The 56,729-nt window shown below is 67.4% G+C and carries 52 protein-coding genes, 1 tRNA gene and 2 pseudogenes (1 of these 55 running past the window's edge); 36 read left to right on the top strand and 19 right to left on the bottom strand.

Translation table 11 applies throughout. The features are described from left to right. The 4 genes in view from H7I57_RS08525 to H7I57_RS08510 are tightly spaced (at most 19 nt apart) and all read left to right on the top strand, a layout consistent with a single transcriptional unit that may run on beyond the window. A protein-coding gene (locus H7I57_RS08525; RefSeq protein WP_264022982.1) for a cytochrome P450 crosses the window boundary here: on the top strand, nt 1-1,250 show its 3' portion. It extends 22 nt beyond the left edge of the window; 1,250 of the gene's 1,272 nt are visible here — the last part of the coding sequence; its start codon lies off the left edge, out of view; its stop codon occupies nt 1,248-1,250. Nucleotides 1,251-1,269: 19 nt separating this feature from the next. Next, the gene (locus H7I57_RS08520) at nt 1,270-2,376 is read left to right on the top strand and encodes an NDMA-dependent alcohol dehydrogenase (RefSeq protein ID WP_264022981.1); all 1,107 of its coding nucleotides are present in this window, start codon (nt 1,270-1,272) and stop codon (nt 2,374-2,376) included. A 14-nt stretch (nt 2,377-2,390) separates the two neighbouring features. Next, nucleotides 2,391-3,905 (top strand): aldehyde dehydrogenase family protein, encoded by a 1,515-nt coding sequence (locus H7I57_RS08515; protein WP_264022980.1) that lies wholly within the window; start codon nt 2,391-2,393, stop codon nt 3,903-3,905. 9 nt (nt 3,906-3,914) lie between these two features. Further along, entirely contained in the window at nt 3,915-5,480 is a 1,566-nt protein-coding gene (locus tag H7I57_RS08510; protein ID WP_264022979.1) for an AMP-binding protein, read from the top strand. Nucleotides 5,481-5,491: 11 nt separating this feature from the next. Here the strand turns inward: H7I57_RS08510 and H7I57_RS08505 are convergent, their stop codons facing one another. Next, nucleotides 5,492-6,196, bottom strand: a complete 705-nt coding sequence (locus H7I57_RS08505; protein WP_264022978.1) for an SRPBCC family protein — start codon at nt 6,194-6,196, stop codon at nt 5,492-5,494. 230 nt (nt 6,197-6,426) lie between these two features. On the opposite strand from H7I57_RS08505, the gene H7I57_RS08500 reads away from it, so the two are divergent. The 4 genes from H7I57_RS08500 to H7I57_RS08485 are packed head-to-tail and all read left to right on the top strand — an operon-like array spanning nt 6,427 to nt 10,298. Beyond that, on the top strand, nt 6,427-6,861 hold the full coding sequence (locus H7I57_RS08500) for an Hsp20/alpha crystallin family protein (protein ID WP_264022977.1): 435 nt from the start codon (nt 6,427-6,429) through the stop codon (nt 6,859-6,861). Between the two features lie 58 nt (nt 6,862-6,919). Next, nucleotides 6,920-7,204: a DUF1876 domain-containing protein gene (locus H7I57_RS08495; RefSeq protein WP_264022976.1), complete on the top strand. Its 285-nt coding sequence runs from the start codon at nt 6,920-6,922 to the stop codon at nt 7,202-7,204. Between the two features lie 50 nt (nt 7,205-7,254). After that, entirely contained in the window at nt 7,255-9,300 is a 2,046-nt protein-coding gene (locus H7I57_RS08490) for an erythromycin esterase family protein (protein ID WP_264022975.1), read from the top strand. Between the two features lie 38 nt (nt 9,301-9,338). Continuing rightward, on the top strand, nt 9,339-10,298 hold the full coding sequence (locus H7I57_RS08485; protein ID WP_264022974.1) for a 1-phosphofructokinase family hexose kinase: 960 nt from the start codon (nt 9,339-9,341) through the stop codon (nt 10,296-10,298). Here H7I57_RS08485 and H7I57_RS08480 read toward each other — a convergent pair. Together H7I57_RS08480 and H7I57_RS08475 are read right to left on the bottom strand one after the other, a co-directional pair. After that, nucleotides 10,289-11,173 (bottom strand): 3-oxoacyl-[acyl-carrier-protein] synthase III C-terminal domain-containing protein, encoded by an 885-nt coding sequence (locus H7I57_RS08480; RefSeq protein ID WP_264022973.1) that lies wholly within the window; start codon nt 11,171-11,173, stop codon nt 10,289-10,291. The genes H7I57_RS08485 and H7I57_RS08480 overlap by 10 nt on opposite strands. Beyond that, entirely contained in the window at nt 11,157-12,263 is a 1,107-nt protein-coding gene (locus tag H7I57_RS08475) for a 3-oxoacyl-ACP synthase III family protein (protein ID WP_264022972.1), read from the bottom strand. The genes H7I57_RS08480 and H7I57_RS08475 overlap by 17 nt, the downstream gene beginning before the upstream one ends. 139 nt (nt 12,264-12,402) lie before the next feature. On the opposite strand from H7I57_RS08475, the gene H7I57_RS08470 reads away from it, so the two are divergent. Genes H7I57_RS08470 through H7I57_RS08460 form a run of 3 tightly spaced genes read left to right on the top strand, consistent with a single transcriptional unit; the run spans nt 12,403 to nt 16,679 of the window. Beyond that, nucleotides 12,403-14,133, top strand: a complete 1,731-nt coding sequence (locus tag H7I57_RS08470; protein ID WP_372510150.1) for a GAF domain-containing sensor histidine kinase — start codon at nt 12,403-12,405, stop codon at nt 14,131-14,133. 59 nt (nt 14,134-14,192) lie between these two features. Further along, nucleotides 14,193-14,933 (top strand): universal stress protein, encoded by a 741-nt coding sequence (locus tag H7I57_RS08465; protein ID WP_264022971.1) that lies wholly within the window; start codon nt 14,193-14,195, stop codon nt 14,931-14,933. 42 nt (nt 14,934-14,975) lie between these two features. After that, complete coding sequence (locus tag H7I57_RS08460; RefSeq protein WP_264023026.1) at nt 14,976-16,679, top strand: SulP family inorganic anion transporter; 1,704 nt, start codon at nt 14,976-14,978, stop codon at nt 16,677-16,679. A 19-nt stretch (nt 16,680-16,698) separates the two neighbouring features. Here H7I57_RS08460 and H7I57_RS08455 read toward each other — a convergent pair whose 3' ends face one another. Then, nucleotides 16,699-17,145 (bottom strand): pyridoxamine 5'-phosphate oxidase family protein, encoded by a 447-nt coding sequence (locus H7I57_RS08455; protein WP_264022970.1) that lies wholly within the window; start codon nt 17,143-17,145, stop codon nt 16,699-16,701. A gap of 290 nt (nt 17,146-17,435) precedes the next feature. Between H7I57_RS08455 and H7I57_RS08450 the strand changes: the two genes are divergently transcribed. Continuing rightward, nucleotides 17,436-18,443: an Acg family FMN-binding oxidoreductase gene (locus H7I57_RS08450; RefSeq protein ID WP_264022968.1), complete on the top strand. Its 1,008-nt coding sequence runs from the start codon at nt 17,436-17,438 to the stop codon at nt 18,441-18,443. Nucleotides 18,444-18,448: 5 nt separating this feature from the next. Here H7I57_RS08450 and H7I57_RS08445 read toward each other — a convergent pair whose 3' ends face one another. Next, nucleotides 18,449-19,309, bottom strand: a complete 861-nt coding sequence (locus H7I57_RS08445) for a class I SAM-dependent methyltransferase (protein WP_264022966.1) — start codon at nt 19,307-19,309, stop codon at nt 18,449-18,451. Nucleotides 19,310-19,519: 210 nt separating this feature from the next. Here H7I57_RS08445 and H7I57_RS08440 point away from each other — a divergent pair, with 210 nt between their 5' ends. From H7I57_RS08440 to H7I57_RS08430, 3 genes are read left to right on the top strand one after another with little or no spacing between them, the layout of a single operon-like run. Further along, the gene (locus H7I57_RS08440; RefSeq protein ID WP_264022964.1) at nt 19,520-20,227 is read left to right on the top strand and encodes a phosphodiesterase; all 708 of its coding nucleotides are present in this window, start codon (nt 19,520-19,522) and stop codon (nt 20,225-20,227) included. Continuing rightward, nucleotides 20,224-20,694 (top strand): SRPBCC family protein, encoded by a 471-nt coding sequence (locus tag H7I57_RS08435; protein ID WP_264022962.1) that lies wholly within the window; start codon nt 20,224-20,226, stop codon nt 20,692-20,694. The genes H7I57_RS08440 and H7I57_RS08435 overlap by 4 nt, the downstream gene beginning before the upstream one ends. 12 nt (nt 20,695-20,706) lie before the next feature. Next, nucleotides 20,707-21,546, top strand: a complete 840-nt coding sequence (locus H7I57_RS08430; protein ID WP_264022960.1) for an SDR family oxidoreductase — start codon at nt 20,707-20,709, stop codon at nt 21,544-21,546. Nucleotides 21,547-21,573: 27 nt separating this feature from the next. Here the strand turns inward: H7I57_RS08430 and H7I57_RS08425 are convergent, their stop codons facing one another. Then, complete coding sequence (locus tag H7I57_RS08425; protein ID WP_264022958.1) at nt 21,574-23,100, bottom strand: FAD-dependent oxidoreductase; 1,527 nt, start codon at nt 23,098-23,100, stop codon at nt 21,574-21,576. A 277-nt stretch (nt 23,101-23,377) separates the two neighbouring features. On the opposite strand from H7I57_RS08425, the gene H7I57_RS08420 reads away from it, so the two are divergent. The 4 genes from H7I57_RS08420 to H7I57_RS08405 are packed head-to-tail and all read left to right on the top strand — an operon-like array spanning nt 23,378 to nt 28,690. Next, nucleotides 23,378-23,500: a hypothetical protein gene (locus H7I57_RS08420; protein WP_264022956.1), complete on the top strand. Its 123-nt coding sequence runs from the start codon at nt 23,378-23,380 to the stop codon at nt 23,498-23,500. Further along, nucleotides 23,497-27,690 carry a SpoIIE family protein phosphatase gene (locus H7I57_RS08415; RefSeq protein ID WP_264022954.1) on the top strand — a complete coding sequence of 1,398 codons (4,194 nt, stop codon included), beginning with the start codon at nt 23,497-23,499 and terminating at the stop codon, nt 27,688-27,690. The genes H7I57_RS08420 and H7I57_RS08415 overlap by 4 nt, the downstream gene beginning before the upstream one ends. Next, a complete protein-coding gene (locus H7I57_RS08410) occupies nt 27,690-27,998 on the top strand; it encodes an STAS domain-containing protein (RefSeq protein WP_264022953.1) in 309 nt (102 codons plus the stop codon). The genes H7I57_RS08415 and H7I57_RS08410 overlap by 1 nt, the downstream gene beginning before the upstream one ends. After that, on the top strand, nt 27,995-28,690 hold the full coding sequence (locus tag H7I57_RS08405; protein ID WP_264022952.1) for an Ntn hydrolase family protein: 696 nt from the start codon (nt 27,995-27,997) through the stop codon (nt 28,688-28,690). Before H7I57_RS08410 ends, H7I57_RS08405 begins: the two co-directional genes overlap by 4 nt. Nucleotides 28,691-28,704: 14 nt before the next feature. Here the strand turns inward: H7I57_RS08405 and trhA are convergent, their stop codons facing one another. Beyond that, complete coding sequence (trhA, locus tag H7I57_RS08400; protein ID WP_264023024.1) at nt 28,705-29,379, bottom strand: PAQR family membrane homeostasis protein TrhA; 675 nt, start codon at nt 29,377-29,379, stop codon at nt 28,705-28,707. 241 nt (nt 29,380-29,620) lie between these two features. Here trhA and H7I57_RS08395 point away from each other — a divergent pair, with 241 nt between their 5' ends. The 3 genes from H7I57_RS08395 (at nt 29,621) to H7I57_RS08385 (ending at nt 35,742) form a co-directional block, all read left to right on the top strand. Then, nucleotides 29,621-31,708 (top strand): TRAP transporter permease, encoded by a 2,088-nt coding sequence (locus H7I57_RS08395; protein ID WP_264022950.1) that lies wholly within the window; start codon nt 29,621-29,623, stop codon nt 31,706-31,708. Between the two features lie 5 nt (nt 31,709-31,713). Beyond that, nucleotides 31,714-32,733: a TAXI family TRAP transporter solute-binding subunit gene (locus H7I57_RS08390; RefSeq protein ID WP_264022948.1), complete on the top strand. Its 1,020-nt coding sequence runs from the start codon at nt 31,714-31,716 to the stop codon at nt 32,731-32,733. 165 nt (nt 32,734-32,898) lie between these two features. Beyond that, nucleotides 32,899-35,742: an MMPL/RND family transporter gene (locus H7I57_RS08385; RefSeq protein WP_264022946.1), complete on the top strand. Its 2,844-nt coding sequence runs from the start codon at nt 32,899-32,901 to the stop codon at nt 35,740-35,742. Here the strand turns inward: H7I57_RS08385 and H7I57_RS08380 are convergent. Beyond that, on the bottom strand, nt 35,736-36,428 hold the full coding sequence (locus tag H7I57_RS08380) for an HAD family hydrolase (RefSeq protein WP_264022944.1): 693 nt from the start codon (nt 36,426-36,428) through the stop codon (nt 35,736-35,738). The genes H7I57_RS08385 and H7I57_RS08380 overlap by 7 nt on opposite strands. Nucleotides 36,429-36,515: 87 nt before the next feature. After that, complete coding sequence (locus H7I57_RS08375; protein WP_264022942.1) at nt 36,516-37,214, bottom strand: ICP22 family protein; 699 nt, start codon at nt 37,212-37,214, stop codon at nt 36,516-36,518. A gap of 187 nt (nt 37,215-37,401) precedes the next feature. Here H7I57_RS08375 and H7I57_RS08370 point away from each other — a divergent pair, with 187 nt between their 5' ends. Continuing rightward, nucleotides 37,402-38,367: a DUF808 domain-containing protein gene (locus tag H7I57_RS08370; RefSeq protein ID WP_264022941.1), complete on the top strand. Its 966-nt coding sequence runs from the start codon at nt 37,402-37,404 to the stop codon at nt 38,365-38,367. 90 nt (nt 38,368-38,457) lie between these two features. Here H7I57_RS08370 and H7I57_RS08365 read toward each other — a convergent pair whose 3' ends face one another. After that, the gene (locus H7I57_RS08365; protein ID WP_264022939.1) at nt 38,458-38,652 is read right to left on the bottom strand and encodes a hypothetical protein; all 195 of its coding nucleotides are present in this window, start codon (nt 38,650-38,652) and stop codon (nt 38,458-38,460) included. A gap of 31 nt (nt 38,653-38,683) precedes the next feature. Here H7I57_RS08365 and H7I57_RS08360 point away from each other — a divergent pair, with 31 nt between their 5' ends. Both H7I57_RS08360 and H7I57_RS08355 read left to right on the top strand, forming a co-directional pair. Next, a complete protein-coding gene (locus H7I57_RS08360; protein ID WP_264022937.1) occupies nt 38,684-39,109 on the top strand; it encodes a hypothetical protein in 426 nt (141 codons plus the stop codon). A 58-nt stretch (nt 39,110-39,167) separates the two neighbouring features. Further along, nucleotides 39,168-39,800: a GNAT family N-acetyltransferase gene (locus H7I57_RS08355; protein WP_264022936.1), complete on the top strand. Its 633-nt coding sequence runs from the start codon at nt 39,168-39,170 to the stop codon at nt 39,798-39,800. On the opposite strand, the pseudogene mbtN reads toward H7I57_RS08355, so the two are convergent. The 6 genes and pseudogenes from mbtN to crcB (H7I57_RS08325) form a co-directional block, all read right to left on the bottom strand. Next, a pseudogene (gene mbtN / locus H7I57_RS08350) lies at nt 39,797-40,995 on the bottom strand (mycobactin biosynthesis acyl-ACP dehydrogenase MbtN). The gene H7I57_RS08355 and the pseudogene mbtN overlap by 4 nt on opposite strands. Next, nucleotides 40,992-42,572, bottom strand: coding sequence for a long-chain-fatty acid--ACP ligase MbtM (gene mbtM, locus H7I57_RS08345; RefSeq protein WP_264022935.1), 1,581 nt, complete (start codon nt 42,570-42,572; stop codon nt 40,992-40,994). Before mbtM ends, mbtN begins: the two are co-directional and overlap by 4 nt. Next, a complete protein-coding gene (locus H7I57_RS08340; protein ID WP_264023023.1) occupies nt 42,569-42,889 on the bottom strand; it encodes an acyl carrier protein in 321 nt (106 codons plus the stop codon). The genes mbtM and H7I57_RS08340 overlap by 4 nt, the downstream gene beginning before the upstream one ends. Then, complete coding sequence (locus H7I57_RS08335; RefSeq protein WP_264022933.1) at nt 42,886-43,971, bottom strand: putative PII-like signaling protein; 1,086 nt, start codon at nt 43,969-43,971, stop codon at nt 42,886-42,888. The genes H7I57_RS08340 and H7I57_RS08335 overlap by 4 nt, the downstream gene beginning before the upstream one ends. Then, entirely contained in the window at nt 43,968-44,336 is a 369-nt protein-coding gene (crcB, locus tag H7I57_RS08330) for a fluoride efflux transporter CrcB (protein WP_264022931.1), read from the bottom strand. The genes H7I57_RS08335 and crcB (H7I57_RS08330) overlap by 4 nt, the downstream gene beginning before the upstream one ends. Then, nucleotides 44,333-44,734 carry a fluoride efflux transporter CrcB gene (crcB, locus tag H7I57_RS08325; protein ID WP_264022930.1) on the bottom strand — a complete coding sequence of 134 codons (402 nt, stop codon included), beginning with the start codon at nt 44,732-44,734 and terminating at the stop codon, nt 44,333-44,335. Before crcB (H7I57_RS08325) ends, crcB (H7I57_RS08330) begins: the two co-directional genes overlap by 4 nt. A gap of 63 nt (nt 44,735-44,797) precedes the next feature. On the opposite strand from crcB (H7I57_RS08325), the gene pgm reads away from it, so the two are divergent. The 3 genes from pgm (at nt 44,798) to H7I57_RS08310 (ending at nt 47,844) form a co-directional block, all read left to right on the top strand. Then, on the top strand, nt 44,798-46,441 hold the full coding sequence (pgm, locus tag H7I57_RS08320; protein WP_264022929.1) for a phosphoglucomutase (alpha-D-glucose-1,6-bisphosphate-dependent): 1,644 nt from the start codon (nt 44,798-44,800) through the stop codon (nt 46,439-46,441). After that, nucleotides 46,438-47,715, top strand: a complete 1,278-nt coding sequence (locus H7I57_RS08315; RefSeq protein WP_264022928.1) for an MFS transporter — start codon at nt 46,438-46,440, stop codon at nt 47,713-47,715. Before pgm ends, H7I57_RS08315 begins: the two co-directional genes overlap by 4 nt. A gap of 56 nt (nt 47,716-47,771) precedes the next feature. Further along, nucleotides 47,772-47,844, top strand: a tRNA-Ala gene (locus tag H7I57_RS08310). Between the two features lie 162 nt (nt 47,845-48,006). Here the strand turns inward: H7I57_RS08310 and H7I57_RS08305 are convergent. After that, nucleotides 48,007-48,339, bottom strand: coding sequence for a hypothetical protein (locus H7I57_RS08305; RefSeq protein WP_264022926.1), 333 nt, complete (start codon nt 48,337-48,339; stop codon nt 48,007-48,009). A gap of 147 nt (nt 48,340-48,486) precedes the next feature. Between H7I57_RS08305 and H7I57_RS08300 the strand changes: the two genes are divergently transcribed. The 3 genes from H7I57_RS08300 to H7I57_RS08290 all read left to right on the top strand — a co-directional run bounded on the left by H7I57_RS08300 (nt 48,487) and on the right by H7I57_RS08290 (nt 49,216). Beyond that, on the top strand, nt 48,487-48,624 hold the full coding sequence (locus H7I57_RS08300; RefSeq protein WP_264022924.1) for a hypothetical protein: 138 nt from the start codon (nt 48,487-48,489) through the stop codon (nt 48,622-48,624). A 6-nt stretch (nt 48,625-48,630) separates the two neighbouring features. Continuing rightward, nucleotides 48,631-49,008 carry a hypothetical protein gene (locus H7I57_RS08295; protein ID WP_264022922.1) on the top strand — a complete coding sequence of 126 codons (378 nt, stop codon included), beginning with the start codon at nt 48,631-48,633 and terminating at the stop codon, nt 49,006-49,008. A gap of 70 nt (nt 49,009-49,078) precedes the next feature. Continuing rightward, nucleotides 49,079-49,216 (top strand): helix-turn-helix domain-containing protein, encoded by a 138-nt coding sequence (locus H7I57_RS08290; protein WP_308204330.1) that lies wholly within the window; start codon nt 49,079-49,081, stop codon nt 49,214-49,216. A 74-nt stretch (nt 49,217-49,290) separates the two neighbouring features. Here the strand turns inward: H7I57_RS08290 and H7I57_RS08285 are convergent, their stop codons facing one another. Then, nucleotides 49,291-49,872 carry a TetR/AcrR family transcriptional regulator gene (locus H7I57_RS08285; protein WP_264022921.1) on the bottom strand — a complete coding sequence of 194 codons (582 nt, stop codon included), beginning with the start codon at nt 49,870-49,872 and terminating at the stop codon, nt 49,291-49,293. Nucleotides 49,873-49,935: 63 nt separating this feature from the next. Here H7I57_RS08285 and H7I57_RS08280 point away from each other — a divergent pair, with 63 nt between their 5' ends. Then, nucleotides 49,936-51,135: a cytochrome P450 gene (locus tag H7I57_RS08280; protein WP_264022920.1), complete on the top strand. Its 1,200-nt coding sequence runs from the start codon at nt 49,936-49,938 to the stop codon at nt 51,133-51,135. On the opposite strand, the gene H7I57_RS08275 is transcribed toward H7I57_RS08280, so the two are convergent. Further along, the gene (locus H7I57_RS08275) at nt 51,116-51,832 is read right to left on the bottom strand and encodes a TetR/AcrR family transcriptional regulator (protein ID WP_264022919.1); all 717 of its coding nucleotides are present in this window, start codon (nt 51,830-51,832) and stop codon (nt 51,116-51,118) included. The two genes, H7I57_RS08280 and H7I57_RS08275, sit on opposite strands and share 20 nt — an antisense overlap. Nucleotides 51,833-51,991: 159 nt before the next feature. Between H7I57_RS08275 and H7I57_RS08270 the strand changes: the two genes are divergently transcribed. The 4 genes and pseudogenes from H7I57_RS08270 (at nt 51,992) to H7I57_RS08255 (ending at nt 56,359) form a co-directional block, all read left to right on the top strand. Continuing rightward, nucleotides 51,992-52,453 (top strand): PaaI family thioesterase, encoded by a 462-nt coding sequence (locus H7I57_RS08270; RefSeq protein ID WP_275081047.1) that lies wholly within the window; start codon nt 51,992-51,994, stop codon nt 52,451-52,453. Further along, nucleotides 52,450-52,941, top strand: a pseudogene (locus H7I57_RS08265) (TetR/AcrR family transcriptional regulator); the annotation flags it as partial. The gene H7I57_RS08270 and the pseudogene H7I57_RS08265, both read left to right, overlap by 4 nt. A gap of 41 nt (nt 52,942-52,982) precedes the next feature. Next, complete coding sequence (locus H7I57_RS08260) at nt 52,983-56,081, top strand: MMPL/RND family transporter (protein WP_372510149.1); 3,099 nt, start codon at nt 52,983-52,985, stop codon at nt 56,079-56,081. Then, nucleotides 56,078-56,359: a hypothetical protein gene (locus H7I57_RS08255; RefSeq protein WP_264022917.1), complete on the top strand. Its 282-nt coding sequence runs from the start codon at nt 56,078-56,080 to the stop codon at nt 56,357-56,359. The genes H7I57_RS08260 and H7I57_RS08255 overlap by 4 nt, the downstream gene beginning before the upstream one ends. Nucleotides 56,360-56,729 lie beyond the last annotated feature (370 nt).

Genomic DNA, 56,729 nt, shown 5'->3' with positions numbered 1-56,729 from the left:
CCCACAAGGACATCGACCTGTCGGCCCGGTCGTTCTGGGCCAAGCCACCCGAAGAGCGCGACGAAGCGTTCGCCGTGCTCCGCCGAGAGAACCCGGTGTCGTGGAGCAGGCCCGCGGAATCCGATCTGCTGCCACCGGAGCTGAACACGAAGGGGTTCTGGTCGCTGACCAAGCAGGCGGACATCCGGATGGCCAGCAGGCATCCCGAGGTGTTCTCGTCGGCGCAGGGGATCACGATGGAGGACTTCGCACCCGAGATGATCGAGGTGGCGCAGTCGTTCATCGCGATGGACGCCCCTCGGCACACGCAGTTGCGCGGCATCACGATGGACGCCTTCAAGCCAAAGAACATGCGCCGGCTGGAGGGCTGGATCCAGGGCCACGCCCGCGACCTGATCTCCGAGATGTCGCACCTCGGTGAGGGCGACTTCGTCGACCTGGTCTCGGTGAAACTGCCCGGGCGCATATTCGGAAGCTTCTTCGGCCTGCCGGCCGGTGACATCCACGAGAAGACGATCGACGCCGCGCAGCGGCTGCTGGGCTGGCCCGACCCAGAGGTTTGCGCGGGGCGCTCCGGCCTCGAACTGTTCGGCGGGGCTGTCATGGAACTCCACGAGGTGGCGTCGCAGCTGATCCCCGAGCGCCGCGCCAACCCCGGTGATGACCTGCTGACCTGGATGGTGCAGGCCGAGTTCGACGGCAAGAAGATGACCGACGACGAACTCAGGGCGTTTTTCGTGCTGCTCGCCGTGGCCGCCAACGACACCACCCGCCACGCCTCGGCCCACGCGATCTACGCGCTGTCGAAGTACCCCGAACAACGCGACCTGTTGGTGGCCGACGTCCCCGGCCGGATCGGCACCGCCGTCGAGGAGGTGCTCCGCTGGGCGTCACCGTTGCTACACATGCGACGCACCGCCACCCAGGACTTCGTCATCGGCGATAAGGAGATCAAGGCCGGCGACAAGGTTGTGCTCTGGTACATCTCCGGCAACCGCGACGAGGACGTGTTCGACGAGCCTTTCACCTTCGACATCCTGCGAAACCCCAACCCGCACATCGCCTTCGGCGGTGGCGGCCCGCACTTCTGTCTGGGCGCCGCCTTGGCCCGCACCATGTTGAAATCACTGCTCACCGAGGTTTACACCCGGATTCCGGACATCTCAGCTCCCGAGCCGGGTTTCTTGGTGGCGAACTTCATCAACGGCATCAAGAGCCTGCCCGCCACCTGGACTCCCGAACGCGTCTAACCGAAAGGACATCGACACCATGAAGACGAAAGCCGCAGTGCTGTGGGGACTTCACCAGAAGTGGGAGGTCGAGGAGGTCGAGCTCGACGGACCCAAGGCGGCTGAGGTGCTGGTGAAGCTGACCGCCAGTGGCTTGTGCCATTCCGACGACCATCTGGTCACCGGTGACATGCCGATGCGCATGCCGGTCGTCGGTGGGCACGAGGGTGCGGGTGTCGTGGTCGAGGTCGGCGAGGGCGTCACCGAGGTCGCCGAGGGTGACCCCGTCGTGCTGAGCTTCATCCCCGCGTGCGGGCGGTGTACGCCGTGCGCTCGAGGGATGAGCAACCTGTGCGTGCTCGGTGCGGCGATCGTCGCCGGACCGCAACTGGACGGGACATTCCGCTTCCACGCCAGAGGCCAGGAACTGAGCCAGATGTGCGTTCTCGGAACGTTTTCGGAGTACACCGTGGTGCCGATGGCGTCGGTGGTCAAGGTCGATCCGGGCACGGCGTTGGACACCGCCGCGTTGGTGGGATGCGGAGTCACCACCGGCTACGGCAGCGCGGTGCGCACCGGGGAGACCCGCGACGGCGACACCGTCGTGGTGATGGGCGTGGGTGGCATCGGCATCAACGCCGTGCAGGGTGCCAGGATCGCCGGCGCGCGCAACATCATCGCGCTGGACCCGGTGGAATACAAGCGAACCCGCTCCCTGGAGTTCGGTGCGACCCACACCGCCGCCGACGTCGAGGAGGCCCTGGCGCTGGTGACCGAGGTGACCCGCGGCGAGCTTGCCGACGTGTGCGTGGTGTCCACCGACAGCGGTGAGGGCGCCTACGTCGCCCAGGCCCTGAGCCTGGTCGGCAAGCGCGGCAGGGTCGTGATGACGGCGATCCCGCATCCGACCGACACCACCGTCGACATGTCGTTGTTCGACCTGACCCTGTACGAGAAGCAGGTCCGTGGATCATTGTTCGGGTCGTCCAACCCGCGTCACGACATCGTGCGGATGCTGGAGTTGCACCGGTCCGGGCAGCTCAAGCTCGAGGAGCTGATCACCCGCGAGTACTGCCTGGAGGACATCAACCAGGGCTACGAGGACATGCACAACGGCGTGAACCTCCGTGGCCTGATCCGCTTCTGAAAGCGAGCTTTTCGATGACGACGATTCCGCATTACCAGATGTACGTCAACGGCAGATGGCGTGACGCGGCGACGTCGCTGGAGGTGCGTTCGCCTGCGACCGACGAGCTCATCGCGACCGTCGCGCAGGGCGACCTGAGCACCGTCGACGACGCCGTCGAGGCGGCGCGCTCGGCGCACGCCGCAGGCACGTGGCGCTCGATGACACCGGGGGAGCGCGCCGACATCCTCGATGCGATCGCCGACCGTCTCGCCACCCGGACGGACGAACTGACCGCACTTCAGGTCAACGAGAACGGTGCCACCGTCCGCGCAGCGGGCGCGTTCCTGATCGGCTACGCGATCGCCCACCTCAAGTACTTCGCGTCGTTGGCCCGATCGTATGGCTTCGAGACGACCGGTCCGCTGATCGAGGCGCCGACATTGGCCGCCGGGTTGCTGGTGAGGGAACCCATCGGGGTCTGCGCCGGCATCGTGCCGTGGAACTTCCCGCTGCTGCTCGCGGTGTGGAAGCTCGGCCCGGCACTGGCCGCGGGTAACACCATCGTGCTCAAACCCGACGATCAGACTCCTCTCACGCTGCTCGAACTGGCCAGGGCGGCAGACGAAGTCGGGCTTCCACCAGGTGTGCTCAACGTCGTCACCGGACCCGGTCCCGTGGTCGGGGCGCGCCTGGCCGAACACCCCGACGTGCGCAAGATCGCGTTCACCGGTTCCACGGAGGTCGGCAAGACCGTGCTGCGGGCGGCCGCCGACAACGTCAAGAAGGTGACCCTGGAGCTGGGCGGAAAGGGCGCCAACATCGTCCTCGACGACGCCGACCTCGAGTTGGCCGTGGACGGGACACTGTTCGGGTTCCTCCTGATGAGCGGGCAGGCCTGCGAGTCCGGCACCCGACTGCTGGTGCACGAGTCCGTTCACGACAGGTTCGTCGAGCTGCTGGTGTCGCGGGCACGCACCGTGGTGATGGGTGACCCGATGAACCCCGCCACCGACCTCGGCCCACTGATCTCGGCGAAGCAGAAGGCGCGAGTGGAGAAGTACGTCGCGCTGGGACAGGAAGAAGGGTGCCGCCTGGCCTACCAAGGTGAGCTTCCCGCGGATCCCGCTCTGGCACAGGGGCATTGGGTGGCGCCGACCATCCTGACCGGCGCGACGAACGACATGCGCATCGCGAGGGAGGAGATTTTCGGGCCGGTGCTGGTCGTCATCTCCTACGCCGACGATGCCGAAGCGGTGGCGATCGCCAATGACAGCGAGTACGGCCTGTCCGCCGGAGTCTGGAGCCGCGACAACCGGCGGGCGCTGGCGATCGCCCGTCAACTCGAATCGGGCACGGTCTGGATCAACGACTGGCACATGATCAGCGCGATGTACCCGTTCGGCGGCGTGAAGCAGAGTGGGCTCGGGCGCGAACTCGGGCCCGATGCGCTCGACGAGTACACCGAGCCCAAGTTCGTCCACGTGGACATGACCAACGACCGGTCGCAGCGGGCGTACGCGGTCGTCGTCTCGGCGCCGACGGCGTGAAGGGGAGCCGTGTATCCGGGCAGCCACGCGCAGAATGATCCCGACCGTCCTGCGGTGATCCTCGCCGAGACCGGGACGCAGGTGACCTACCGTCAACTCGACGACCGCTCGGCGGCTTTGGCGCGGGTGCTGTACGACGCCGGCCTGCGACGCGGTGACGTCGTTGCGCTGTTGTCCGACAACGCTGCCGAGGTGTTCGACGTGTACTGGGCGGCGCACCGGTCGGGCCTGTACATCACCGCCGTCAACAACCATCTGACCGTGGGGGAGGCGGCCTACATCGTTGCCGACTCCGGCGCGCGCGCACTGATCGTGTCCGCCGCGCTCACGGATCTGGTGACCGGCGTCGCCGCGCAACTCGAAGGCCCGGAGGTACGGCTGGCCTTCGGCGGCGACGTGCCGGGATTCGAAGGCTACGAGGCCGCCCTCGCCGCAGCCGGTCCGCGGTTGGCCGACCAGCCGTGTGGCGCGGTCATGCTCTATTCGTCGGGAACCACGGGGTTCCCCAAGGGTGTCAAGCCCGCGCTCCCGGAGCGTCGAGTCGATGAGCCGGGTGATCCGATCGTGGCGATCGCTCGGCATCTCTACGGCCTGACGGTCGACGACGTCTACCTCTCGCCCGCTCCCATCTACCACGCCGCGCCGCTGCGGTGGTGCGGAATGGTGCAGGCCCTCGGCGGAACCGTGGTTCTGACAGCACGTTTCGATGCAGAAGCCACGCTGAACTGCATCGAGCGGTATCGCGTGAGCGTCACCCAGATGGTTCCGACCATGTTCGTGCGCCTGCTCAAGCTCGACAAGGACGTCCGTAGCCGCCGAGACCTGTCGAGCCTGCGGATGGTGATCCACGCCGCCGCGCCCTGTCCTGTCGACGTCAAGCGGGCAATGATCGACTGGCTCGGACCGATCGTCTACGAGTACTACAGTTCGACCGAAGCGCACGGCATGACCTTCATCGATTCCGACGAGTGGCTCGCGCACCCGGGTTCGGTCGGGCGCGCCGTCCTCGGAGTGCTGCACATCTGCGACGACGACGGAAGCGAGTTGCCCGTCGGCGACGTCGGCACCGTGTACTTCGAGCGCGATCAGCTGCCGTTCGAGTACCACGACGACCCCGCCAAGACAGCCGAGGCGCAGCACCCGGACCATCCGTGCTGGACGACCGTCGGTGACCTCGGCCGCGTCGACGAGGACGGTTACCTGTACCTGGCCGACCGCAAGTCGTTCATGATCATCTCCGGCGGGGTGAACATCTATCCGCAGGAGGTGGAGAACTCGCTGGCGCTGCATCCCGCGGTCCACGATGTCGCCGTCATCGGCGTTCCTCACCCGGACCTCGGTGAACAGGTGAAGGCCGTCGTCCAGCTCGCCGCGGGGGTGGCGGGATCACCGGCGCTGGCCGCCGAGCTCATCGACTACACCAGGGAGCGGGTCGCCCACTACAAGGCGCCCCGCTCGGTGGACTTCGTGGACGAACTACCGCGCACGCCAACCGGCAAGCTCGTCAAGGGCGCCCTGCGGGACCGCTACCGACGGGAAACCGCGGCGCCGGCTGCCGCACCGTCCGCCCGCTGAACTGAGCGTGGTCACGCGGGACCGGCCTCGGGGCCGGAATCGTCGATCAGGGGCCCTCCGAGTACCGCATTCGCCGGATCCCGCATCGGTGTCGCGGCCTGCTCGGCCCGCAGCTTGATCCCTTGCAGCAACCCCCGGGTGATCAGCGCGGTCACGGGCCCGGCCATCTCGACCCCGACGACTTCGCCGGGGTGCCTCAACGACGTGCGGGTGCGGATCAGGAACCGGCAGCGGTCCTGCTGCCGGGGGAGCAGATGGAAGGACCACACGGTCTCCCATGGCATCCCCGGCCGGGTCCCACGGAGCACCAGGGTGGTGTCGTCGACGACGTACTCGACGGTGAGGGTGATCCCGCGGGGCAGACCCATCCAGCCCTGCGGCGCGAGCCGGACAGCGTCCCCCGGCGCGAGGTGCTGCCACTCGGGATGAATCCGGTCCGCGTCTGCTTGGCTCAGACCGATCAGCTTGGCGACCCTGTCGAAGCCGTACAGGCCGGCGCGGTCCTGACCTATCTGAACCAGCCATGGCCACACCGCCGTCGGCGGTGCGTCGATCCAGATGCCTTCGGTGGACTGGACCGAGGGGCGGCGGATCAACTCGTCCCCGGGCAGGTTCATGCCGCACTCTTCCTTGGTGGTGCCCCAATTGCGAAAGTACCGGCGGGCCGCATAGAGAAGCGCGGCCGTGCCGGCGAGCCGCACCACATTTCCAGTCATGCCGACACTCTGCGCCCGCGCCGGCCGGTGGGACTAGGGCCGGTAGTCCCTGATGCCGCGGTCGGTGAGCGGGGCACCTCACAACCCACGGGTCGCCACTCCGGGATCTCGTGCACCACGCAGACCAAGGGCCCGATGGGCCGGGACTTCCGTCCCTAGCGACGGCGGCCGGAAAGTGGTCGGATCGGGTTGTCAGATGGGGATACAGCCATCAGATCTGAGGAGGCACAATGAGCAAAGTTCCCGCGCAGAACCGCCCGCGGTCGTTCTTCCCGGAACTGTCCGAGTTCTTCGAAGGGTTCCCGTCCTGGGCAAGCATGAGGCCCGCGTTCGGCAGCCACATCATCCGGGTCGAGGACGAGACCAAGGAAGGCGGCTACGAGGTACGGGCCGAGATCCCGGGCGTCGACCCCGACAAGGACATCGACATCACGGTGAGTGACGGCGTGTTGACGATCAAGGCCGAACGGAGCGAGAAGAAGGAATCGAACGGGCGCTCCGAGTTCTCGTACGGCTCGTTCATCCGGTCGGTCACACTTCCCGCGGGCGCCGACGAGGACGCCATCAAGGCAAGTTACGACAAGGGCATCCTCACCGTGTCGGTGCCCGTCGCCGAGGCGGTCCCGGCGGCCGCAAAGCGCGTAGCGGTCGAATCCGCGAAGTAGCTGATTCGGTGGCCCCGGAGTGGTTGCCACTCCGGGACCCCGGGACAGGAGAACAACGATGAGCACTGACCATCCTGACCACGTCCTGAAGAACTGGACGGTGGAGGTGTCGATCGACGAGCACGAAGGCCTGACCCGGGCCAAGGCTCGGCTGCGTTGGCGGGAAAGGGAATCGGTGGGCGTCGGGATGGCCCGACTGAATCCGGCCGACCGCGACATCGCCGAGATCGGCGACGAACTCGCAGTCGCACGAGCGTTGTCCGACCTCGGCACGCGGATGCGGGCGGAGGCGGCCGAGGACATCGAGTCCGTCACCCACGAGCCGGCGTCATTCCTGTACTGACACAGCGAACCTTGTACTGACACAAGCGAACCTAGGGACGGAGAGAAGCGGTGACTCGTACACAGGGCCCGGCCCGAAGTGCGCCTAGGAGGGTCTTTCGTGATCGGCGTGAAGCCGGTCGCGTGTTGGTCGATCTACTCGGCGCCTACCGCGGCATCGAGGATGTCGTCGTTCTCGGCCTCGCCCGCGGCGGCATCCCCGTCGCGTGGGAGGTGGCCGCTGCCCTCGGTGTCCCGTTGGATGCATTCATCGTGCGCAAGCTGGGGGCACCCGGCCATGAAGAGTTCGCGATGGGCGCATTGGCCAGCGGCGGGCGGGTCGTCGTCAACGATGACGTATTGCGCGCGTTGCGGGTGTCGCCGCAGCAGCTCAGAGATGTCGCCGAACGCGAAGGACGGGAGCTTTCCCGTCGCGAAGCGGCCTACCGCGGCGGTCGCCCGCCGATCGACGTCGCAGGCAAGACAGTGATTCTCGTGGACGACGGGCTCGCCACCGGCGCCAGCATGCTGGCCGCGGTGCAGGCGTTGCGGGAGTCGGAGCCGGCCCAGATCGTCATCGCGGTGCCTGCGGCTCCGGAGTCCACCATCCGTGAGTTCGCCGGTCTGGTCGACGACGTCGTATGCGCGACGATGCCGACGCCCTTCCTCGCGGTGGGGGAGTCGTTCTGGGACTTCAAGCAGGTCAGTGACGAAGAAGTCCGCGACTATCTCGGCACTCCGACGGTAGGCGTGGCGACCGCGCGGATCCGGATCAAAGAAACCCCTGCCGAGGTGGTCGATCGCTGTGCGGTCGACGCTCCCGGTGGCGTACCGCCGGCAGAGGCCCTCGAAGAGATCATCGGCGATGCACGGATCGTGTTGATCGGTGAGAGTTCGCACGGCACCCACGAGTTCTACGAGGCGCGGGCCGCGATCACGAAGTGGCTCATCGAGGAGAAGGGCTTCGGTGCCGTCGCCGCCGAGGCGGACTGGCCGGACGCGTACCGGGTGAACCGCTACGTCCGCGGGCTGGGGGACGACCGGACGGCGACCGAGGCGCTGAGCGGATTCGAGCGCTTCCCGGCGTGGATGTGGCGCAACGTCGTGGTGCGCGACTTCGTCGACTGGCTGCACGGGCACAACCGACAGCGCCGGGAGATCGGCGGTGAGCAGACGGGCTTCTACGGCCTGGACCTCTACAGCCTGCACCGATCGATGCAGGAAGTGATCGCTTACCTCGACAACGTCGATCCGGTCGCGGCAGCGCGGGCCAGAGACCGATATGCGTGCTTCGACCACACCTCGGCCGACGACGGTCAGGCCTACGGGTTCGCCGCAGCCTTCGGCGCTGGACTGTCGTGCGAGCGCCAGGCAATCGATCAGTTGCTCGACATACAGCGCAAGGCGCTGGATTACGCGCGCCGGGACGGCCTGCTCACCGAGGACGAGGTGTTCTACGCCCAGCAGAATGCGCAGACCGTCCGCAACGCGGAGGTGTACTACCGTGCGATGTTCGGCGGTCGCGTCACGTCATGGAACCTCCGAGATCAGCACATGGCCCAGACGTTGCACGCCCTGCTGGCTCACATGGATCGCCACGGAGGCTCGGAGCCGGCCCGAATCGTCGTGTGGGCGCACAATTCCCATGTCGGTGATGCCCGTGCCACGGAAGTGGGCTCCGACGGACAGCTGACTTTGGGGCAGCTGGCACGGGAGCGCTACGGCCAGGATTCCCGGTTGATCGGATTTACCACGTATTCGGGCGCCGTCACCGCTGCCAGCCAGTGGGGCGGGATCGCGGAACACAAACTGGTCCGGCCGGCGCTGAACGGCAGCGTCGAGGAGTTGTTCCACGAAACCGGCAGGCCGGAATTCCTTGTCGCCGCGTCGATCAGTCACGCTGTCAGCGAACCTCTGGATGCCGTCAGGTTGGGACGGGCGATCGGCGTGATCTATCTGCCGGCGACCGAGAGGCAAAGCCACTACTACCACGTCCGCCCCGGTGAACAGTTCGATGCGATCATCCACATCGACAGGACGCGGGCGCTGGAACCGCTCGAGGTGACAAGCTCATGGTCGGAGGGTGAGAGGCCGGAGACGTATCCGACCGGTCTGTGACACCGCAGAGTCGGCTCAACGAACGGAGCACGCCCCGCATGCCGTCCCCCACGATCGTCACCTTGACGATGAACCCGGCACTCGACATCACCACCGACGCCGACGTCGTCCGTCCCACCGACAAGGTTCGATGCGCGGGTTCACGTTACGACCCGGGAGGCGGTGGCATCAACGTCGCGCGCATCGCCCATGTCCTCGGCGCCTCGGTATCCGCGATATACCCTGCCGGAGGGCCCACCGGCGAACTCGTGACCCAGCTGGTTCATGACGCCGGTGTGCCGCTGCGGCGCATCGAGATCGCCAATCCCACGCGAGAGAGCTTCACCGTCAACGAAACCAGCACGGGAAAGCAATACCGCTTCGTGCTTCCCGGGCCACGGCTCAGCGCCGCTGAACAAGCCCAGTGCCTCGAGGAAGTGCGGCGCGAGGCGGCCACGGCGAAATTCGTGGTGGCCAGTGGGAGCCTTCCGCCCGGCGTGCCGCCGGACTGGTACCAGCAGGTGGCCGACGTGTGCCGCGAGGTCGGTGTGCCGCTGATCCTGGACACCTCCGGCGGCGGTCTCACGCACGTGAAAAACGGGGTTTTCCTGCTCAAGACCAGCCTGCGTGAACTGCGGGAATGCGTCGGCCGTGACCTGGCCACCGAAGCCGACCAACTGGCTGCGGCTCATGAACTCGTCAACCGGGGAATCGCGGAATCGGTAGTGGTATCGCTGGGTTCGCAGGGTGCGTTGCTCGCGATCGGACACCACAGTCAACGATTCTCGGCCGTTCCGGTCCACCCGGTGAGCGGCGTCGGTGCCGGAGACGCGATGGTCGCCGCGATCGTGGTCGGCCTGAGCCGAGGACGGCCGCTGCCCGAAGCGGTGCGTTTCGGAATCGCCGCCGGGGCCGCCATGCTGCTGACGCCGGGCACCGTCGCCTGCACCCGCGAAGAGGTGGAGCATTTCCTGCGGCTCGTCCCCGACCCGGAAGACGTCGATGCTCTTCACACCTGAGATGCAGGGAGACGGTATAACCCGGCACCGGCGGTGATTCCGGCGGCTGCGGCGACGAGGAGGATGAGTCCGCCGTGTCTGACGCCACCGGCCGCGCGTTCGAAGGCGGCAGCCAACGACGCGGTGTGCAGCCCGGCGTCGTCGGCGACGGTGACACGCGCCGCGGGTATGCCGAGGCGGCCGGCAAGGGCAGCGCGGAATGCACTGTGCGCCGGGGCGGCGACGATCGCATCCACCTCATCGAGCGTGAGCGCCGATCCGCGCAGACATGCATCGACGGCCCCAGCCGCCGCCGCCGCGAACCTCTCGTCTTTGTCGTCGGCCGCAGCGAAGCGAAGCACATTGTGGTGGTCGATGAGTCCCACTGTGGCATTGAAGGTCTCGCCGTCATCGGGAATGCTGACCCAGTGAATGCGCTCGAGTCCGTCGTCGCTGTCGGACCAGTCGCACAACAGTGCCGCCCCAGCGGGTGAGAACGGAAAATCGTCGCTCATCCCGTGGCCGGGATCGGCGTCACCGGCCACCACCAGTGCGCAGTCGACTGCTCTGGACCTCAGGAAACCGTCGACGATCTGCAGCGCGGTGAGCACTCCGCAGGTGCCGTTGGAGATGTCGAAGGAGAACGTTCCCTGCCCGCCTGCGTGGGGATCTTCCGGATTGGCGCCGATGTCCTGCTGAATCATCGCCGCCATGGCCGGTTCGCCCAGGTTCCGGTCGCGGTAGATCCCGGCGTTGACCAGAAGCTCCACGTCGTCGGGGTCGCGCCCGGCGCGCTCCAGACAGTCCTTGGCCGACTTCACCGCAAGCCTCAGCGCACTCCGCCGGGTGAGCCAACCGCCCTCGGTGAGGGCGACCCGTTCAATTACCGTGCCCATAGCGACCCACCAGTTCCTCGTCCAACGTCACGAGCAGGACACCGATCTCCAGCCCGGAGGCCAGCGCGATGAGCGCGATGGTCTCCCCGGCCCGGATGTGCCCCGCCTCGAGTTCCTCGACGAGGGCAACGGTGTGCGTCGTGGACGCGGTGTTGCCGTAACGGTCGACGGTGATCACAGCATCGTGGCGCGGGCCCTCCCCGAAGGACTCGGACACCTTGGCCATCCCCTTGCGGATCGCGCGCGCCGAGGTCTGATGCGTGATCACGTGATCGATGTCGTGCATCGAGATGCCGACGGCGTCGAGCACCTCGTGCAGCAGCAACGGGGTGTTCGCCATCGCCGCTCGATGAATTCCCCTGGCATCGGTGAACATTCGGGCGCCTGGCTCGTCGCCCTTGGGATAGCCGAGGCAGAGGCGGCTGTAGTCCGCCACTGTCGTGAAGCCGGCGAGCTCGATGCCCCCCGATCCCGCGTTGGCGCGTTCGAGAAGGAGTGCCGCCCCCGCGTCGCCGAGGGTCAGCGAGGCCAGTTCCTTGCTGACGATGTTGCGGATGTGCCTGGCCGCGTTCTGGCCGAGCTGCGAGATGTACTCGCCGCTGACCACAAGCACGCGTTCGGCCAGTCCCTGCCGGATCCAGTTGTTGGCCACCGTGACACCGGTGAGCATTCCGGCACACGCGTTCGACAGGTCGAACGTCTGCGCGTCAGGCGCCCCGATCGCGGTCGCGACGGCGCGGCTCATCGTCGGCTCCAACCACTGCGTCAGGCCGCCGTGAAACTTCGTGATGCTGCAGCTGATGACGACATCCACCGATGACCCCGCGCGTTGCGCCTTGTCGAGGCAGTCGAACGCCGCCGCGGTGGCGAGGCTGTACGAATCCTCGTCACCGACCGAGATGCGCCGCTCGCGAATCCCGGTCAACCTCTCCAGATCGATGCGGGTGCGATGGCGGGTGCTCGACATCAGCTCCGAGGTGCTCAGGTGCGTCGGCGGCAGGTGGCGTCCCGCCCCGGCCAGACGGGTGCGAAACGGTGCGGAGTCCTGCCCGCCCGGGGGCTCCATCAGCAGCCACTGTGTCCGGGTCATCGCCACATCGTGACCGTGCGGTGCGCAGCCCCGATAGAGGACTTCGGGCGGAGGGCCGGGGACCTTGGACCCTGCGCTACACCACAGACGGGTGCGCGGCAACCGCACCGGAATCGCCAGACACTCGCGCGGCGCAGGGATGGGGTGTCAGACTGTCGTCGTGACCAGGGGCAGGTCCAACGCTGATTCGGGCGCGCATCCAATGCGTGACACCCTGTCTCAGCTGCGGTTACGTGAACTGCTCAAGGAAGTTCAAGATCGCGTCGAGCAGATCGTCGAGGGCCGTGATCGGCTCGACGGCCTCGTCGAAGCCATGCTGGTGGTCACCGCCGGACTGGAACTCGACGAGACACTGCGCACCATCGTGCACACGGCCATCGACCTCGTGGACGCCGGATATGGGGCGCTGGGCGTCCGGGGGCACGACCACGAACTCGTGGAGTTCATCTACGAGGGCATCGACGAGGGGTTGCGCCAGAAGATCGGGCACCTCCCCGAGGGCCGCGGCGTGCTGGGGGTGTTGATCGACGACCCCAAGCCGATCCGGCTGGACAACATCTCCCACCACGCCGCATCGGTCGGCTTTCCGGCGAACCATCCGCCGATGCGCACCTTCCTCGGGGTGCCGGTACGGATCCGCGACGAGGTGTTCGGCAATCTGTATCTGACCGAGAAGGCGGGCGGGCTGCCGTTCAGCGAGGACGACGAGGTACTCGTCCAGGCGCTCGCCGCGGCAGCGGGCATCGCGATCGAGAACGCGCGCCTCTACGAACAGTCCAAAGCCCGCCAGTCGTGGATCGAAGCCACCCGCGACATCGGCACCGAACTGCTGTCCGGCACCGATCCGGCCAAGGTGTTCCGTCTGGTCGCCGACGAGTCCCGAGCCCTCAGCGGTGCGGATCGCACCTTCGTGGTGGTGCCGGTGGACCCCGACGCGCCTGCCAGCGAGACCACCGAACTGGTCGTCTCGGCGACGGCCGGCGACGGTCCGGCCATGGACCTGCACACGATTGCCGTCGAGGGAACCGTGGTCGGTGACGCGTTCGTTCAGCGCACCCCGGGGCGGTTCGACGGGATCGACCTCGGCGAGGGTCTGGTGACCGGTCCGGCGCTGGTGCTGCCGCTGCGGGCCACCGACGCGGTTGCCGGCGTCCTCGTCGCCCTCCGGCCCGCCGGTGGGCAACCCTTCACCGACGAGCAACTCGACATGATGGCCGCGTTCGCCGACCAGGCCGCGCTGGCGTGGCAGCTGGCGAGCACGCAACGCCAGATGCGCGAGTTGAGCATCCTGACCGATCGTGATCGCATCGCCCGCGACCTCCACGACCACGTCATCCAGCGGCTGTTCGCCGTGGGGCTCGCCCTGCAAGGGACGATTCCGCGGGCCCGCTCACCCGAAGTGCAACAGCGACTCATGGGATGCGTCGACGACCTGCAGGAGGTCATCCAGGAGATCCGCACCGCGATCTTCGATCTGCACGGCGCGTCGTCGGGGGCCACCCGGCTCCGGCAACGACTGGACGAGGCCGTCGAGCAGTTCGCCGGTTCTGGACTCCGCACGTCCGTGCAGTACGTCGGTCCGCTGTCCGTCGTCGACGCCGCGTTGGCCGACCACGCCGAGGCAGTGGTCCGCGAAGCCGTCAGCAACGCCGTCAGGCACGCCAGGGCGAGCACGCTGGCGGTCAGCGTGCTGGTCGAGGACGAGTTGTACATCGAGATCACCGATAACGGCAGGGGCATACCCGACGAGATCACCGGTAGCGGCCTGACGAACCTGGGCCGCCGCGCCCAGGACGTGGGCGGAACCTTCAGCATCGAGAACTCGCCGCAGGGCGGCACGGTGTTGAAATGGAGTGCCCCGCTGCCGTAGCGGCGGCCCGGCGACCAAAGACCCTTACCCGCCGTCCTGGCGAGGGTTACGGTGCAGCCATGGGTAGTGATTCGAAGCCGGTGGTGGTCGGCATCGATGGCTCACGCGCAGCGCTCAACGCCGTCCGATGGGCGGTGGCCGAGGCCGAGTACCGTGACGCTCCGCTTCGATTGATCCATGCGGTGCCCGGCGGGCAGCGTTCGGCGTGCCCCGACCCGGTGTTGTCGTCGGCCGAGCGGGAGGTGACCAGAGCGGGGAGGCCCGTCCGGTTCGAGTCGGCGCGGATCGTCGGGGATGCCGGAGAGGTCCTCACCGCCGAATCGGGTCACTCGCACATGGTCTGTATCGGCGTCCCGAGTCGCGACCGACTCCACGGACGGCTTTTCGGTCCGACCGCCGCCGCGCTCGCCGTGGGCGCGCACTGTCCGGTTGCGCTGATCCGGTCCGACGCATCGGGTTCGGCCCGCGACGCGGGCGTGGTTTCGGTTGTCCTCGACGATGATCCGGACAACGACACCCTTGTGCATCTGGCGATGCAGGAGGGGCGGCTGCGCGACGCGACCGTGCGCCAAGTGGATCGGCGCCTCAACAGCTGGATCCGCCGATTTCCCGACGTGCATGTCGAGACCATCGCCGCCGGAAGCGGCAGAGCGTACAGCGAGTCGCATCAGAGCCGACAAACCGTGCAGCTGGCCGTGGTCGGCCAAGCCGACGCCGAGCAGATCGCCGACCTCGAGGTCCCGAACTGCCACCCGATCCTGGGTTACCCCGACTGCTCTGTGCTCTTGGTCCGCCACTGACGCCGTGGTGCCGACCCGATGACAGGCTCGACGTCACGAGCCATGCGCACGCGGTGGCTCTCGGGAACTGCCTACCTGCTCCCTGGTCTCGGGCAGTTCCAGCGGTACGAGAGACACTGGCTGCGCGCCGATCTGACGGCGGGTCTGACGGTCGCCGCGTATTTGGTTCCCCAGGCGATGGCCTACGCCACGCTCGCCGGGCTGTCGCCGGTGACAGGGCTGTGGGCGACCCTCGTGCCACTGGCGGTGTACGCCGTGCTCGGGTCCTCCCGCCAGTTGTCGGTGGGACCCGAGGCCAGCACGACGGCCATGACCGCGGCCACGCTCGGGCCGCTCGCCGCCGGCGACGCCGGGCGCTATGCCGCGTCGGCGGCCGCGCTCGCGTTACTGGTCGGTGCCATCTGTCTTCTGGGCGGGCTGGTGCGGCTCGGGTTCCTGGCGAACCTGCTGTCGCGGCCGATCCTGGTCGGCTACATGGCCGGCATCGCGCTGGTCATGATCGCCGGCCAGCTCGGCAAGATCACCGGGACAGAGGTGTCGGGAAGCGAATTCATCTCGCAGGTGTCCTCTTTCGCGACCCACCTCGCCGAGGTGCACTGGCCCACGCTGGCTTTGGCGAGCGCCGCGATCGCAGTCCAGCTTGCGTTGGCCAGGGGCAACAAACGGCTGCCCGGACCCCTGATCGCCGTTGTCCTGGCGTCGGTCGTGGTGGTGGTGTGGTCGTTGGAGTCGCGGGGGATCGCGGTGGTCGGATCCGTCCCGTCGGGCCTCCCGGACGTCGACATCCCGCTCCTCGGACTCGACGACCTGGTGGCCCTGATCTTTCCCGCCGCCGGCATCGCCATCGTGGCGTTCTCCGACAATGTCGTCACCGCCCGTGTCTTCGCGGCGCGCAGCGGCCAGGAGATCGACGCCAACGCCGAGATGCGTGCTCTCGGGGTGTGCAACCTCGGCGCGGGGCTGACGCAAGGGTTTCCCGTCAGTTCGAGTGGCAGCCGCACCGCGATCGCCTACGCGCTGGGTTCCCGGACCCAGCTCTTCTCGCTGACCTCCCTCGGTGTGGTTCTCGTCGTCCTGACGCTTGGTGGCAACGTCATGGCGGCGATACCCCTCGCGGCGCTGGGCGCGCTGGTCTTCGTCGCGGCACTGCAGTTGATCGATGTCTCCGAGTTCCGCCGGTTGGCGCGGTTCCGCCGCAGCGAGTTGATTCTCGCGTTCGCCACCACGGCCGCGGTCGTGAGCTTCGGTGTGCTGTACGGCGTGCTGGTCGCCGTCGCCATGTCCATCCTCGACCTGCTGCGCAGGGTGGCCAGGGCGCACGACAGCGTGCTCGGATTCGTGCCCGGCCTTCCCGGCATGCACGACATCGACGACTACCCGCAGGCAGAGCTGGTGCCGGGCCTGGTGGTGTACCGCTACGACGCACCACTGTGCTTCGCCAACGCCGAGGACTTCCGCCGACGCGCTCTGGAAGCCGTGGACGCCTACCCGCCACCGGTGCAGTGGTTCGTTCTCAACGCCGAAGCCAATTCGGAGGTCGATCTCACGGCGCTGGATGCGCTGGAGCGCCTGCGGGTGGAACTGAGCAGGCGCGGCGTGCTCTTCGCAATGGCACGCGTCAAGCAGGATCTGCGAGAGGCGCTGAAGTCGGCCGGCCTGCTCGACCGCATCGGGCCCGAGAACATCCACCCGACCCTGCCCACCGCCGTCGCGGCGTTCAGACAGTGGCGCGTCCCCGAGGAGTGACCGCCCGCCGAACGGAACCTCAGACGACGGTGAATTCGCGTCCCGGCTCGGGACCGAATCGGAAGCGGCGACCGGTGACCTGCCGGGGAAGGACCCGGACGTAGTGATCCTTGACCGTCGCGGTCCACGGGAGGAGTTGGGCGTGCTCGGCTCTGTCGATGTCGTCATCGGTGTGCACGCTGCGGGCGACCCCCTTGACGATCACGCTCCACCCTTCGGTCGCATCGTGGTCGTCGGCCTCGAACAGGACGTTGTTGTTGATGGCACTGCTGACGAGTTTCGTCCCCTCTGCGGTGCGGAAGAGGATCGTGCGGTCCTGGACGACGAAGTTCACCGGAAAGATCTCGGGGTGACCGTCGGCGCTGGTCACCAGCCGGCCCAGAGGAACGCGGGAGAGAAGTTGCCAGCACTCGCTTTCGGGAAGAATCGTCACCGGTTTCTCGGCAGACGGCGGGTCATTGCTCACGGCGTACCCCAATTCATTGGCATCGTCTACTGGGCGGCGTCCCGTCGGTCTCCGGGCCGTTGACGATCACGCTACCCAACCACGGTGCGCCCCGGGTGAGGCGTAGTCCCCCCATGCGGGGGACCGAGGTAACCATGTCAGACGGCGCCCAACGGCAGATGAACAGCCAGTTCGCGGCCGGTCATAGGTCCCGGCGACAGGGGACTTCCGTCTCTGTCGGACGCGCGCCGGCCGGCCGCAGACTCGAAGGAGTTCAGCGCTGATGAGACCACACGAAGGATGACACCGTCATGACCGCACACTTTCCCGACGACATCACCCTTCGTGCGGCACTGACCCTGGCGACCCGCGCCCCCTCGGTGCACAACTCCCAACCGTGGCTCTGGCGGGTGGGACCGCACAGCCTGCACCTGCACGCCGACCGGTCCCTGCACCTGCCACACACCGATCCCGATCGCCGGGAACTGATGATCAGCTGCGGCGCCAGCCTCAATCACGCGGTGGTCGCGCTGGCGGCCCTCGGCTGGCAGGCCAAAATCCATCGATTCCCCAATCCGGACGACCCCGACCACCTCGCCGCGATCACGCTGCACCGCCACGCGGCGGGCGAGACCGACATCGAGTTGGCGGCCGCGATCGCCAAGCGGCGCACCGATCGGCGCAACTTCACCTCACGTCCGGTAGACCTCGGCGACATCGCCTGGATGGGTGCCCGCGTCGCGCGCATGGGCGTGTCGCTGCGCCGCGTCGAGACGACCACGGACTTCAAGGCGGTCCTGACCCAGGCGGTGTGGGAGCACGCGTTCGACCCGGACTATGCCGAGGAGTTGACGATGTGGAGTGGCCGTTATGCGGCGGCCGCCGGGGTGCCGGCGCGCAACATTCCCGAATCCGACCCCCGGGCGGCGGTACCCTCGCGCGTCTTCGCGGGCACTGCGCTGGATCAGCCACCGCAAGCGCCGCCGGAGTTCGACCACGGCGTCCTGTTGGCGCTCGGTACCTCCGCCGACGACGATCTCAGCAGGCTGCGCGCCGGTGAGGCCACCAGCCTGGCGCTGCTGACCGCGAGCGCCAGGGGACTGGCGACCTGCCCGGTGTCGGAGGTGCTGGAGGTCGCGGAAACCCGGACAATGGTGAGGTCGGAGATCTTCGACGAACGGTATTTCCCGCAGATGCTGGTGCGCGTGGGTTGGGCACCGCCCGACGCCGACCCGCTGCCCGCCACTCCGCGACGGCCGCTCCACGAGCGGGTGACTCGCCTCGACGGCTCACCGCTCGGCGGCTGGGACGGGGTGTAGTCGGCTCAGCGCTTGGTCGCCGTCACCACGAGATATTCGGCCGAGTACGCCGTGCGGCCGGCCTCGGTCGACTGGTTCCAGTCCTCCAGCAGAGCCAGGAAGTCGCGGTTGAGCGCCGCGATCCGATCCTGATCGCCTCCGTTGAACCGGTAGGTCGCGATGGTGGGGCCGTAATTGCGTTTCCAGTACTCCCGGAACTCCTGTGGCGTCGCACAGTGATCCATCAGGACGGTCTCGCGGCCCACCGCCAGATCGGTGACCTTGTCGCCGAACAGCTCTCGCACATGATCCTCATCGCCCCACATCGGCGCGCTACTCGCCCCCGGCGGCGGTGGCGGGGCGTAGGGCTTCATCGTCGCGAAGAGGTTGCCGATGAAGCCGTCCGGTGTCCAGTTGATCATCCCGATGGTCCCGCCGGGCCTGGCCACCCGCACGATCTCGTCGGCGGTCTCCTGGTGGTGGGGCGCGAACATCGCTCCGACACAAGACATCACGACGTCGAAGCTGTCATCGTTGAACGGCAGCGCTTCGGCGTCGGCCTCGACCCAATCCAGCGTGACGCCGCGGTGTTCGGCGGCGGCGCGACCGGCCTCGAACAGCTCGGGCGTCAGGTCGGCGGCGGTGACGTCCGCCCCCGCGACGGCGGCGGGAATGGCTGCATTGCCGGAACCCGCCGCGACGTCGAGAACCCGTTGCCCGTTCCGGACCCCGCAGGCCGGAACGAGGCGCGGCCCGAGTTCGGGAATGAGTTCCGCGGCCACGGCGGAGTAGTCACCCGACGCCCAGAGTGCCCGGTGTTTGGCCTTGAGTTGCCGGTCGGCGTCCCTGTCCTGCTGTGACGTCTCGGCGGCGTCGGCTGGGTTCATCGCCGTACTCCTCGAATCTCGTTGGTGAACGGGCGGGGTCGAGTTCCTGCTCCGCTCGGTGAGCACTACCAGTGATGGTATCCGCAACACCCGCTTCCACCAGGGAAAACGGTGCTTCTCCTAAAGCGCCGTCCCAGGCCCGACGCGTCGATCCGACGATCCGGGGTGCCCGGTGTTTGATCTTCCCGTCCAACGGCAAGTACGTCCCCCATGAGAGCTTCCGAGATCGCTGCGCTACCGATCCGGCTCGGCGCGGCGGTGCGTGCTCGCCGGCTGTTCCACCCGGTGGGGGTGCTGGCGAACGGCGGCGTCGAACGACTCGCCGCCGCCGGCGACGGGCTGCCCATCGCATCAGGCCCCGTCACGGGCAGGGTGTCCAAAGCCCTCGGCGTGCCCGGCGACCTGCCGGATGTTGCCGGTCTCGCCTGGCGGATGCCGTCGACGGACACCCGTTCCAGGCCGTGGGACGTGCTGCTGGCCACCGCAGGCCTCGGCGGCGCGTCGGTGCTTCCGAACAGGTTGCTGCTGCGCCCGGTGACGTCCTGGTCGAACACGCTGTTCTCGAGCCTGATGCCGCTGCGCCACGACGGTGAGCTGTGGTGGGTCCGCGCCCGCCTCACCACCGAGATGCCCGCGTCGGGCCTGTCACTGGATTCCGTCGTAGACCGGATCGCCCACGGTGGGCTAAAGTTCGATATCGAACAGGCATGCGGCACCGGTTCTTTCGGGCCGTTGGCCCGGTTGAACCTGAACGAGGTGATCCCTGCGGCCGAGCACCCCGACGACGACGTCGCCTTCGACCCGGCGCGCAACAGTGCCCCGGGAGTGGAGCTCTGGCCTGGCTGGCTTCGCCGGGTCCGGCGGCAGGCGTATGACAGCAGTCGCGAAGGGCGCGACGCTCGAGGAGCGAGTTCGTGACAGAGGAAGCGCAGAGTTCACTGACGGTCACCCGCGACACCTCGGCGTCGGTTCAAGCGGTGTGGGACGTCCTCGCCGACGGGTGGACGTACTCGCAGTGGGTGGTGGGCAACAGCCGGATGCGTGCGGTGGACGGCGACTGGCCCGCCCCGGGAAGTCAGATCCACCATTCGATCGGGCTGTGGCCGTTGGTGATCAACGACACCACGACCGTCGAATCGTGTACGCCGCTGCAGGAACTCGTCCTGCTGGCCAAGACGCGGCCCTTCGGTGCCGCGCGGATCACCATGCGGCTCAGCGCGATTCCCACCGGGTGCCGGATCGAGATGGCGGAGGTTCCCGCCAGCGTCCCGCTGCGATGGCTGCCCGACCGCGTGGGTCTCGCCGCCGCATGGCCGAGAAACCGGGAATGCACATGGCGGTTGGCCGCCCTGGCTGAGCGCAGACAGTTGGATACCGCTGACTAGAGAGGTGTAGACATGGGCTTCCCGCCACAGCAGCAGAAGGTCCCCGGCGTGCAGTCCGCGATGAACCCCGTTCCGGACTGCGGCGAGGACACCTACCGGGGTTCGGGTCGGCTCGCCGGTAAACGCGCGGTGATCACCGGCGGTGACAGCGGTATCGGCCGTGCCGTCGCGATCGCCTACGCGCGAGAGGGCGCCGACGTGCTGATCGCCTACCTCGACGAGGACGAGGACGCCGCCGAGGTCGCCGCCCTGGTGGAGGCCGAGGGCCGCACGTGTGTGCTGGTCCGCGGCGACCTTGCCGACCCCGCCCACTGCCGCGCCGTGATCGACCGTGCCGCAACAGAATTGGGTGGGATCGACGTGCTCGTGAGCAATGCCGCCTTCCAGATGTCGCACGACAGCCTGGACGAGATCAGCGACGAGGAGTGGGATTACACGTTCCGGCTCAACGTCGGTTCGTACTTCTACCTGTTGAAGGCGGCGCTGCCACACATGCCGCCGGGGTCGTCGGTGATCGGCAGTTCGTCGGTCAACTCCGACATGCCGTCACCGACGCTTGCGCCCTACGCCGCGACGAAGGCCGCGATCGCCAACTTCTCCGCCAGCCTGGCCCAGTTGCTCGGGGAGAAGGGGATCCGGGTGAACAGCGTCGCTCCCGGGCCGATCTGGACACCGCTGATCCCGGCGACCCTGCCCGAGGAGAAGGTCGCCAACTTCGGAGACGACACCCCGCTGGGCCGGGCCGGCCAACCGGCCGAACTGGCGCCGGTCTACGTCCTGCTGGCTTCCGACGACGGCAGCTACATCTCCGGTGCCCGGGTTGCCGTCACCGGCGGGCGACCGATTCTCTGAGCCGGGCGCGTGCCGCCGGCGCGCGAATCAGGCGGGGCCGCTGGTCTTCTCGGCAGACGGCGTCAACCCGCGTGTCGCCGGGCCCTCCAGCAGTTCGCCGTCGGGTGCGAACCGCGATCCGTGCAGTGGGCACTCCCACGCCTTGTCGGCGTCGTTCCACCGCACCACACCGCCGAGGTGCGGGCATACCGGCGACGTGGTGTGGGCCTCGCCGTCGACCACGCTGTCGGCGCGCATACGCCACGGCGGCCCACTGACGACCCCGTCCCCGTCGCCCGGGCGCTCAGCGCCTGCGGCCCACGGGCTGACCCAGCCCTTGGCCAGGTTGAGGCCGACCTCGAGGTTGGCCTGCAACGCCGTGCTCACCCCGGTCAGTTCCCCCTTCCGCCAGCTCGCGAAGGCCGCCGACCAGTCCATGCGCCCGCCCAGGATCCGACTGCTCAACGCCAGCGCGGCCGCCACCCCGTTGGTCATGCCCCATTTGTCGAAACCCGTTGCGATGTGAATGGTGTCGAGACCGGGAAGCAGCGGCCCGACATACGGGAGCTCGTCGATGGCGGTGTAGTCCTGGGCCGACCAGAAATGGGTCTGCACCGCTCCGGGGTAGTGAAGACGGGTCCAACGCGCCAGTTCCTCGATCCCGCGGGACGGTGACGCGGCCCTACCGACGGTGTGTCCGGCACCGCCGACGACGAGCTTGTCGCCCTCGGCCGTCGGGGCATAGCGAATCGACCGCGTCGGCGAGTCGACCGAGAGAAACATCGACCGCGTCACGTCGCCGGGCACATCGAAGGCGAGGCAGTAGGAGCGTTCGGGTTTCACCCGCGCGAAGAAGGCACCCCGGTCCAGGATCGGTATCCCGGTCGCGAGGATGCACTGGTGAGCCGTGATCTGGACGTGCGCAGGGTGCTGCGCGTCGACCGTCGACAGGCGCACGTCGATCCGCAATGGGCGGCGACCCGACACGGCGTGCACCCGGGCGCCCGAGATGACGCTGCCCCCATGGCTGTCGAGCTCGGCTGCGAGGCTGTGCAGAAGGGGCACGGGATCGATCTGCGCCTGATCGGCCAGTCGCACGCCACCGTGAAAGGGGAACGGAACGTCGGCCTCGTCACACCAGGTGACGTCGAGACCTGCCGCACGACCCGCGTCGAGTTCGCTCCTGGCGTCGCCGACGCCGTCGGGGCTCTGGGCGTAGCTGAACGCGTCCTCGCGTTGCGCGCTCACCCCGTGCTCGTCGCAGTACCGCAGCAGCCAGTCGCGGCCTTCCGAATTGCCGGTCGCGTAGGCGCGCAGCACGTCCTCGCCGTGCTTGGAGGCGATGCGGGACAACTTGGTCCCCTGCAGAAGGCTCACCTTGCCGGTGGTGTTGCCCGAGGCGCCCGCCCCGATGTGGCGCGCCTCGAGCACCACGACGCTCTTTCCGGCACGTGCCAGCAGGACCGCGGTCGTCAGTCCGGTGATACCCGCACCGACCACCACGACATCGGCCCGTTGCGGGACGTCGGGTCGATCGGCGGCTTCGGCGCGGTCGGACAGCCAAAGGGATGTCATACCGCCGCGACTACCCCGCAGCGCGAGAGCCAAACCGCCGACGGCGCGCGGCGGGCTCCGAACTCACATGCGATGTTCGCCCCGATGTCAAAATGAGCGCATGCCCGACCCGGATGTGCCCCCGAGTTCCGAGCCGGACCCTGCCGTCGACACCGTCCACGAGCGCGTTCCCGGCCACTCCGATGGGTAGCCGCGGTGGTGCGTCGGATCGGGAGTGTGTGCGGGCGCAGGATCGGGTAATCCGCCGCCGGGTGGGCCGCTACAGAAGGATGCACAGGTGGGCTTGGATGTAGGGCAGGACGTTCGCGACGCGGCGGTGGTGGTGTCGGCCAGCGGTCCCGTCGACTCGACCACGGTCGAGACGTTCCACCCGTCGCCGGGACGACGCGGTCGACGGTGACTGATGTGAGTGGCGAAAGGTCGTCCTCGGCCGCCGTTTTCGACGTCGGCGGCGACGTCGGCGCCGACCATGCGCGGGTGAACTGGGCGGCCACCCCGCTCGGTGCGCCGCAGGGGTGGCCGCAGAGCCTCCAGACGGCGGTGAGCATTCTGCTGTCCTCGCGCTTTCCGATGTGGATGGCTTGGGGACCCGATCTGACGTTCTTCTGCAACGACGCCTACCGCCGCGACACCCTTGGACGCAAATACCCGTGGGCGCTGGGCCGGCCGGCCAGCGAGGTGTGGGCCGAGATCTGGGACGACATCGGTCCGCGTATCGACCAGGTGCTGTCGACGGGACTTGCCACCTGGGACACGTCGCTGCTGCTGTTCCTGGAGCGGTCCGGATTTCCCGAGGAGACCTATCACACCTTCTCGTACAGTCCGCTGCGGGACGACGACGAGCAGGTCGTCGGGATGCTCTGCGTCGTCAGCGAGGACACCCAGCAGGTGATCGGCGAACGGCGGATGGCCACGCTGCGGGACCTGGGTTCCGATCCCAGCGTGGTCCGCAACGAGAGCGAGATCCTGGCCTTCGCCGACCGTCAGTTGGGCCAGAACCTGCGTGATCTTCCGTTCACGCTGACCTATCTCTTCGACGACGCGGGCGACGCGCAATTGGCCGGTGCCAGTGGGATCGCAGCCGGGCACCCGGTCGCGCCTGCGGCACTCGCCGCCGCTGGTGGCGAGCTGTGGCCGGTCGAGGCGCCGGCGCGTGGCGAGTCCGTGCTTGTCGACCTCCACGACCCGCAGTATGTGGAGGTACCGAAAGGGGAGTGGCGTGATCCGCCCGCGCAGGCGCTCGTCGTCCCACTCCTGAGGCAGGGCGGGACGCCCAGCGGGTTCCTGGTGGCCGGGCTGAACCGGTATCGGCCGCTGGACGACGCCTACCGGGGTTTCGTGACCCTTGTGGCAGGCCACATCGCCGCGGGCATCGGCCTGGCCCGCAGCTACCGGGTCCAGCAGCGGCGGGCCGAGGAGCTCGCCGAACTCGACCGTGCCAAGACCATCTTCTTCTCCAACATCAGTCACGAATTCCGCACCCCGCTGACGCTGATTCTCGATCCCGTGGCCGAGTTGCGTCAGGCAGAGGGCGTCGACGAGCGAACCCGCCAGGAACTCGACGTGGTGTGGCGCAACGGTTTACGTCTGACCAAGTTGGTGAACGCGCTGCTCGACTTCTCCCGCATCGAAGCCGGTCGCGCTCATGCGCGCTACGAACCCGTCGACCTGTCCGCGACGACAGCCGAGCTGGCCAGCGTGTTCCGCTCCGCCGTCGACCGGGCGGGGCTGGCGTTCGTCGTGGAGTGCCCCCCACTGGACGAGCCGGTCTACGTCGACCGCGACATGTGGGAGAAGGTGGTGTTCAACCTGCTCTCGAATGCGTTGAAGTTCACGTTCGACGGCGCCATCTCGATAAGCGTGCGGCGCGCGGGCCACGAGGCGGTGATCACGGTCGCCGACACCGGAATCGGCGTCTCCGCCGAGGAGATACCCCGTCTGTTCGAGCGGTTCCACCGCATCGAGGACGCGCGCGGACGCTCCAACGAGGGCAGCGGCATCGGGCTGGCGCTCGTGAAGGAACTCGTGGGCCTGCACGGCGGCTCCATCGACGCGGACAGCACCGAGGGGGTCGGCACCACGTTCACCATTCGCCTGCCGTTCGGCACCGCGCATCTACCGGAGGATGCCGTCGTCGCGTCGAGCGCGGGGCGGGCGGACAACAGCACCGCCGTGACGTACATGCAGGAGGCGCTGCGCTGGATGCCGGTCGACGAAGAGCCCGACCTGCTCGACACCCTGCCCGACCCGGTCGACGCTCCCGCACCGCAGGCAGCCGGGCAAGCCGGGGATTCCGAGTCGCCCGTACGCGTCCTGGTCGCCGACGACAACGCCGACATGCGTGAGTATCTCTCCCGCCTGCTGCGCGCGGACGGGTATTCGGTCGACACCGTCAGCGACGGTCAGCGGGCGTTGGACGCCGTCCGCGCCGCAGCGCCCGACATCGTGATCAGCGACGTGATGATGCCCCGTCTCGACGGGCTGGAGCTTGTGGCGGCGTTACGTGCCGACCATCGCACCGCAGCGGTGCCGGTGTTGCTGCTGTCCGCCCGCGCGGGACAGGAGGCGTCCATCGGCGGCCTGCTCGCCGGCGCCGACGACTACCTCGTCAAGCCGTTCGCGGCGGCCGAACTGCTTGCGCGGGTGCGCGCCAACGTCGAACTCTCACGACTGCGCAACCGTCATGCACGGTGGCGCGACGCGATGATCGAGTCGCTGCAGGAAGCGTTCTTCGTGTGCGACGAGGACGGTGCGGTCATCGAGATCAATGCGGCGTTCACCGACCTGCTCGGCTTCGACGCCGACGGGCTGCCGTACCAGCCACCCCACCCGTGGTGGCAGTCCGGCGACAGCGGCACCGAGGAACGCCGGCAGGCCACCCTGGGTTTCGAGCAGCTGCTCGAGCGCCCGCACGGCACCATGTCGGCGGTCCCGGTCGACCATCGCGACGGCCATCGCCTGTGGGTGAGCGCAACCTTCAACCACACCACCGATCCCGACACGGGCCGCCGCGTCACGGTCGGAACCATGCGTGACGTGACCGCCGAGCGGTACGCCGTGCAGCGGGAGACCGCGCTCGCTGCGCTCAACGAGCGCCTCGTGCAGGCCGACACCCTCGAAGACGCCGTGCTCGGGGCCGCTGAGGCGCTGTGCCAGGTGTGGGACGCAAACGCCGTGCGTGCCGCCGTCTACGCGGCTCATCAGGACAAGCCGGTCCCGCAACTGGTCTGCGTCGGAGCAGGCCCGGCTCGCTGGGCCGAGCTGCCTGCGCGCACCCGGGGGGCGATCACGTCGCTGTGTGACGGCGAGCTGCTGGTGCCCGACACCACGGTGCCAGGCACGGCGGGCATCGCCATGCAGCACCCGCAGGGTGTGCTGGTCATGCACCTCCAGCTCAGCGACCCACGCCCCCTCACCTCGGAGGAACGCACGCTGCTCACCGTGCTCGCGGGGCGCCTCGGGCAGGGGCTGCAGCGCGTCCATCAGGTCGACCAGCAGCGGGAGACGGCGCTGGCGCTGCAGCACGCGATCCTCGGACCGCCGGTGTCCAGCGGCTTCGCGGTGCGCTATCAGCCGGCCAGCAGACCGCTGCAGGTCGGCGGTGACTGGTACGACGTCGTGGATCTCGACAACGGCCGCATCGGCTTGATCGTCGGCGACTGCGTGGGCCACGGCCTGGCCGCCGCGACGGTGATGGGCCAGCTTCGCAGCGCCGCCCGCGCACTGCTGCTGGAACACCCCAGCCCCGCTGCCGCGCTCTCGGCCGTCGATCGTTTCGCGGTGCGGCTGGCCGGGGCGCGATGTACCACCGCGTTCTGTGCGGTGCTGAACCCGGACACCGGCGAGGTCGTGTACTCCAGCGCGGGCCATCCACCGCCGATACTCGTCGGGGCGGACCGCTCCCGCGTCCTGCTCGACGGTGCTCAGGCCACGCCTCTGGGGGTGGCCTACGACCGGGTCCGCCCCGAAGCGCGCGAGACGATGCCGCCGCGGGCCACCCTGTTGCTCTACACCGACGGACTGGTGGAACGTCGTCGCGAGGCGCTCGACGACGGCATCGCCCGCGCGGCCGACGTCATGGAAGACGACGGCGCCACCACGCTGGATCAGCTGGCCAAGCTGATCATGTCGCGGCTGGCGCCCACCGAGGGTTACCAAGACGACGTGGCGATGCTCCTCTATCGGCAGCCGGCGCCCTTGGAGATGAAGATGCCGGCCGATGTCGGCGAGCTCGCTCCCAGCCGGGCCGCACTCCGCAGCTGGCTGACCCGGGCCGGCGTCAAGGCCGAACAGATCCTCGACGTGCTGATCGCCACGGGTGAGGCGCTGGCGAACGCGATCGAGCACGGTCATCGCCACGGAAGGAGCACTGAGAGCACTGAGGGCACTGAGGGCACTGTCACGCTGCGCGCGACTGCCCTCGCGGACCGACTGCACGTCACCGTTGTGGACACCGGTTCCTGGAAAACCCCCGTCGCGGCTACGCATCGGGGTCGCGGGATCGCACTCATGCGGGGCCTGATGCATGATGTGACGATCGAGCCGGAGGCCGGCGGTACCACCGTCCACATGCACGCGAGGATTTCATGATGGTGACACCGCTGAGCCTGACCACCGACAGCGGCGACGATGGCTCGCTGGTGCTCAAGGCGACAGGCGAATTGGACCTGAGCAACGTCGACGCTTTCTCGGAAGCCGTGGCCGAGGCCAGAGCGGCGGCATCGGATCTGCAACTCCGCGTCGATCTCAGCGACGTCGACTACCTGGACAGCGGGGCCATCAGCGTGTTGTTCGCCCATGCCAACGCCATCCAGGTCGTGGTGAACCCCATCCTCATGCCTGTCCTGACCATCAGCGGACTGACTGAGGTGGCTACCGTGAAACCGGCATCGAAATGACCGTCGTGCTGGCTGTGCGGTGCGCCAACGGCATCGTGGTGGCCTCCGATTCGCAGATCACCGATCCGGGCAGGGGGCTGTCCTACCCCGCGCAGAAGCTGCACTCGCTGGGTGCGCACGCCGCGTGGGGCGGTAGCGGATCGAGGGCGGCGCTCTACGACATCGAGCAGATCTTCAACGACGAGGCCGACGCCGTCATCGAGGCCAAGAACATCGGACATGCTCTCCAGGCCAGGGTGCTGCCCGTACTCAAACACCACTACGAGAACTTCATCACCGACGTTCCCGGCCAGGAGGCGGCCGGCACACCGGCGACCTACGTCCTCGCCGCGGGTTACGTCGGCGATGATCCGTTCATCATCGACCTCGACCCCAGCGGCCTCATCGGACACCATGAGGAGACCGGATTTCAAGCCGTGGGCAGTGGCGCGCCGATGGCCCAGCAGGCGCACGCACTGCTCACGCATTTCCACATGAGAGAGCGCGACGTCGACTACGGCGTGGTCGCGGCACTGCGTGTCCTCGACGCCCTGGACGCGTCTTCACCCAGCGTCGGTGGCCCGATGGACATCTGCCGCATCACCCCCGAGGGCGCCGACCACCTCAGCCCGAAAGAGGTGGAAGGCGTCCGCAAACAGGTGAAGCGATGGGTCGAACTCGAACAGCGAGCCCTCGACGACCTCTTCGACTGAACGGACCGCTTCGTCTAGACGATGAGGCCCCAGGCCGCGAAGTAGTGGCATAGGGCTGCCGCCGCGGTGAAGGCGTGGAAGAACTCGTGATGGCCGAAGGTCTGCGGCCACGGATTCGGCCAGCGCAGGCCGTAGCAGATGGCGCCGATGTTGTAGAGCACACCCCCGAGGACCAGGAGCGCGACCACCGCCCAACCTGCGCCGTCGACCAGTGTTCCGGCGAACCAGATCGCCGAGTAGCCCAGCATCAGGTACAGGGGCAGCCCGACCCACCGGGGGGCCGAGGGCCAGAACATCTTGAGCACGACACCGACGGCCGCGCCGGACCACACCATGGTCAGGGCCTGGACCCCGGTGTGTGGCGGCATCGCCAACAGCGCGAAGGGCGTGTAACTGGCAGCGATGAACACGAAGATCACCGAGTGATCGATGCGCATCATCCACTTCTCCGTCACCGGTGAACTCCAGTGCACCCGGTGGTAAGCAGCGCTGATGCCGAACATCGCCACGATGCCGACGGCGTAGATCAGGGTGGCCAAGCCGGCCCTCGGTGACACGGTGAGCCACGCGACGGGCACAAGTGCCGTCCCCGCCACGATGGCGGTCGCGGCCGAATAGAAGTGAATCCAGCCGCGGGCACGCGGTGTGTGCAGGAAGTCGGTGATGGTGTCGGCGACGACCTGTGGCATGTCGTCGTCGACATCCTCGGCCTCGGCGTGGCCGGCAGCGAACACCGGAGCCGCGGTGTCGGCAGGCCGGTAGGTCACCGGGTGCCTATCGGCGATAGACCGTTTGTCAGGACGCCTCCATTGTCGATGGCGCCCCAAGCATAGGGCCCCCGCCGCGAGTTCCGGGAAGGCGCACGGAGCCGGCGCGCACCTCACGTCGTTCCACCGCGAATGCGGTGACGGCGGCCTACGGTTGCATCCGATGGATCCGCGCCCGTCGAAGCTGCACGGCGACACGCCGGCGGTGGGCGCCACCGTGCCGACTTCGCCACAGCGGTCCCCGGACGCCCAGGCCGTGCCGCAAGTCGATGATCAGGAGAAACCCGCCCGGGAACTGCACGGTTGGACCAACCGCCTCGTCGCCGTCGTCGCCTTCGCCGTCGCGGTGTTCACGATCTGGCAGGTGTTCCGGCCGCTGTCGCAGGGCAGCCAGTTCTACCTGATCGTCTTCCTGGCCGGATCGCTGCCGCTGGTCTTTCTCGTCTACCGATCCGGCCTCGTGCTGTCTCGCTCCTCGCGTCCGCGGCGCCGGCTCGACCCGGCCGCCCGGCCCGGTGTGCTCGATTGGCTGCTCGCCGGTGTCACGCTGTTGGTCTGCCTCTATCCGGTGCTCCCGGTCCAGATCGGATCCGGTGGTGGCGGCTACGACGCCTTCCTCGACCGGCAGGGGCTGCTCGAACCCATCGATGTGGCGATGGGGGCGCTGCTGCTCGTGCTCGTCCTCGAGGCGTGCCGACGCACCACCGGCTGGGCCCTGCCCATCGTGTGCGGGCTGTTCCTCGCGTACGGCTACTACGGCGGCCTGCTCCCACAGGGCTGGGCCATCGCCCACGCGGGTCTGGACTTCGACCAGATCGTCGACGCGCTCTACAACTCGGGCAGCGGCTTCTTCGGGACGCCGCTCGACGTCGCCGCGACCTACATCGTGTTGTTCACCATCTACGGCGCGGTGCTCGAACTCTCCGGCGGCGCGCGATTCTTCGTGAACCTGTCGGTGGCCGCATTCCGGCGGTCGCGCAGCGCGGCGGGCCGGACCACGGTGGCGTCCGGGTTCCTCCTCGGCACCGTCTCCGGTTCGGGGACCGCGACGGCCGTCAGTGTCGGCGCGGTCACGTGGCCGATCATGAGGCAGGCGGGCTACACCCCGGAACGTGCCGGCGGCGTGCTGGCGGCGGCCGGCGTCGGCGCGCTGCTGTCACCGCCGACCTTGGGGGCGGCCGCGTTCATCGTCGCCGAGTATCTCGAGGTCTCGTATCTCACCGTGCTCGGTTGGGCGATGATCCCGACGATCCTGTACTACCTGGGCATCCTGCTCGCGGTCGAGATCGACGCCCGCCGGTTCGGGATGCGCGCAACCCATCTCGATGCCGAGTCACCATGGAAGCTGCTCGGCCGCTTCGGGTACCACTTCTCGTCGCTCATCGCGATCGTCGTCCTGCTGGCCATCGGGATGTCGGCCACACGGGCGGTGGTGTACGCCACGATTCTGGCTGTCCTGCTGTCCTTCTTGGATCGGCGCTTCGCGCTGACACCACGCCGACTGTTCGACGCCCTCAGCGCCGGGGTCAGGGGCGTCCTCCCGGTCGTGGCGGTATGTGCAGCGGCCGGGGTGATCACCGCGATGACGACGAAGACCGGGCTGGGCGCCCAGTTCTCCTCCGTGCTGGTCGGGAGCGTCGATGCGATCACCGACAACCGGACGGTGATGCTCGCGCTGACGGCGGTCTTCGCCGCGGTGGCGCTGGCCATGCTGGGCCTGGCGATACCGGTGACGGCGTCGTTCGTCATCGGCTGGGTCATCATCGGTCCGGCGCTGCTGGCGCTCGACGTCCCGGCCCCTGCGGCCGCGATGTTCGTCTTCTACTACTCGGTGCTGTCGGAGGTCACCCCGCCGACGGCGCTGGCGGCCGTCGGCGCGTCTGCCGTCACCGGTGGCCGGGCCATCCCCACGATGTGGCAGACACTGCGCTACGCGGCCCCTGCGTTCCTGGTTCCCATCGCGTTCGTCGTGACCGATCCGGGTGAGTACCTGTTGGGCCGCGGCCCGGTGATCGGGGTGGTGTGGGCGTCGGCCGCGGCCCTCGCGGGCATCGTGGCACTGTCCTTCGCGGCGGGCGGGTGGGTGATCGGTGTGGGCGCCATGCGACCGATTCCCCGAATTCTCACGGCGATTGCGGCCATGCTGTTGCTGTTCCTGGATCCCGTCACCATCGCGGCGGGATCGACGTGTCTGCTCGGTGCAGTCGCACTGACCATGATCGCTGACAAGAGGAGGTCGACAGGAGGATGACGGACATGAGGCGTGGCGCTCGGGCGTTCGCGGTGTTCGCAACGTTGGCGCTGACCGGGATCGCGGCGACGGGTTGCGGTGGCAGGCAGGACGCCCCGAGCGCAGATGCGGGCGGCGAGATCACCTGCGAGGTCGGCTCCGACACCCGGGTGAGCATCGCGACCGGCAATGCGACGGGGGTGTACTTCTCGCTCGGAAACGCTTACGCGGAGCAGATTTCGGCGGCCACCGACGGCCGGGTGAAGGCGACCGCCGCCGAGACCGGGGCGTCGGTGCAGAACATCCAGCAACTGGTCGGCGGCAGCTACCAGGTGGCGTTCTCGCTCGCCGACACGGCGGCCGACGCCGTCGAGGGCAAGGCGAGTTTCGACGGCGAGAAACAACCCGTGCAGGCGCTTGCCCGCATCTACCCCAACTACACCCAGGTGATCGCCAGGACGGGCAGTGGCATCACCTCCGTCGCCGACATGCGGGGAAAGCGGGTGTCCACCGGCTCGCCTGGGTCGGGCACCGAGGTCATCGCCAACCGGCTGCTCGAGTCGGCGGGCTTGAACCCGCAGTCCGACGTCGCCGCTCAGCGACTGGACCTCACCAAGACCGTCGACGGGATGAAGGACGGCTCGATCGATGCGCTGTTCTGGTCCGGCGGCCTTCCGACGCCGGGGATCACCGATCTGCTGACGACGGCGGGCAACGAGGTCGCCTTCATCGACATCACCCCGCAGCTGGCCAAGATGCAGGAGGTGAGCCCAGCCTACGAGGAGGGCGTCATCCCGGCCGCGACCTACGGGTTGCCCGCCGACGTCAAGACCATCGTCGTGGCGAACCTGTTGCTGGTTCGCGACGACGTCGACGCCAACCTGGCCTGTGTGCTGACCAGGACGCTGTTCGAGAGGCAGCCTGCGATGGCGGAGGTGGTCGGCGCCGCCAAGGGCATCAAGCTGGAGACCGCGCGTGACACCGACCCGGTGCCGCTGAACCGGGGCGCCGAACACGCGCTCGACGGCCTCGACGCAGTGAAATAGCGGGGCAGCTTCATCGCCCGGCGCAAACTGTGGCTACCCTGCTGGCGGGTAACGTCGTGTCACATTGACAGCGATGATGTGACTGACTACATGTGGGGCACGCAGAACTTGGACTGTCACACGAGCGGCTTCTGGATGGGCCGATGCCTGGCCTGATCGGGGGCGGTGGAATTGGCGGGTGAGCGCTCGGGGCTCGCGCGGATCTTTCGCGTCCTCGCCGTGCCCATCGTGCTCGCCTGGATTCTGCTGACCGTCGTCACCAACGTCGCGGTCCCGCCACTGGAGAAGGTCGGCGAGGACCGCACGGTCGGGCTCAGCGCCGACGACGGACCGGCCTTGATCTCGATGAAGCGCATCGGCCGCAACTTCGAGGAGTTCGACTCCGACAGCACCGCGATGATCGTGTTGGAGGGTGATGCGCCGCTCGGTGACGAGGCGCACCGCTACTACGACCAACTCGTCGACAAGCTGGAGGCCGACACCGTCCACGTCCAGCACGTCGCAGACTTCTGGGGCGACCCGCTGACAGCGTCGGGCGCCCAGAGCGCCGACGGCAAGGCGGCCTACGCACAGGTGCATCTTCGCGGCAATCAGGGCGAGGCGCAGGCCAACCAGTCGGTCGAGGCGATACGCGAGATCGTCGACACCACGCCCGCGCCGGCGGGGATCAAGACCTACGTGACCGGCGCAGCGCCCTTGATCGCCGACCAGCATCACGCCGGCGACAAGAGCATCTTCCGGGTCACGCTCATCACGATCGGCGTCATCGCGGTGATGCTGCTGCTCGTCTACCGGTCGATCGCGACGATGCTGCTGATCCTCGGCATGGTGTTCATCGAGCTCGGCGCCGCCCGGGGCATCGTCGCGTTCCTCGCCACCAACGAGATCATCGGGCTGTCGACCTTCGCGGTGAACCTACTGACCTTGATGGTCATCGCCGCGGGGACGGACTACGCCATCTTTGCGATCGGCCGATACCAGGAGGCCAGGGGAGCAGGCGAGGACCTACAGTCGGCGTACTACTCGATGTTCCGCGGCACCGCGCACGTCGTGCTGGGATCGGGGCTGACGATCGCCGGCGCCATGCTGTGCTTGAGCTTCACCCGCCTGCCCTACTTCCACACGTTGGGCGTGCCCTGTGCGGTCGGGACGTTGGTCGCGGTCGCGGCGGCGTTGACGCTCGGACCCGCGGTGGTCGTGGTGGCCGGTCGTTTCGGGCTGTTCGAGCCCAAGCGGGCCATCCGGTCGCGTGGCTGGCGGCGGATCGGGACGGTGGTGGTGCGATGGCCGGGACCCGTCCTGGCCGCGACTCTGGGGCTGGCGCTCGTCGGCCTGCTCACGCTGCCCGGTTACAAAACCAATTACGACGCGCGCGTGTACCTGCCCGAGGAAATCCCCGCCAACGTCGGCTACGCCGCCGCCGACCGCCACTTCGGTGCTGCCCGCATGAATCCCGAATTACTCATGGTGGAAAGCGACCACGATCTGCGCAACCCCGCGGACTTCCTCGTCATCGACAAGATCGCGAAAGCTCTCTTCCGGATCCCCGGGGTCGCCCGCGTCCAGACGATCACCAGGCCCGACGGAAAACCGATCAAGCACAGCACCATCCCGTTCCAGATGAGCATGCGGGGCACGCTCACCCAGCTGAACGAGAAGTACATGCAGGACCGGATGGCCGACATGCTGGTTCAGGCCGACGAGATGCAGAAGACCATCGACACGATGGAGAAGATGTCGAGCCTGATGGGTCAGATGCGCGACACCACCCATCAGTTGATCACCAAGACCAAGAACATGACGATCAACATCGCCGAGGTTCGGGACAACATCGCCGATTTCGACGACTTCTTCCGGCCCATCCGTAACTACTTCTACTGGGAGCCGCACTGCTACAACATTCCCGCGTGCTGGGCGTTCCGTTCGGTGTTCGACACACTCGACGGCGTCAACACGATCACCGATGACATCAACCAACTGATTCCCGATCTCGAACGCCTCGACACGCTGATGCCGCAACTGGTCGAGCTGCTGCCGGGTCAGATCGAGTCGATGAAGACGATGAAGTCGATGATGCTGACGATGTACCAGTCGCAGAAGGGCCTGCAGGACCAGATGGCGGCGCAGCTGGAGAACTCGCACGCCATGGGCGAGGCGTTCGACGACGCCCGTAACGACGACACTTTCTACCTGCCGCCGGAGATCTTCGAAAACGACGACTTCAAGCGGGTGATGGACCAGTTCATCTCACCGGATGGCAAGTCGGTGCGGTTCATCATCAGCCACGAGGGCGACCCTGCTGCGTTGGAGGGCATCTCGATGGTGGCGCCGATCAAGACCGCGGCCAAGGAGGCGATCAAGGGCACTCCGCTGGAGGGCTCGACCATCTACCTCGCCGGCACCGCCGCCACGTACAAAGATATGCGCGACGGGTCGCATTACGACCTGATGATCGCCGGAATCGCCGCGGTCACACTGGTCTTCGTGATCATGTTGATCATCACACGCGCGCTGGTGGCGGCGGCCGTCATCGTGGGAACGGTTTTGATGTCACTTGGCGCCTCATTCGGGCTCTCGGTGCTGGCCTGGCAGCACATCATCGGCCTCGAACTCCACTGGATGGTGCTGCCGATGTCCCTCGTTCTGCTCGTGGCCGTGGGATCGGACTACAACCTGCTACTCGTCTCGCGGTTGAAGGAAGAGCTACCCGGGGGTTTGAAGACCGGCATCATCCGCGCGATGGCTGGTACCGGATCGGTCGTGAGCTCGGCGGGTCTGGTGTTCGCGTTGACCATGGCCACATTCGCGTTCAGCGACCTGAGGGTGATGGCACAGGTGGGTACCACCATCGCGTTGGGCTTGTTGTTCGACACGTTCATCGTGCGGTCCTTCATGACGCCCTCGTTGGCGTCACTGCTGGGTCGCTGGTTCTGGTGGCCCCAGCGGTTCCAGACCCCGGCCTCGCTGCGCCGACTGCAGGAGATCAGCCCCGCGGCCCGAGATCACTGATCCCGCCGGCGACCCGCCAACTGTCCGATCCGGCTGGTGTCCAGATTCGCCAACAGGTCACCGGCGTCTTCGAACACCGCGGCCGCACCGGCCTCGAGCAACTCCCCGCGCGAAACCCCGCCGCTGAGCACCCCGATCGACGGAAGCTTCGCTCGGGCGGCCGCTTCGCAGTCCCACACGGCGTCACCGACGAACACGGCGTCGGCCGCGGTCACCGAGGCCCGTTCCAATGCCACCTGGACGATGTCGGGTTTGGGCTTCGCCGTCTCCACGTCCTGCGATGACGTCACCGCGGCGATGACGTCATCGCAGTCGAGAACCTTTCGCAGCATTGCCAATTCGTCCTCGGGAGCTGATGTCGCGAGCACCACCTGCAGTCCCCGGTCTGCGACCGCGCGCAGCAGATCTCTGGCACCGGGCAGGGGAGCGAGCAGGTGCGCGGTCTCTTCGTAGAACTCGCTGTGCCGTTCCTTGAGACGGTCCAGCACTCCCTGGCCGGCATCGCCGGAGAGCGTTCGCACCAGCGTCGTACCGTCCATGCCGATGCACCGGTGGATACGCCACGCGTCGACGGGAAGCCCCTCGGCGTCGAAGGCGCGCAACCAGGCCCACACGTGCAGGTAGTTGGAATCCACCAGGGTGCCGTCCACGTCGAACAGCACTGCGGGAGGGGGATGAGGTTTCATGGGCACCTGACTGTCGGGTTGTCCCCGGGCAGATACCCGAGCCGCGGATCGCCGAAACGGTGCAACGATCCTTGGATGCGGCGGGCGTCACCCCTCCACGCCGGCGGGTGACGCCGGCGTGTCGTCCGGGGCGGACGTCTCGGCGTCCGACTGTTCGCCCGCACCCGCCTCGGATGCGCTTTCGTCGGCCACCGACTCGGCTTCCTCGGGCGCCTCGTCGGAGTCAGCGGCAAGATTGCCTTCGTCACCGCCCTTCTCGTCACCTCCGATGTCCGAATCCGGCTCCGACTCGGTCGGTTCGGGAGCGGGACGGGAATCGGGTCCGTCACCGCGGCCGGCGTCACCGGCCGTCACCTCGGTCCCCGGGCCATCCTCGGCGACAGTCTCCTCGGGAGCACCGGAAAGAGCGATCGTCGGTGCGGCCAGATCGGGGACCTGGCCCGCGGGGGATGGCGACGACGAGATGGTCTCGCCGATGTCCTGTAGTGACTCGATCAGGAACGTGACGGGGCCGGTCAGCTGGTCGACCACCGGAGCCTCGAACACGGGGTCGACGAATCCGTAGTACGCGTGCGTCTCGCCGTCGACGACGCCGTTGAGGAAACCATCGACGATCCGTGCCGGGATGTTGGTCGCCGCGTTGACGGCGCCGACGATGTCGAGATCGAACAACGCCTCGGCCACGTCGCCCACCGCCGCACCCGCCGCGAACACACCGCTGACGAGGGGCAGCGCCAGCCGGACCAGGAAGCCGACCGCCGTCTCCAACGGCTCGCCGGTGCTCACCACCCACAGTGGCTTCGCCGCGATGGTCGTCCCGGCGCCGCCGCGATCGAGCGTCTACGGTAGCAAATCTGCAGGTCATCGGGCGTTCGATCGGGGCGTGTCAGAGAAGCTGCGATCGCCGCGCGCCCGGCCGGTGCCAGCGGGTAACCTTCGGTGCCATGACCGCAGATGCGTTCACGGTGACGCCATGAGCGCCGGCCTGTTCGCGCTCCTGGACGATGTCGCGGTGTTGGCGAAACTCGCGGCGGCCTCGGTCGACGACATCGGTGCGGCCGCCGGGCGTGCGACCGCGAAGGCCGCCGGAGTGGTCATCGACGACACCGCCGTGACACCGCAGTACGTGCACGGCATCGCCGCCGAACGTGAGCTGCCGATCATCAAGCGCATCGCGATCGGATCGCTGCGCAACAAGATCCTCTTCATCCTGCCCGCGGCGCTGCTGCTCAGCCAGTTCGTGCCATGGCTGCTCACCCCGATCTTGATGCTCGGCGCCACCTACCTCTGCTACGAGGGTGCCGAGAAGGTGCTGGGCAGGCTCCTCGGACACGAAGCACACGATGTGCCCGCAGCCACCGTCGGCCCGGACGCCGAGCGCTTCATGGTCACCGGTGCGATCCGCACCGACTTCATCCTCTCGGCCGAGATCATGGTGATCGCCCTCAACGAAGTGGCCGCCGAGTCCTTCCTGCCGCGGTTGATCATCCTTTTCGTGGTCGCCGTGGTGATCACGGTCGCGGTGTACGGCGTCGTCGCCGGCATCGTGAAGATGGACGACATCGGCCTGAGCCTCACCCAGCGCTCATCCGGGTTCGCCAAGAAGGTCGGTCATGGACTGGTCAATGCCATGCCCAGGCTGCTGTCCGCGCTTTCGGTCGTCGGCACCGTGGCGATGCTGTGGGTGGGTGGCCACATCCTGCTCCTCGGGACCGACACGCTCGGCTGGCACGCGCCCTACGGTCTGGTCCACGACGTCGAGGAGTGGGTGCGCCACGTCTCCGGAGTCGGCGGTGCGCTTGCCTGGCTGGTCAACACGGCGGCCTCGGCGGTCATCGGGTTCGCCGTCGGTGCCGTGGTCGTCGCGGTCATGCAGGTGCTGCCCTTCGGGCGCAAGGACAACGACAAGGGCAAGGACAAGCACGCCACGAAGGCCTGATCCTTCAGCCCTGGGGGTACGGTGCGAACCGCATACCGAATCCGGCTCGGTCGATGATCCGGCGCCGCCTGCGGCGGCCCCCGCGCAGGCTCAGTCCTCGCTGCTGTCGCGATCGCCGATGAAGGCCAGCAGCTGCGCATCATCACTGGTGAAGCGCCCCACCTCCTCACCGGCGTCGCACCGCAGCAGCGCCACCGTGACGGAGTCGGCGGTGCGTCCGATCACCCGCCACACGGCGCCGGCGTCCTCCCAGCGTTGGAGTTCGGCGACGCGGTCGGAGTTCATGTCTCAACGATGTCACCGTAGGCTGCTCGACGTGCACGCCGGCTCCGCTGTCGCCCTCGCCGCCATCTCCGTCTGGCTCGGGATGGTCGTGGCGATCTCGTTCATCGAAGCTCCGTTGAAGTTCCGTGCCCCGGGGGTGACACTGCAGGTCGGTCTCGGTATCGGCCGCCTGGTGTTCCGCGCTCTCAACAGCTGCGAGCTGCTGCTGGCGGCCGCTGTCGTCGTCGCATTCGTGGTGACGCCCCCGACAACCGGCGTCGTCGTCGCGGCGGCCGCGGCCGGGTTGGCTCTGCTCGCGCAGATCCTGGTAGTGCGTCCGGCGCTGAGCAGGCGTACCGACGCGGTGCTCGCCGGGAGCGAGGACCCGCGGTCGCACGCTCACCTGTGGTACGTCGCGCTGGAAGTCGTCAAGGTCCTGACACTGATCGTCGCGGGGGTACTGCTGGTCGTGCAGTGACGTCCACCGCGATGAAGGTCACCCTGCCCTTACCTTCTCGGGTAGGCTCCTCGGTCAAATGACCGACATCGACGAGGCCCTCAAACCTGTCCTCCCGCGCGAGCTCACCTCGATCTCCGATGACGTCCGGGCCGTGCCGGGACCGCCGGCCCCGACGGTCGCACCACCGTACGGTCTGCGGATCGCCGACCCGGTCGCCGACGCGGAGATGGTGTCGGAGTGGATGAACATGCCGCACCTGGTCCAGGCCTGGGAGTATCCGTGGCCGCCGCAGCGGTGGCAGCGCTACATGCAGGCCCAGCTCGACGGCGAATACTCGAGGCCGTTCATCGGCAGATTCCGCGGCCGTGACGTCGCCTACATCGAGATCTACCGGGCAGCAAAGGATTCCATCGCGCCCCGGTACGCAGCCGATCCATACGATCTCGGCATTCATGCGGCGGTCGCCGATCTCGCACTGCTGAACCGGGGCCTGGTGCCGTTGCTGTTACCCAAGGTGATGGCGAGTCTGTTCGACATCGAACCCCGTTGCCGGCGCGTGATGTTCGACCCGGATCACCGCAACACCGGCGCCCGTCGGGTGTGCGAGTTCGCCAAGTGCGTGTTCCTCGGCGAGCACGACATGTCCAACCGGCGGATGGCGCTCTACGCGCTTCCCCGCACCGCGGACGACATTCCGACCGTGAGCTAACCGCCCTCCGGCTTTCCCGCGCTACTCGGGGGATGGTTGCCGATCATCTGCTCGTAGCCGTCGAAGTCGGGTTTCATCGCCGCGGCCACCAACTCCCACAGCACCTCGTCGGTGCCGCCGCCGACCCGGGCCAGCTTCATGTCGCGCCACCACCGGCCCAGCGGGGTCTCGTCGACGAGATAGCCGGAACCGCCGAAGATGTGCATGCACTCCGACAGCACCTCCTCGCCCAAGCGTGCCGCGGTGACCTTGACTGCCGCCGCCGCTCTGAGGTCCAGACGACCTTGTGCGGCAATGCCGTTGAGACCGTGCCGCAGCAGATCGACGCGTGCCTGAAGGTCGGCCATCCGCAGCCGCAGAGCCTGATGCTCGAACAGCGTCGCGCCGAACTGGCGGCGCCGGACCATGCGGGCGTGGGTCACGCCGAGCACCCGCTGACACGACGAGGCCACCTGACCGGCGATCGACATCCGTTCGTGGGCCAGACCCCAGGAGATCGCCGCCAACCCGGTACCGGCCCTGGCCACCAGATGGTCTGCCGGCACCCAGGTGTCGATGTGCACGGCCGCGGTGTCCAACGGCCCGGCGCCCACCTTGGGTACGGAGTCTGCACCTCGACCTTCGTGGTGGGCACCGCGATCACCAGGACGTTGCCGTGCCTGCTGCCGGGGTCGTTGTCGATGCCCCGGGCGACCACCACGATGTGATCGGCGACCGGGGCCAGCGAGACGAACTTCTTGACGCCGCGGACCTCGAAACCTTCTCCGGCGGAGCGTACTTCGGTCTCGACGATCTGCAGGTCCGAGCCGCCCGACTCCTCCGAGGCGCCGATGCACAGCACCGCTTCACCGTCGATGGCCTGCTCGCAGATCATCTTGAGGTGATCGGATTTGCCGAATCGCCGTAGCAGGGCGATCGCCGAGTCGTGAAGGCTGACGCCGACCCCGATCCCGGCCGAACCCAGCCTGCCGAGGCTGAACGCGAGTTCGTTCAGTTTGGCGACGTCGGGGTGTTGGCCGCCGGCCGGACCCCACTTGCTGCGAAACACCCCGCGAGCGCCCAGGTGCTCGATCAGCTTGCGGGGAAACCGTTCCGACGCTTCGGCATCGGCGGTCCAGCCGACGATCGTGTCGTCGAACACCTCGTCGAGAAGCCGGCGGTAACCTTCCATGTCGGAACCGAGCGAGGTGGTCATGCGCGCACGGCCTCCAGGTTTCGTTTCACTTCGAGTCGGCGCAGCTTGCCCGACGACGTGCGCGGTAGCGAACCGGGTGCGAGGAAGACCACGTCGGCAGGTACCACACCGCAGTGCGATGCCACCCGCTGGACCAATTCGCTTCGGGCGCCAGCCTCGTCGGATCCCCGGAACTCCGCGGCGATGACGAGACCCTGGCGAGCCGAGCCGCCGTCGGCGCTCACCGCGACGACGGCGCCCTCGCGCACACCGCGCACCTGCGCGGCGACGCGCTCGACCTCGCTGGGGAACAGGTTGCGTCCTGCCACGGTGATGAGTTCCTTGATCCGGCCGCATACCACCAGACCGGCGTCGCGCAGGTAGCCCAGATCGCCGGTGCGGAACCACTCGCCGGGCGCCGTCGGGGGCTGTCCCACGTACCCCGACATCATCGACGTGCCCCGGATCTCGACCTCTCCGATCTCAGGGCCGCCGGACCGTTCGGCATGGTCGGTCGGCACGATCCGCAACTCCATGCCGGGGATGGGAGCGCCGAGCACGGCGTGTCGCGTCGCGGAATCTGTTGCCGGATCGACGATCTCATCGACAACCAGGCCGGTTCCCGGGAGCGGGGAGGTGACGGCACACGTCGACTCGGCCAGTCCGTACGACGGCGCGGCGCAATGCGGATCGAGCCCGAAACGCGTCATCTCGGTCAGGAACACCTCGAAGCCGGTGCAGTCGACCGGCTCGCCGCCATTGATGGCGAAGCGAAGCCTGCCCAAGTCCACGTCGCGTACCCGCCGGGCATATTTGCCGAGCACCGAGTACGCGAAATTGGGTGCGGCGGTGATGCTTGCGCGGCTCTCCGACAGCCAGGTGAGCCACCGGAACGGTGACGCGGCGAAGGCTGCCGTCGGCGCCAGCCACAACTCGCTGGCGGCCAGTGCGCTGCTCAGCAGGAACGACAACCCCATGTCGTGGTACAGCGGCAGCCACGAACACCCGACGTCGACGGTGGCGTCCACCGAGGCGTGCCGGGTCAACCCGATGACGTTGTTCACCACCGCTTCGGGTGAGAGGATGGCGGTGCGCGGCGTTCCGGTCGATCCGGCAGTGCCCTGCAGGATCGCCGGGGTGCCCGACTCGGCGATCTGGGGTTCGAACGTCGAGGATCGCCGGGAGTGACCGACGGTCGCCACGTCGTGAATCGCGACACCGGAATCGTTGTCCTGCAACAACGTCAGCTGATTGTCGAGGCTGAAGACCTGGCCGACCCCGATGCCGGCGAACCGCTCGGTGGTGGCGCAGGCCCATTCGTGACCGGCCGCGCCGCGAATGGGCCCGGGCAGGATGGACAACGCGCGCCCCGCCAGCCACGCACCCTGGATCGCCGCGACGAACTCGACCGTGGGTTCGCCCACCAGGCCGACGGCGCCGGGAGGCCCCGCGACGACGTGTTCGGCGATGTTCTCGGCGCGGGCGTGTACCTCTTGCCACGGATGTCGGGTCCAGGTTCCGCTGGTGCGGTCGAGCAGCACGAGGTCCGTCGTCGACGTCGTCATCGCCGTCGACAACGCGGTCGCGAGCGCACTCACCGGCCTGCCGGTACCTTCGCCAGGATCGCATCCTCGAGGTCGCCGACCGTGTCGCAGGTGAGCAGATCCTCTTCGGACAGTGCCACGCCGATCTTGTCCTCGATGGCCACCATGCCGACCGCGAAAGCCACCGAATCAAGGCCCACGTCGTCGATGAGGCGCGACTCGCGCGTCACGCGACTGATGTCGACATTGAGGTCGTCGCGCAGGATCTCCTCGAGGGCCGCGCCGACGGCGTCCGGGGTTGGCGTCTCCATGCGGTGGGACGTTACACCGACAAGTAAAGGTAGGCTACGCTTACCCCGCCTGGGTGTCAGTAGTCATAGCTGGCCAACTCGACGCGACGTCGTGCGCTGTCCGCGTCGATCGACATCGACGCGGGCACCATCTCACTGGTCACCAGGCCGTGCTGCCGGGTCACCTCATCGACGATGTCGAAGCTGCGCGCGATGCGGTCGGGGGTGTCCACCACGATCGTGGTGACTGGAATCCCCCGGCTGAGCTGGAAGAGCCGGTCACCGTGCGGGGGCTGACCGCCGTGGAACCCCCACATACCGCGTAACGCCGTTGCCCCGCTGGCGCAGTGCGCTTTCCGTAATCGCCGGATCAGCGCGCGGTGGATGGGTATCCCGTCGTAGAGGGAGTCCTCCGAGGTGTAGACCATCAGCTTCTGGTGCAGGGGCCGGCCGTCAAAGTCCTTGCCGGGCAAAGTATCCGGCCGGGAGAGCAGGACGCCGTCGCGCTTGCAGACCCGCACCCTTTCGATCGTCATGAGCGGCTGGCGAAGCAGACCGTAGAGCTCGGGGACGACCCGCCCGACGTGCTCGGCCCCGCCGACGGCGATGACCATCATCGGCACGTCGACGTTGCGGCCGAAGAACCGGGCGCGGTGGCGAAGTCCGTGCGCCGTGCCATCGACGCCCAGGAACGCCGACGCTCCGTCGAGTCCGCGTCGGAAGAGCAGATCGCAGACGGCGCGGTAGGCAGGGACTCGGCGCACGCGTTCCTGCCGACCCACGTACACGGTCAGCTTCACCGCACCGTGCATCGCCGGTGGCATCGCGAAAGCGTCGGTGTCCTGTTCGCCGCCGATCAGCCGCGCCCGCTCCACCGTCACCAGGCCACGGGGCGTGAGATCGACCACCGCGTCCACCAACCCCGCGACCTTGGTGGCCGTGTCGACTGCCGCGACGGCCACCGGCGGATCCTCGGAAAGGCTGAGCGAGCTGTCGGTGCGCAGTTGGTGCCGCGGTCCGAAGCCGGCCGCGCCCCGCAGCATGATGCTGGTGGCCAAGCGTTCGCGACCGTAGAGCGCGAGCAGCTGCTCGGCGAGGAACTGCCCGTCGGTGCGCTGTCGCTCACCGAAGTACGCGGTCAGCTTCAGGCAGTCCTGGTTCACAGCCGCATCCCCAGCCACATCCCGGCCGCCGCGGCCGCCAAGCCGAGTGCGACGCTGACCAGGATGTTGGCCGCGGCGTACCCGGCCTGGCGTTCCTCGCCGAGGCGTTGGGTCTCGAACATCCACGTCGAAAACGTCGTGTAGGAACCGATCAGGGCCGTGCCCGCGAGCAGGGCCACGTCGTGCGGGAGTGCCAAACCGGTCAGGAAGCCGAGGACGAGGGCGCCGCTGAGGTTGACCACCAGGGTGCCGAACGGAAACGAGCCCGCGGTGCGGCGTGCCACCGTCCGGTCGACCAGAAAGCGCGCCACCGCGCCGACCCCGCCGAGAACCAGGACGCCGCCCCAGACCAGAATGTCCGTCATCGCCGCACCCCCACCCGGACACGCCGGACCAGCATCGTGGCGACGTAGACGGCGATCAGGCCCCCGACGATGCTGCCAATCGTGTAGCCGGCCGCCAGGCCGTAATGCCCGTGCTCGATCATCGAAATGGTCTCGACCTGCATCGTCGAGAAGGTCGTCAGCCCGCCGCACAACCCGGTGCCGAGCAGCGGTCGCCGGTAGCTGGACAGCGGCAGCCGCTCCAACAGGCGGGTGGTGAAGTAGCCGAGCAGGAAAGCGCCCACGATGTTCACGACGAACGTCGGCCACGGCCAGCGTCCGGGATCCGGGGCGGCCAACGTCTCGAAGGCCGCGCGGGAGAGCGCACCGAGCGCGCCGCCGACGAACACCGCGGTGAGTTCCCGCCGGTCGTAGGCCATGACGGAGAGTATGCACACCCGGGTGGGTTCTTTGCGCGAGGGAGACGTAGCAGAATCGACACCATGGCGAATCCCCGTGCCGGTCAACCGGCACAACCCGAGGACCTGATCGACGTGGCCAAGGTGGTGACGGCCTACTACACCGTTGCTCCCGATCCGGACGACCTCGACCAGCAGGTGGCGTTCGGCACGTCGGGTCATCGCGGATCGAGCCTGGACGCGGCCTTCAACGAGGCGCACATCCTGGCCACCACGCAGGCCATCGTCGAGTACCGGGCCGCGCAGGGCACCACGGGCCCGCTGTTCATCGGCCGCGACACCCATGCGCTGTCGGAGCCGGCCTGGGTGTCGGCGCTGGAGGTGCTGGCCGCCAACGATGTTGTCGCGATGATCGATTCGGCGGATCGCTACACACCGACGCCGGCGGTGAGCCACGCGATCCTGTCGTTCAACCGGGGCCGCGACACCGCGCTCGCCGACGGCATCGTCGTCACGCCGTCGCACAATCCGCCCCGCGACGGCGGGTTCAAGTACAACCCGCCCAACGGCGGCCCTGCGGACACCGACGCCACCGGCGTCATCGCCAAGCGGGCCAACGAAATCCTGCGCGACGGCCTCAAGGGGGTCCATCGGGTGCCGCTGGCCAGAGCGCTGGGAACCGCGCAGCGCCACGACTACCTCGACGCCTACGTCGCCGATCTGCCCAACGTCGTCGATGTGCACGCGATCAGCGCCCAGGGAATCCGGATCGGTGCCGACCCCCTGGGCGGGGCCAGCGTCGACTACTGGGGCGCCATCGCAGAACGCCACAACCTCGACCTGACGGTCGTCAACCCGCTTGTCGACGCGACGTGGCGGTTCATGACGCTCGACACCGACGGCAAGATCCGGATGGACTGCAGCTCACCCAACGCCATGGCTGCTCTTGTTCAAAAAGTCATCGGCGACGCTGACTCCTATCAGATCGCGACCGGCAACGACGCCGACTCCGACCGGCACGGCATCGTCACCCCGGACGGCGGTCTGCTCAACCCGAACCACTACCTCGCGGTGGCCATCGACTACCTGCTCGCGCACCGGCCGCAGTGGGCCGCCGGGACCGCGGTCGGCAAGACGGCGGTGAGCTCCTCGATCATCGACCGGGTGGTGGCCGGGCTGGGACGCAAACTCGTCGAGGTCCCCGTCGGGTTCAAGTGGTTCGTCGACGGACTGATCGGCGGCACCATCGGTTTCGGCGGCGAGGAGAGCGCCGGTGCGTCCTTCCTGCGCCGGGACGGCTCGGTGTGGACGACCGACAAGGACGGCATCATCCTGGCGCTGCTGGCCTCGGAGATCCTCGCGGTGACCGGTTCGACGCCGTCGCAGCGTTACGCGGAGCTGGCCGAACAATACGGCGCCCCGACCTACGCGCGGATCGATGCGCCCGCCGACCGTGAGCAGAAGGCGCGGTTGGCCAAACTGTCGCCCGAGCAGGTCACCGCCACCGAACTGGCCGGCGAGGCGATCACCGCCAAGCTGACCACCGCGCCCGGCAACGGCGCCGCGTTGGGCGGCCTGAAGGTGACGACGGAGAACGCGTGGTTCGCCGCGCGCCCGTCGGGAACCGAGGACGTGTACAAGATCTACGCCGAATCATTCCGCGGCCCTGAGCATCTCGCCGAGGTCCAGGACGCCGCGCGCGAAGTAGTCAACAAGGTCATCGCTTGAGTTCGCGCGCGGAGGGCGAGTGTCCGGCTGCGCAGGGGGAGGCGAAACAGCGGTTACCGCGTGAGGTCTGGGTACTGGTGGCGGCCAATGTGGTGGTGGCGCTCGGCTATGGCGTGGTGGCCCCGGTGCTGCCGCAATACGCACGCAACTTCGGGGTGAGCATCAGCGCCGCGACGTTCGTCATCACCGCGTTCGCTGTCATGCGTCTGGTCGGGGCCCCACCTGCGGGGCTGTTGGTCCAGAAACTGGGGGAGCGGCGGGTCTATATCAGCGGCCTGTTGATTGTCGCGGTGTCGACCGCGGTGTGTGCCTTCGCCGAAACATATTGGCAACTCTTGCTGTTCCGCTCGCTGGGCGGGGTCGGTTCAGCGATGTTCACGGTGTCCTCGCTGGGGCTGATGATCCGGATCTCGCCTCCCGGTGCGCGTGGCCGCGTCGCCGGACTGTTCTCGTCAGGGTTCATGATCGGCTCGGTGGGCGGGCCCATTCTGGGAAGCCTGACCGTGGGCTTCGGGCTGGCTGCGCCGTTCTTGATCTACGGGGCCGCCCTGATGGTCGCCGCGACTGTCGTGTTCGCCAGTCTGCGCAAGTCTGCGGTGGTCGGCCCGTCGGAGGAGGCCCTGGAGCCGCCGATGCCGTTCCGAACGGTGTTCCGGCACCGGGCCTACCGGGCAGCGCTGTTCTCCAACTTCGCGACGGGATGGGCGTCGTTCGGGTTGCGCATCGCCCTGGTGCCTCTGTTCATCGTGGAGGTGCTGGGCCGTGGTCCTGGCGCGGCGGGTCTGGCGTTGACCGCGTTCGCGGTGGGCAACATTTCGGTCGTCATCCCCAGTGGATACCTGTCGGACCGAATCGGACGCCGCAAGCTGATGATCGTCGGGCTCACGTTGGCGGCGGTGTCGACGTCTCTGGTGGGCTTCACCACGTCGCTGCCGGTGTTCCTGGCGGCCGCCTATGTCGCCGGGGCGGCCACCGGCATCTTCATCTCGCCGCAGCAGGCGGCGGTCGCCGACATCGTGGGCAACAAGTCCCGCGGCGGAACCGCGGTCGCGACGTTCCAGATGATGGCGGACTTCGGCTCGATCGGCGGATCACTGCTGGTGGGTTTGATCGCGCAGTACACGTCCTACGGATGGGCCTTCTTGGTCAGCGGAGTCATTCTGGGCGTCGCGGCGGTCGGGTGGATCTTTGCCCCGGAGACCAGGCCGCGCACGTTCGCCGAGCACACGCAGAGCAGGCCGTTGGGTCCGGAAGCCGGCGGCGAAGTGCCGTGACCTGCGATTTTGAACGGCAACCGCTGGTGGTGTAGCTTCGATGAGCACGAGTTAACGGGGCTATGGCGCAGTTGGTAGCGCACCACACTGGCAGTGTGGGGGTCAGGGGTTCGAATCCCCTTAGCTCCACCCACAGAAACCTGCTCCGACTATTGGCCGGGGCTGGCTTCTTCGTTTGCGGGCGAGGGTCCGCGCGCAGCCGAATGTCCCAACTCTGTCCTATCGCCGACGAGAACACCGCTGACGCGGCGGTGAGCGGTTGGTCGGTCACCCGCCCGTAGACCGCCGTCGTCATCCGCTCGGTGTGGCCGTGCCACGCGGCGACGACATCGGCGGGGATACCGGCCTCGCGCATCCGAGTGATGTTGGAGTGGCGCAGCTTCCGAGCGTGACCGCCTTCAGCCCCGCCGACTTGCGCTGGGCGGCGAACTCGCGGCTGTATTCGCGCACGGGCAGCGCGGTGCCGTCAGCACGCGCGAGCAACAGGTCCGCATCGGCCAGCGGTCGGCCTACGGCGAGCCGCTCACGCAGCTGGACCGTGCGCATCGCCTTGATCATCGACAGTTCGCGGGGCGGCAGCGGGAGATCGCGGGCAGTGCGGTCGGTCTTGGTCGGCACGATCATGTCGCGCCCGTTGACGTCGACCCGTCGGCCTCGGCGACGCCGACGACGAACGCCTGGCCACGGCCAACCGCAACCGGACGCCGCTGGTGCTGTGACCGCGCCCCGTGTCCGCTCTAGCCTATCCGACCCCATCGAGAGGAATCGACCATGAGTGACCCGACGCAGAACAAGCCGGACGCCGACGAGCGGCAGCGGGCACTGAGCGCAGTCGAGCTTCGGGTGCAGGGCAACACCTACGCCCAGATCGCCGCCGCCCTGGACTATGCCGACGAAAGCGGTGCCTGACATGCGGTGTCACGCTTGCTGGCCCGCCGAGAGGTCGAGTCGGTTGATGAGTTCCGCGCGGTGCACTCCGCGCGACTTGAGGGGGTGCTGTCCGCGTTCTGGGCCGCCGCACGGGACGGCGACGCCAACGCCGCCCGGATCGTGCTGCGCACCCTCGACAGCCTGGCCAAGCTCTACGGCCTCGACGCACCCACCCGTGTCGTCGCAGTCGGCCCGGCGCTCAGTGCGCAGGACTTCGCCATCGAGGCTGCGGGCCTGATCGAGCGGATCGTGGCGCTCGACGGCACCGACGGCCTCTTGAAGTCGCTGCCTCACGCCGCTCGTGCGGCGGTGGACGGCGCTGGCGGACGAACGGCGAGGACAGCAAATTTCTGGCTCACTTGAAGCCCCCACGCTAGCGGGGTGATTTACGGCAACCAATGCCATTGACCGATTCGCGGTTCACTAATCGCCGATCCCAACACTTATCCACCACCTGGGCGCGCCAAGGCGCAGCGTCTGCCCTGACAAGGGGATCACCGCGACCGACATTGCGAAGATCTTGGGCCTCTCTCGCGCCACTGTCTACCGCTACTTGGCGCCGGCCGTCTAGCACACTGGTTGACAGGCCCGCTGGGAGGACCGGATAGTGCAACCGCTCGGCCGAGGATGTGGCGGCGATGGCGATTAGCGTGGGCGCAGTCCGCTGAATACGACGTCATGGATGGTGCGCGTCAGCAGATCCTCGACGAGTGGTTCGCCGGTGACGAGGTAAGTCAGAGCAGTGATGGTGACGGCGCCGAAAAGGGCTGTGGCTGCGGCCCTGGCGTCGGTTACCGCGGCCAACGAATAGTCGGCAGCACCGGCGAGCAGCAGCATTTCCACGGGTTCCAGATAGGCGGTGCCGATTTTGTCTGCGATGACCGGCATCCGTGCCGCCCGGCCAAGCTCGCCGATCAACGCGCGACAGGAGGCAGGTCGCTGAGCCATCACACGCAGCTGGGCCGCGATGACACGGTGCAGCCCGTCAGCACCGCTACCGCCGCCCTCCACGGCAGTGGTGACCTCGCTGGCGATCTCGTGCAGGAGGTCTTCGAGGAGGAACGCCAGGATGTCCTCCTTGCCGGCGAAGTAGTAGTACAGCGTCGCCTTGGGGACACCCGTCATCGCGGCGACGTCTTCGATTCTGGTGTCGTTGAGACCGCGCTCGGCGAACAGCGCCGCGGCCGCTGGCAGGCGGTCGGCGATTTGCCGCGGAACCTTACGCATTGACACTCCTGTCAATTAGACTAGCAGTCTAAACTATTGTTCTACATGGCAGCGGGAGCGAAAATGACGACTGCGCAGCTTCACTACGACCCGTTCGATGCCAACATCCAGGACGACCCCTACCCCGTCTATCAGCAATTGCGCGACGATGCGCCGGTGTTCCGGGCCGAGACTGCGAATACCTGGGTGCTCAGCCGCCACGAGGACGTTATTGCTGCCCTGCTCGATCACGACACATATTCGTCGGTCAACGGTGTGTTTCCGACGCCGCCGGACGCGCCGTTCCTGGAGTCCTTCCTGCCGATGATGATCACGATGGACCCGCCGCGGCACGATCAGCTGCGGGGCTTGGTAAGCAAGGCATTCACCCCTCGGCGGATAGTGGCATTGGAAACCGGCATCGATCAGTTGGCGGCGTCGTTGGTAGAGCGGCTCACCAGCAGCGGTAGCGAAGGTCGTTCGGACTTCGTTGCCGACTTGGCCGGAATACTGCCGGCCGTGGTGATCGCCGACCTGTTGGGGATACCGCGGGAGGATCGTCAGCAGTTTCGGCAGTGGTCGAGCACGCTGATTCAGTCCAATCCCGCTCGCGGCGAGGTGGCCGAAGGGTTGGCGGCCGCGGCCGCGGTGTATGCGTATTTCGCGGATTTCCTTGCCGATCGGCGCAAGGCGCCGCGCGATGATTTGATGTCGGCGTTGGTGGCTGCCGAGATCGACGGTCAGCGCCTCAGCGACGACGAGTTGCTTGGGTTCTGCTTGCTACTGCTGATAGCTGGTCATGAGACGACGACCAACCTGCTGGCCAACGCCGCGGTGGTGTTGGCCGGGCACCCCCGGAGCCGTCACCGGTTGGCCGCCGACCCGACGCTGATCGGGCAAACGGTCGAGGAGCTGTTGCGTTATGACTCACCGGTGCAGGGACTTTCGCGGGTGTTGACCACAGATGTGACACTGCACGGGGCCACGATGTCGCAGGGCGATTCGGTGCTGTTGCTGTTCGGGTCAGCCAATCGCGACGAGCGGGTATTCGCCCGCCCGGACGTATTCGACATCGACCGCAAGCCCGAACACCAGGTGGCCTTCGGCCGGGGTATCCACTTCTGTCTGGGAGCTGCGCTCGCCCGTTTAGAGGCTCGAATTGCGTTGGGCGCATTGTTGTCACGATTGCCGGACTGGGCAGTCGATGTCGACTCAGCCGTGCGTCTTCGTTCGGGGCCGATTCGCGGATACCTGTCGCTGCCCATCATGTGGCCGGCGAGCTAGCCACTTTGCGACTCGGCGCCTTCTTGGGCCGTGTCGTTGCAGGCTTTGACCCCGTAGCAGGGTCACTGCCCCTCGTGCGGTGGGCGGCGAGGAAGTCGTCAACGATCTGTGTGCAGTCGTCGTGAGTCATGTTGCGCAGCCCGGTCATTCGGGCGAACGCCAGCGGCCCGACAAGCTGGCAAAGCACCAGTTCCACGTCGAAGTCGTCGAGTTCGGCTCGAGCCTGCGCACTCTGCAGTAGCGCATCGAACGGTTGTCGGTACTGGTCGATGACACGGGTGCGCAGCGCGCCGGATGCGTGCCGATCATCGGTGTCGCTGTTCGTTCCCGTGGGTCCCAGCGCGAGCCAGGCCAGCGTGGTGACGTGTAGTGGCGCGTCGTCAAAGAGCGTGGCCTGGCGGCTGAGCAACTCGATAAGCTGCTTACGCAACGAGCCACTGGTCGGCGGCGGGGCAGTGACCTGCGGCAGTAGCCGCTCGAATGTGGCAGCCAGCAGATGCGATGAGCTTTTGAAATGGCGATACAGCGTGGTACGGGCCACCTTGGATGCTTTGGTGACCGCATCGATGGTGACAGCTTCGACCCCTCCTGTGCTGAGAAGTGTTGCGGCAGCATCCAATAGCCGGTTGCGAGACCGGATCCTTCTCGGGTCGATGTCGTCATCGGGGGGTAGCGCTGATTGGCTGCTGTCGCTCACAGGTTCACCTCGGCGATTGAATTTCGGGCGATGTCGTGCACGACAGTCTAGCAGTTGTGGTACTAAGAGTATCGCAGCGAAACCAATAGTATTGGGAGCGGTCTAGTGTCAGAAAGCGCGGCGCCGCCGGAACGGCTGCCTTCTCACACCCCGACGTGCATGGGGTGCGGCCCGGACAATCCGCACGGGCTGGGGTTGGAGGTGTATCGCAGCGTCGACTCGGTGTATGCGGATGTGACGTTTGATGAGCGCCACATCGGGGCGCCGGGCTTGGCCCATGGTGGGGCGGTGGCCGCGGCGTGCGATGACGTGCTGGGGTTCACGCTGTGGATCGCCGGCACACCGGCGGTGACGCGCGCTCTGACGGTGCAGTATCTGCAGCCGGTGCCACTGCACCAGCCCCACCGCATCACCGCGCATATCACGGCCCGTGAGGGGCGGGCGCTGCATGTCGCGGCGGCAGGGGTCGAGGAAGGCGTCACTCGGTTCACCGCGAATGCGGTGTTCGTCGTGGTCGACACCGCGCATTTTGCCGCTCACGGCGATATCAGTGGATTCGGTGAGCGTCTCGAGCAATTCTCTCGCCGCGGCGGCGGCCTCGACGGCGGCCAAGCATCATGACTGTCGCCAGTGCGCGGGTTGGCGCCAAACCTGAACATGCTTGCGGGGGTTCGACTACCGGCCAGGCCCACACAGCTAGCGGGCTGCGTTCACGCGCCTCAGCACGTCGCCGCGAAGCGATTATGGATGCCGCGCTCACTGTTGCTGCCACCGGCGGCTACGACGCGGTCCACATGCGGACAGTTGCCGAGCGGGTCGGTATCGCTGTGGGCACGCTCTACCGATACTTTCCAGCCAAAACCCACCTGCTGGTGGCGGCGCTGATCCGAGAGTTTCAGCGCCTCGATGCATCCGGTGACTGGGCCACCGGCGCCTCCACGCCGCAGCAGCGACTGGACCGGCTCACCGAGCACCTGCACGATCGCTGGCAGCGTGACCCGCTGTTGACGGATTCCATGACACGGGCCTTCGTCATGGCGGACACCCGCGCAGCCGCGGAACTCGACCGCGCCGCCGCGGCGATCGAAACCCTGCTGGCCCGCACTGTAGCGTAGCGATACCGATAGTATCGTTGACTAGTGGAGGTTCGGTGACCGACGGCATGACCGATTCCCCGGACCCGGCCTCGCAAACTCAGCGCCTCCGTAACGACTCTTGTGACCCGGCGGACAATCGCGAGTACAGCGCCCGGCTGGCAGCGCTAGCTCGGTTCACCCTCCGGCACAAAGCCCTGGTCATCGGGGCCTGGCTGGGCACAGCCGTGGTGTTGGCGTTGCTGTTTCCGCAATTGGAAACCGTGGTGCGACAGCAGTCGGTGGATCTCATTCCCCGCGATGCGCCGTCACTGCAGACGGTGGAGCGCATGAGCACCGCGTTTGGTGAAGAAGGGTCGAAAACGCTGCTGTTCGTGGCCATGGAAGACCCCAACGGTCTGACTCCGGCGGCGCGGCATCGCTACGACGAACTCGTCGCCCGGTTGCAGGCCGAAAGTGACCACGTTCTACTGGTCCAAGACCTGCTGGCCGATCCGGTCACCGAAGCGCAGGCCCTCAGTCCCGACCGCAACGCCTGGTACCTGCCGGTCGGGGTGACCGGCACTCTGGGAGACCCCACAGCCGCCGAGTCGGTGAAGGCGGTTCGCAGCATCGCCGCAGAAGTATTCGCCGGGTCCACGGTCACCGCGCAGGTGACCGGACCGCCAGCGACGTTCAGCGATATGATCGCCTCCGCCGAGCACGATCTGTTGCTGATCTCGATCGCTACCGTCGGCATCATCGCCCTGATCCTGCTGATCGTCTACCGGTCGGTGTTCACCGCACTGCTTCCGCTGCTGGTGATCGGGCTGAGCCTGGCCGTCGGACGCGGGGTGCTCTCCGTGCTAGGGGAGATGGGCATGCCCGTCTCCCAATTCACCGTCGCATTCATGACCGCGATCCTGCTCGGCGCTGGCACCGACTACACCGTCTTCTTAATCAGCCGCTACCACGAACAGCGTCGCGCGCAGGTACCCGCCGAACAGGCCATCATCCACGCCACCGCCAGCATCGGACGCGTCATCCTCGCCTCCGCCGCCACCGTTGCTTTCGCCTTCCTGGCCATGGTCTTTGCCCGACTGAGCGTCTTCGCCGCCCTCGGCCCGGCGTGCGCCATCGCAGTCCTCTTCGGCTTCCTGGCCACCGTCACCCTGCTCCCGCCAGTACTGGCGATCGCCGCCAAACGCGGCATCGGGGAACCCAAATCCGATCGCACTCGGCGTTACTGGAACAGCGTCGCCGTTGCCGTGGTTCGTCGCCCCGTGCCGCTGCTGATCGTCAGCCTCGTCATCCTGCTCGCACTGTCCGCGGTCGCTGCAACCATCAAAATCAGCTACGACGACCGCAAAGGACAACCAGCCACCACCGCAAGCAACCAGGGCTACCAGCTGCTGGACCGACACTTCCGCAAAGACGTCGTCATCACCCAATTCCTCGTCGTCGAAAACGCCACCGACATGCGCACCGGCAAAGGGCTCGCCGACCTCGACGAAATGGCCTCCCGCGTCTCCCAAGTGAGCGGTGTCACCAAGGTTTCCGGAGTCACCCGCCCAACCGGGGAGCGCCTCGACCAAGCGGAACTGGCCTGGCAGAACGGCCAGATCGGAGACAAAATGGCCGGCGCAGTCGCAGAGGGCAACGCCCGCAAAGGCGACCTCGCCAAACTCACCGACGGCGCCGATCAACTCGCCGGCCGGCTGGCCCAACTCGACACCACCGTGCGCACCGCCTTGACCCCCCTCGCCGGAATTCTCACCCAAGCCCAATCCGCCGGCACCCAGGTCAACCAGTTCCGTCCACTATTGCAACAACTTTCGGCCACCGCCCCTGCTGCCGATCAAGCCGTCCAAGCCGGCCCCGGCCTGCGACCCCTGGCCGAGCAAGCAGCGAACGCGATCACCATGATCGACCCGCTCGTCGGCGCCCTCAACACCTCGCCATGGTGCGCGACCACACCACAATGCGCCCAGATCCGCGACCAAGTACAGATCCTGACCACCCTGCGTAACGGCGGATTCTTCGACCAGATCGCCACCCTCGGCGACCGCTACAACCCCGCCACCAACGCCACCATCACCGGCACCCTCATTAACGTCCAAAACGCGGTCGCCACCCTGGACAAGGCGTTCGGCGCCCTCGGCAACCCCGACGACCTAGCCGCAAACCTCGGCCGCCTCCAAGACGGAATCGGCCAACTCGCCTCCGGCGCCCAAGCCCTCGCCACCGGTGTGCGCACCCTGGCCGACAGCAACATCGAAATGCTCTCCGGCATGAGCCAAATCGCCACCCAACTGCAAAACTCCGCACGCGCCGCCACCGACTCCGACTCATCGAGCGGGTTCTACCTGCCCACCAACACCTTCGAGAACAGGCAGTTCACCGACGTCGCCAAACAATTCCTCTCACCCGACGGCAAGACCGCGCGCTTCATGATCGAAACCAGCTACGACCCCTACAGCGTCGAAGCCATGGACCTCGCCAACCAAATCACCCACACCGCCAACACCGCACGACCCAACACCTCACTGGCTCAAGCCACTGTCTCCGTGGCCGGCTTCCCCGCCGTCAACTCCGACATCCAACGACTCCTCTGGGCAGACTTCGCACAACTGGCCATCGCCACCACCCTCATCGTCGGACTCATCCTGGTCCTGCTGCTGCGCGCACTCCTGGCACCGATCTACCTGCTAGGCACAGTCCTCCTCAACTACCTGGCCTCCCTCGGCATTGGCGTCCTGGTCTTCCAATGGGGATTCGGCCAGGAAATCGCCTGGCCTGTACCACTATTGGCGTTCATCATCCTCGTCGCCGTTGGCGCCGACTACAACATGCTGCTCGTCTCACGCCTGCGCGAAGAATCCGGTCGCAACATCCGTGTCGGCGTCCTGCGCACCGTCGCAAGCACCGGCGCCGTCATCACCTCAGCGGGTCTGATCTTCGCCGCCAGCATGTTCGGCCTCATGGTCGGCTCCGTCGCCATCATGATCCAAGCCGGCCTCATCATCGGCGCCGGACTACTACTCGACACCTTCCTCGTACGCACACTCACCGTCCCCGCCATCGCCACACTCCTACGCGAAGCCAGCTGGTGGCCCCAGCGACCCACACGACAACAACCAGTCCTCCCTTCGAATCCAGCGGAAGCACACCCATGACAAGGGTCTTTGCCACTCTCGCCTTACTGATCGGCGCCGCGATCACGACCGCTCCGACAGCCGACGCAGATCAGGACAGCTACCTGAAGCGGATCGAGCCAAAGATGGCGTTCCTGACCCGCACCCAGATACTGACCGAAGGTCAAAAAGTCTGCCAGCTCATTCGCAGCGGACACTCCTCATCCGATGCCATCCCCATGGTCGTCGAAGACCTGAACATGTCAGTGCCCTCAGCCGTCGACCTCATCATCGCGGCCATGGTCGAACTCGGCTGCTGAAATGGATCGTGGCGGCCAGCTTCAGCCCTGCAGAGAACTCACCGCTGGCTGCGGGCCGAGCGTGCGTAGGTCGAGCCCGACGACCAGAGGCCGTGTCGCGGGCGGGATCGGGAACAGCTGCGGATGCTCCTGGCGACGGCGCGCGCGTCGCGGACGAACTTCGAGTGCGGACCGTCCGAGGGGATCCCTAGAGGCGTCTGGGCGGCTGCGTTGGTCGGGGCCATGTTTCTGATTGTCGCGTGCGCCAGTGACACCTGCGGCGGACGAACACTCGTGGCGCTCCTAGTGTTCTAGTGGGTGCCTTTTCGCTGTTCAGCGGTTCTTTTGGTTGAGACTCAAGCGTTCTCGGCGTGTTATTGCGCAGATGAGG

This window comes from Mycolicibacterium pyrenivorans, from assembly GCF_025821625.1.
GTDB classification, from domain to species: Bacteria; Actinomycetota; Actinomycetes; order Mycobacteriales; family Mycobacteriaceae; genus Mycobacterium; species Mycobacterium pyrenivorans.
The sequence above is the reverse complement of the archived record's forward strand: the minus strand, read 5'-3'. Positions and strand labels throughout refer to the sequence as shown.

What these genes read in the sequence shown, in the direction of transcription:
- H7I57_RS08280 (WP_264022920.1), top strand. Translation starts at nt 49,936, where the DNA reads ATGACGACTGCGCAGCTTCACTACGACCCGTTCGATGCCAACATCCAG.
- H7I57_RS08430 (WP_264022960.1), top strand. Translation starts at nt 20,707, where the DNA reads ATGGGCTTCCCGCCACAGCAGCAGAAGGTCCCCGGCGTGCAGTCCGCG.
- H7I57_RS08285 (WP_264022921.1), bottom strand. Translation starts at nt 49,872, where the DNA reads ATGCGTAAGGTTCCGCGGCAAATCGCCGACCGCCTGCCAGCGGCCGCG.
- H7I57_RS08460 (WP_264023026.1), top strand. Translation starts at nt 14,976, where the DNA reads ATGCGCACGCGGTGGCTCTCGGGAACTGCCTACCTGCTCCCTGGTCTC.
- trhA (WP_264023024.1), bottom strand. Translation starts at nt 29,379, where the DNA reads ATGCCACAGGTCGTCGCCGACACCATCACCGACTTCCTGCACACACCG.
- H7I57_RS08445 (WP_264022966.1), bottom strand. Translation starts at nt 19,309, where the DNA reads ATGAACCCAGCCGACGCCGCCGAGACGTCACAGCAGGACAGGGACGCC.
- H7I57_RS08470 (WP_372510150.1), top strand. Translation starts at nt 12,403, where the DNA reads ATGGGGTGTCAGACTGTCGTCGTGACCAGGGGCAGGTCCAACGCTGAT.
- H7I57_RS08500 (WP_264022977.1), top strand. Translation starts at nt 6,427, where the DNA reads ATGAGCAAAGTTCCCGCGCAGAACCGCCCGCGGTCGTTCTTCCCGGAA.
- H7I57_RS08520 (WP_264022981.1), top strand. Translation starts at nt 1,270, where the DNA reads ATGAAGACGAAAGCCGCAGTGCTGTGGGGACTTCACCAGAAGTGGGAG.
- H7I57_RS08300 (WP_264022924.1), top strand. Translation starts at nt 48,487, where the DNA reads ATGAGTGACCCGACGCAGAACAAGCCGGACGCCGACGAGCGGCAGCGG.
- H7I57_RS08465 (WP_264022971.1), top strand. Translation starts at nt 14,193, where the DNA reads ATGGGTAGTGATTCGAAGCCGGTGGTGGTCGGCATCGATGGCTCACGC.
- crcB (WP_264022930.1), bottom strand. Translation starts at nt 44,734, where the DNA reads ATGGCCTACGACCGGCGGGAACTCACCGCGGTGTTCGTCGGCGGCGCG.
- H7I57_RS08425 (WP_264022958.1), bottom strand. Translation starts at nt 23,100, where the DNA reads ATGACATCCCTTTGGCTGTCCGACCGCGCCGAAGCCGCCGATCGACCC.
- H7I57_RS08365 (WP_264022939.1), bottom strand. Translation starts at nt 38,652, where the DNA reads ATGAACTCCGACCGCGTCGCCGAACTCCAACGCTGGGAGGACGCCGGC.
- H7I57_RS08305 (WP_264022926.1), bottom strand. Translation starts at nt 48,339, where the DNA reads ATGATCGTGCCGACCAAGACCGACCGCACTGCCCGCGATCTCCCGCTG.
- H7I57_RS08390 (WP_264022948.1), top strand. Translation starts at nt 31,714, where the DNA reads ATGAGGCGTGGCGCTCGGGCGTTCGCGGTGTTCGCAACGTTGGCGCTG.
- H7I57_RS08270 (WP_275081047.1), top strand. Translation starts at nt 51,992, where the DNA reads ATGGGGTGCGGCCCGGACAATCCGCACGGGCTGGGGTTGGAGGTGTAT.
- H7I57_RS08355 (WP_264022936.1), top strand. Translation starts at nt 39,168, where the DNA reads ATGACCGACATCGACGAGGCCCTCAAACCTGTCCTCCCGCGCGAGCTC.
- H7I57_RS08480 (WP_264022973.1), bottom strand. Translation starts at nt 11,173, where the DNA reads ATGGGCACGGTAATTGAACGGGTCGCCCTCACCGAGGGCGGTTGGCTC.
- crcB (WP_264022931.1), bottom strand. Translation starts at nt 44,336, where the DNA reads ATGACGGACATTCTGGTCTGGGGCGGCGTCCTGGTTCTCGGCGGGGTC.
- H7I57_RS08380 (WP_264022944.1), bottom strand. Translation starts at nt 36,428, where the DNA reads ATGAAACCTCATCCCCCTCCCGCAGTGCTGTTCGACGTGGACGGCACC.
- H7I57_RS08440 (WP_264022964.1), top strand. Translation starts at nt 19,520, where the DNA reads ATGAGAGCTTCCGAGATCGCTGCGCTACCGATCCGGCTCGGCGCGGCG.
- H7I57_RS08450 (WP_264022968.1), top strand. Translation starts at nt 17,436, where the DNA reads ATGACCGCACACTTTCCCGACGACATCACCCTTCGTGCGGCACTGACC.
- H7I57_RS08505 (WP_264022978.1), bottom strand. Translation starts at nt 6,196, where the DNA reads ATGACTGGAAATGTGGTGCGGCTCGCCGGCACGGCCGCGCTTCTCTAT.
- H7I57_RS08405 (WP_264022952.1), top strand. Translation starts at nt 27,995, where the DNA reads ATGACCGTCGTGCTGGCTGTGCGGTGCGCCAACGGCATCGTGGTGGCC.
- H7I57_RS08475 (WP_264022972.1), bottom strand. Translation starts at nt 12,263, where the DNA reads ATGACCCGGACACAGTGGCTGCTGATGGAGCCCCCGGGCGGGCAGGAC.
- H7I57_RS08410 (WP_264022953.1), top strand. Translation starts at nt 27,690, where the DNA reads ATGGTGACACCGCTGAGCCTGACCACCGACAGCGGCGACGATGGCTCG.
- H7I57_RS08515 (WP_264022980.1), top strand. Translation starts at nt 2,391, where the DNA reads ATGACGACGATTCCGCATTACCAGATGTACGTCAACGGCAGATGGCGT.
- H7I57_RS08495 (WP_264022976.1), top strand. Translation starts at nt 6,920, where the DNA reads ATGAGCACTGACCATCCTGACCACGTCCTGAAGAACTGGACGGTGGAG.
- pgm (WP_264022929.1), top strand. Translation starts at nt 44,798, where the DNA reads ATGGCGAATCCCCGTGCCGGTCAACCGGCACAACCCGAGGACCTGATC.
- H7I57_RS08395 (WP_264022950.1), top strand. Translation starts at nt 29,621, where the DNA reads ATGGATCCGCGCCCGTCGAAGCTGCACGGCGACACGCCGGCGGTGGGC.
- H7I57_RS08370 (WP_264022941.1), top strand. Translation starts at nt 37,402, where the DNA reads ATGAGCGCCGGCCTGTTCGCGCTCCTGGACGATGTCGCGGTGTTGGCG.
- H7I57_RS08485 (WP_264022974.1), top strand. Translation starts at nt 9,339, where the DNA reads ATGCCGTCCCCCACGATCGTCACCTTGACGATGAACCCGGCACTCGAC.
- H7I57_RS08255 (WP_264022917.1), top strand. Translation starts at nt 56,078, where the DNA reads ATGACAAGGGTCTTTGCCACTCTCGCCTTACTGATCGGCGCCGCGATC.